Genomic DNA, 57043 nt, shown 5'->3' with positions numbered 1-57043 from the left:
GGCTACTCCCGCCAGGACGGCTACCCCCGTCGAGACGGCTACTCCCGCCGGGACGGCTACTCCCGCCGGGACGGCCACTCCCGCCGGGACGGCCACCCCCGTCGAGACGCCCACCCCCGCCGAAGACCTCGCCCCCCACGACCTCCCCGACGCCGCCCGCATCCTCATCCTCCATGCCGCCGACGCGGACGCGCCGACGGCCGCGAGGCTGTACGCGCACGGCACCGGCGCCGAGCGCCGGGCCGTGCTGCGCGCGCTCCCGCACCTCGCCCTCTTCACCGGCCCCGACGCCGTCCCGCTCGTCGAGGACGCCCTGCGGACCAATGACACCCGGCTCGTGGCCGCCGCCGTCGGCCCGTACGCCGCCCGCCACCTCCCGCCGCACAGCTGGCGGCAGGCCGTGCTCAAGTGCCTGTTCACCGGGGTGCCCCTCGGCGCCGTCGCGCAGTGGGAGCGCAGGGCGCGCGGGGACGGCGAGCTGGCCCGCATGCTCACCGACTACGCCCGCGAGCGCACCGCCGCCGGCCGCCCCGTCCCCGGCGATCTGGACCGCGTACTGGCCCTGGCCCGCGACCTGACCCGTGAGGAGTCCTGATGCGCATCTTCGACCCCCACATCCATATGACCTCCCGCACCACCGACGACTACGAGGCCATGTACGCGGCGGGGGTGCGCGCCGTGGTCGAGCCGTCCTTCTGGCTCGGGCAGCCGCGCACCTCGCCCGCCAGCTTCTACGACTACTTCGACGCCCTCCTCGGCTGGGAGCCCTTCCGGGCCGCCCAGCACGGCATCGCCCACCACTGCACCCTCGCCCTCAACCCCAAGGAGGCCAACGACCCGCGCTGCGTCCCCGTCCTGGAGGAGCTGGAGCGCTATCTCGTCAAGGACGGCGTCGTGGCCGTGGGCGAGATCGGCTACGACTCGATGACCCCGGCCGAGGACACCGCCCTGGCCACCCAGCTCCAACTGGCCGCCGACCACGGTCTGCCCGCGCTCGTCCACACCCCGCACCGGGACAAGCTGGCCGGGCTGCGCCGCACCCTCGACGTGGTGAAGGAGTCCGCGCTGCCCCTGGACCGCGTCCTGGTGGACCACCTCAACGAGACCACCGTCGAGGAGGCCAGGGACAGCGGCTGCTGGCTGGGCTTCTCGGTCTACCCGGACACCAAGATGGACGAGGAGCGGATGGTCGCGATCCTCCGCGCGTACGGGACCGAGCGGGTCCTGGTCAACTCGGCCGCCGACTGGGGCAGGAGCGATCCGCTCAAGACCCGCAAGGTCGGCGACCTGATGCGCGCCGAGGGCTTCACCGAGGACGACGTCGACCAGGTGCTGTGGCGCAACCCGGTCGCGTTCTACGGGCTCAGCGGCCGCCTCGAACTGGACCTCGACGTCGAGGACACCGCCGCCACCGCCACCCACGAGGGCAACTCCATCCTGCGCGGCGCCCCCGCCGCGCCGACCGGACGGTGAGGAGACCCCATGCGCTTCCGCCACCCCGACGGCTCCACCGTCCACCTCGCCTACTGCACCAACGTCCACCCCGCCGAGAACCTCGACGGCGTCGTGGACCAGCTCCGGCTGCACTGTGAACCGGTCCGCCGCCGCCTGGGCCGCGACCGGCTCGGAATCGGCCTGTGGCTGGCCCGCGACGCCGCCCGCACCCTCAGCGCCGACCCCGCCGAACTGCGCAGGCTGCGCACCGCGCTGGACACCCGCGGCCTGGAGGTGGTGACCCTCAACGGCTTCCCGTACGAGGGGTTCGGCGCCGAGGAGGTCAAGTACCGCGTCTACAAGCCCGACTGGACCGATCCGGAGCGGCTGGAGCACACCACCCATCTGGCCCGGCTGCTGGCCGCGCTGCTCCCCGACGACATCACCGACGGCACCGTCTCCACCCTGCCGCTGGCCTGGCGCACCCCCTTCGACGCCGACCGGGCCCGCGCCGCCCGCCGCCACCTCACCACCCTCGCCCAGCGGCTCGACGCCATCCAGGAGCTCACCGGCCGTTCGATCCGCATCGGCCTGGAGCCCGAGCCCGGCTGCACCGTCGAGACCACCGCACAGGCCATCGACGCGCTCACCGCCCCCGGCGGCCCGCCCCTGGACCGCATCGGCGTCTGTCTGGACACCTGCCATCTGGCGACACAGTTCGAGGATCCGCACACGGCCACAGGCGCGCTCACCGCCGCCGGGGTCCCGGTCGTCAAGGCCCAGCTGTCCGCCGCGCTGCACGCCGAGGACCCGGGGCGGCCGGCGGTGCGGGAGGCCCTCGCGGCCTTCGCCGAGCCCCGCTTCCTCCACCAGACCCGCACCCGGGACCCCGAGGGCGGCGTCCACGGCACCGACGACCTCGACCAGGCGCTCGCCGGCGGGCTCGGCGACACCGCGCCCTGGCGGTCCCACTTCCATGTGCCGCTGCACGCCCCGCCCGAGCCCCCGCTCACCTCCACCCTCCCGGTGCTGGCCGACGCCCTCGCCCGGCTCGTCGGCGGGCCCGCCCCGCTGACCCGCCATCTCGAGGTGGAGACCTACACCTGGCAGGCGCTCCCGGCCGAGCTGCGCCCCCGTACCCGCGACCGGCTCGCGGACGGCATCGCCGCCGAACTCGCCCTCGCCCGCGACCTGCTGACCGACCTCGGCCTCAAGGAGCTGCCATGAGCGACCCGAGCCACCCGAGCGATACGAGCGCCGGGACCGGCCCGACCCCGCTCCTCGTCCTCGACGTCGTCGGGCTCACCCCACGGCTGCTGGACCATATGCCGCGCCTCAAGGCGCTCGGCAGCTCCGGCTCCCGCGCCTCGCTGGGCACCGTGCTGCCCGCCGTCACCTGCGCCGCCCAGTCGACGTTCCTCACCGGCACCACCCCCGCCGAACACGGCATCGTGGGCAACGGCTGGTACTTCCGCGAGATGGGCGAGGTGCTGCTGTGGCGGCAGCACAACGGCCTGGTGGGCGGCGACAAGCTGTGGGACGCCGCCCGCCGGGTCCACCCGGGCTACACCGTGGCCAATGTCTGCTGGTGGTACGCGATGGGCTCGGACACCGACATCACCGTCACCCCGCGCCCCGTCTACTACGCCGACGGCCGCAAGGAGCCGGACTGCTACACCCGGCCCCCCGCGCTGCACGACGAACTCACCGCGAAACTCGGCACCTTCCCGCTCTTCCACTTCTGGGGGCCGGGCGCCGATCTGGTCTCCTCGCAGTGGATCATCGACGCCACCCGCCACCTGCTGCGCACCCGCCCCACCGATCTGGTGCTGACCTACATTCCGCATCTGGACTACGACCTCCAGCGCTACGGCCCCGACGACCCCCGCGCCCACGCGGCCGCCGCCGAGCTCGACACCGCCCTCGGCCCGCTGCTGGACGACGCCACCGCCCGCGGCCGCACCGTGGTGGCGCTGTCCGAGTACGGCATCACCCCTGTCTCCCGGCCGGTGGACATCAACCGGGCGCTGCGCCGCGCCGGGTTGCTGGAGGTGCACACCCAGGACGGCATGGAATACCTGGACCCCGGCGCCTCCCGGGCCTTCGCGGTCGCCGACCACCAGCTCGCCCATGTCTATGTGCGCCGCGAGGAGGACCTGGAGGCCACCCGCACCGCCCTGGCCGGTCTCACCGGGATCGCCGAACTCCTCGACGACGAGGGCAAGAAGGCCCACGGCCTGGACCACCCCCGCTCCGGGGAACTGGTGGCGGTCGCCGAGCCGGACGCCTGGTTCACGTACTACTACTGGCTCGACGACGCCCGCGCCCCCGACTTCGCCCAGCTGGTGGAGATCCACCGCAAGCCCGGCTATGACCCGGCCGAGCTGTTCATGGACCCCAAGGACCCCTATGTGCGACTGCGGGCCGCCACCGCGCTGGCCCGCAAGAAGACCGGGATGCGCTACCGCATGGCCGTCGTCCCGCTCGATCCGGCCCCGGTGCGCGGCAGCCACGGCCGCCTGCCGGACCGCGAGGAGGACGGCCCCGTCCTCCTCTGCTCCCAGCCCGGCGCGGTGCGCGGCCGGGTGGCCGCCACCGACGTCAAGACCCTGCTCCTCCACCTCGCCGGTCTGACGAACGCAACAGAAGGAGACACCCCGTGAAGAGGGCCCAGGACAATCCCGAACTCGCCGATACCCTCCGCCGCCGCAGATTCCTCGGCGTCGCCGCGGGCGCCACCGCCGCCGGTCTGCTCGGCACGGCCACCGCCACGGCGGCCGATACCGCCACGGCCGCCCGGACCGGCACCGCGGCCCAGCACGGCCGGGGCGGCCCGCTGGTGCCCCGCGGCCACCTCGGCATCCAGCTCTACACCCTCCGCGACCAGGTGCAGTCCATCGGCTTCGCCCGTGTCTTCGAGGAACTGGCCCGATACGGCTACGACCAGGTGGAGTTCGCCGGATACACCCAGGGAACGGGCGACATCACCCTCAAGCAGCTCAAGCGGCTGATGAGGGACAACGGGCTGCGCGGCATCGGCAGCCACGTCGGCTACTACTCCGACGACCCCAAGGCGTACACCTTCGCCACCAACCTCACCCAGGTGCTCGACGACGCCCAGGCGCTCGGCCTGCCGCATGTGGGCACCGCCTCCGGGCCCTGGCGCTACGGCTCCACGGTGGAGGGCTGGAAGCGCTGTGCGGAGGAGTTCAACACCTATGGCGCGGCGGCCAAGGCGCGCGGGATGAAGTTCTACCAGCACAACCACGCCGAGGAGTTCTCCTTCGCCACCGATCAGCCGGACGTCCGCCTCTACGACGTACTGCTCGCCGAGACCGACCCCGACCTGGTCCATCTGGAGATGGACATCTACTGGGCGTATGCGGGCCAGTTCCGCTTCGGCAAGAAGGCCGACGGCTCCCCGGCGCCCTTCGAACCGCTGGACTACGTACTGCGGGCCCCGCACCGCTACCCGCTCTTCCACGTCAAGGACGGCGAGCACGACGAAGCCGCCCCCGACGGCTACCGGATGGTGGACGTCGGGGACGGTGACATCGACTACCGCCGCTTCCTGACCGAGGTCGGCAGGACCCACGGCGGCCGCCGTGACCACCAGTGGCTGGTGGAGCACGACCAGCCGGCCGATTCGCTCACCACCGCCCGCCGCTCCGCCCGCTATCTGCGGTCCCTGCGGTGCGGCGGACGGGGCTGAGCGAGGGCCCCGCGCGGCGGGCTAGACGACCTCGCGGCTGATCGGCTGCGGGTTCGGGGCGATCCCCCGGACCCGCGGCCGGCCGGGCTGCCGCAGCAGCAGGGCCACCGCGGCCGCCACCATGGAGATGCCTCCGGCGAGCGCGTAAGCGCCGTCGTAGCCCCAGGAGTCGACCACCATCGAGCCGAGGCCGCCGCCGAACAGCCCGCTGATCAGCTTTCCGCTGTACACCAGGCCGTAGTTGGTGGCGTTGTAGTTCTCACCGAAGTAGTCCGGGGTCAGCGCCGCGAACATCGGGTAGAAGGCGCCGCCGCCGAATCCGGAGAGGAAGGCGAAGAAGAGGAACAGCACCTCGTTGTGGATGTTGCCGGCCCAGATCACCCCGAACTGGGCGAGGCCCAGCACCACGATGACGAACACCAGGGTCGACTTCCGGCCCCACAGGTCCGAGAGCCAGCCCACCACACCGCGTCCGACACCGTTGATGACGGACATGATGCCCATGGACGAGGCCGCGACCAGCGGGCCGAAGCCCACCTCCTTGGCGTAGTCGACCTGGAAGGAGATCCCGAAGATCGACACCCCGGCGGTCAGCACCAGGGAGAACCACATCAGTGGCAGCATGCCGGTCCTGATGGCCTCCTTGGGGGTGTACTGCCGCACCGCCGGCGGGTTCTTCGCCAGGCTCGTGGCGCTCTTGGCGTTGCCTGAGTAGCTCAGCGGGTCGATATCGGCGGGCCACCAGTTCTTCGGCGGGTCCTTGAAGAACCAGGCGCAGATCGCCACGATGATCAGCACATAGACACCGATGAGGTCGAGGATCTCGTTGAAGTTGCCGGTGTCGAACCAGTAGTTGAAGATGAAGATGAACGGCAGCGCGCCGTAGGCGAACCCTCCGTTGACAAACCCCGTCTTCGCCCCGCGCCGCTCCGGGAACCACTTGCCCACCATATTGATGCAGGTGGCGTAGACGAACCCGGAGCCGAGCCCGCCGATGACGCCGAAGCCGACGATCGCCATGAAGACGTTGTCGACGTGGGAGAGGGCCAGGAAGCCGATCAGACACAGCCCGGCTCCCAGGAACATCGCCTTACGGGCGGTCAGGATGCCCTTCTCCCGCAGCCATCCGGCCGGGAAGGCGATGCCCGCCTGGAAGAACACCCAGACGCTCAGGATCCAGAAGGTGTTGCTCTGGGTCCAGCCGTGCGCTTCCGAGAGCGTGTCCTCGGCCGAGCCGTACGCGTACTCGGACACGCTGATGGCCATCATCGCGACCCACGGCAGATAGACCATCAGCTTCCGGCTGTGGCCCAGGATGTCGCGGTCGGTCTCGCCGATGCGGTACGTGCGTCCCTTGCTGTCCTGCACTTCACGGAAGGGGAGTACCCCTTCCGGTTGTTCTCCTGTGCTCATGTCGTCCCCTTGGCTTCGAAGGAACCCGGCCAGCGCCCCCTGTCCAAACTCTTCGTGCTCCGGGAAACGTGGGTGGCTAGGTCAGCAGCCCCGCGGACCGGGCCCAGCGGTACTTGGCCCCCAGGACGGCCACCGGCTTCTCGGTGGTGTACGGATACGCCACGACCCCGTGCTCGAAGAGGTATGCGCACGCCTCCTCGACCTCGGTGTCGCCCGCGAGCGAGGCCACCACCGGTTTGGCGATGCCCTGCGCGCGGAACTCCTCGACGACCCGCGCGGTCAGCTCGGCGAACACCATCGGCGGGGTGACGATGGTGTGCCAGTAGCCCAGCACCAGGGAGTGGATCCGCGGATCCGCCAGCCCCAGCCGGATGGTCGCCTCGTAGGTGGACGGCGGTTCACCGCCGGTGATGTCCACCGGGTTCCCGGCCGCGCCGAACGGCGGGATGAAGCGGCGGAAGGCGGCGTCCAGATCCTCGGGGATCTCCATCAGGGACAGCCCGTTGTCGACGATCGCGTCCGACAACAGCACCCCCGAACCCCCGGCGCCGGTGATGATGACGACGTTGTCACCCTGTGGTGTGGGCAGCACCGGCAGCGCCCGCGCGTACTCCAGCATCTCGTTGAGACCCGGCGCCCGGATCACCCCGGCCTGCCGCAGGATGTCGTCGTAGACCGCGTCATCCCCGGCCAGCGCGCCGGTGTGGGAGCCGGCCGCCTTGGCGCCCGCCGCCGTACGGCCCGCCTTGAGGACCACCACCGGCTTCCTGGGCACCGTGGCCCGCGCCGCCTCCACGAAGGCCCGGCCGTCCTTGAGGTCCTCCAGGTGCATCGCGATGCACTGGGTGTGGTCGTCCTCGCCGAACCAGGTCAGCAGATCGTCCTCGTCCACATCCGACTTGTTGCCCAGGCCGACGATGGCCGAGACACCGGTCTTGGTCGTCCGGGCGAAGCCCAGGATGGCCATCCCGATGCCACCGGACTGCGAGGTGAGCGCCACCGGCCCCTTGACGTCGTACGGGGTGCAGAAGGTGGCGCACAGATCCTGCCAGGTGGAGTAGTAGCCGTAGATGTTCGGCCCCAGCAGCCGCACCCCGTGCTCCTCGCCGATCTCCACGATCCGCCGCTGGAGCTCGTGTTCACCGGTCTCGGCGAAGCCGGACGGGATCAGCACGGCGTTCGGGATGCCCTTGCGGCCGACCTCCTCCAGCGCGGCGGGCACGAACTTCGCGGGGATCGCGAAGACCGCCACATCCACCTCGCCGGGGACGTCCGTGACGCTCTTGTACGCCTTGCGGCCCAGGATGTCGTCGGCCTTGGGGTTCACCGGGTGGATCTCCCCGGGGAAGCCGCCGTCGATGAGGTTGCGCATCACCGAATTGCCGATCTTGCCGTGCTCGTTGGAGGCGCCGACCACCGCCACCGAACGCGGCTGCATCAGCCGGCGCATCGAGCCCAGGATCTCCTCGCGCGTATAGCGGCGGCGCTCCTGCGGGGCGGGGTCCCCGATCAGCAGCCGCACATCGGCGGCCAGCACCCCGCTCGCGGTGGCGAACACCGGGTTGAGATCGACCTCCGTGATCTCGGGGAAGTCCGCCACCAGCCGGGAGACACGCACGATCAGATCGGCGAGCGCCGCCCGGTTCACCGCCTCCCCGCCGCGCACCCCGCGCAGCACCTCGGCGGCGCGGATCCCGTCCAGCATCGACAGCGCCTCGTCCTCGCTGGCCGGGGCCAGCCGGAAGGTGATGTCCTTCAACACCTCCACCAGCACCCCGCCGAGCCCGAACGCCACCACCTTGCCGAAGGTGGGATCGGTGACCGCGCCGACGATGACCTCCTGGCCGCCCTCCGGGACCATCTGCTGCACCTGGACGCCCTGGATCCGGGCCTCGGCGTCGTACGCACGGGCGTTGTCGACGATCGAGGTGAACGCGCTCCGCACCTCGGCGCAGGACGTCAGCCCCACCCGGACCCCGCCCGCGTCGGTCTTGTGCAGGATGTCCGGGGACACGATCTTGAGGACGACGGGGAAGCCGATCCGGTCGGCGAGCGCCACCGCCTCGTCGGCGGTTTCCGCCAGCCCCTCGGCCGGGGTCGGGATGGAGTACGCGTCGGTGATCCGCTTCCCCTCGGGAGCGGTCAGTGCCGTGCGCCCCTCGGCGCGGGCGGCGTCCAGCACCGCGCGCACGGCAGCATTGTCATACGTCACCGTCAGATCACTCCGTTCGTCTTGAGCAGTCGCACTTCCTCGTCGCCGAGCCCCAGCTCCCCGACGTACACCTCTTCGTTGTGCTCACCCAGCAGCGGGGAGCGCTCGACCTGGACCGGGGAGTCGGAGAGCTTCAGCGGGGAGCCGACCGTGGTGAAGGAGCCGCGCTCGGGGTGGTCGACTTCGACGATCATCTCGTTGGCCGCGAGCGACGCGTCCTCGATGATCTCCTTGGTGGACAGGATCGGCCCGCACGGGATGTTCTCGGCCGTGAGCTGCTCCAGCACCTGCCACTTCGGCAGGGTGCTGCTCCACTCCTCGATCAGCTGGAACATCTTGGCCAGCTTCGGCAGCCGCGCCTCGGGCGCGGCCCACTCCGGGTCCTCGGCCAGTTCGGGGCGGCCGATGAGCCGGGTGATGGGCTCCCAGCCGACCGGCTGCACGATGACGTAGACGTAGTCGTTGGGCCCGCCGGGCGCGCATTTCACCGCCCAGCCGGGCTGGCCGCCACCGCTGGCGTTGCCGCTGCGCGGCACCTCGTCGCCGAAGTCCTCATTCGGATACTCGGCGAGCGGTCCATGCGCCAGCCGCTGCTGGTCGCGCAGCTTGACCCGGCACAGATTGAGCACCGCGTGCTGCATCGCCACATTCACCCGCTGGCCGCGGCCGGTGTGGGTGCGCTGGTAGAGCGCGGCGAGGATGCCCGCCACGCAGTGCACCCCGGTGCCGGAGTCGCCGATCTGGGCGCCGGTGGCCAGCGGCGGTCCGTCCTCGAAACCGGTCGTGGACATCGACCCGCCCATGGCCTGCGCGACCACCTCGTACGCCTTGAACTTGGTGTACGGGCCGTCGCCGAACCCCTTGATCGAGGCGTAGACCAGCCGGGGGTTGATCTCCTGGATGCGCTCCCAGGTGAATCCCATGCGGTCCACGGCGCCCGGACCGAAGTTCTCCACCAGGACGTCGCTGCGGCGGATGAGCTCGGTCAGGATCTCCTTGCCGCGTTCGCTCTTGGTGTTGAGGGTGATGCTCCGCTTGTTGCAGTTGAGCATCGTGAAGTAGAGCGAGTCCACATCCGGGAGATCGCGCAGCTGTTTGCGGGTGATGTCGCCGGTGGTGTTCTCCAGCTTGACCACATCCGCGCCGAGCCAGGCGAGCAGCTGGGTGGCGGAGGGACCGGACTGCACATGCGTCATGTCGAGGACGCGGATGCCCGTCAGAGCTTGATTGGCCTCAAGTGCCTGGGACATGGTGGCGCCTCCCTACTTGTACATGGTCTGGTTCATGGTTCCGGGGGCGTACGCGTCCGGGTCCACCCAGACGTTGATCAGCGACGGCTTGCCGGACTCGCGGGCGCGGCGCAGTGCCGGGCCGATGTCCGCCGGGTCGCGGACCTCCTCGCCGTGGCCGCCGAGCATCCGGGCGAACTGGTCGTAGGGCACATCGCCCAGGGTGTTTCCGACCCGCTCGCGCTGCTCGCCGTACTTGGCCTTCTGGCCGTAACGGATCTGGTTCATCGAGGAGTTGTTGCCGACGATGCCGACGAACGGCAGGTCGAAGCGGACCAGCGTCTCGAAGTCCCAGCCGGTCAGGGAGAAGGCGCCGTCGCCGAAGAGCGCCACCACCTCCTTGTCGGGGCGGGCCTTCTTGGCGGCCATCACGAACGGCACCCCGACGCCGAGCGTCCCCAGCGGGCCCGGGTCCATCCAGTGGCCGGGCGACTTGGGCTGGATCACCTGACCGGAGAAGGTGACGATGTCGCCGCCGTCGCCGATGTAGATCGAGTCCTCGGTGAGGAAGTCGTTGATCTCGCTGACCAGGCGGTACGGATGGATGGGGGAGGCGTCGGAGCGGAGGTTGGGCAGCCGCTTCTCGATCGCCTTCTGCTCGGCGGCCCGCAGCTCGTCCAGCCACTCCTTGCGCTTGCCCGCGCCGCCGTTGATGCGGCCGGAGGCGGCCTGGGTGACGGCGGAGAGGATCAGCCCCGCGTCGCCCACGATGCCCAGGTCGATGTCCCGGTTCTTGCCGACCGTGCGGTAGTCGAGGTCGATCTGGACCACGGTGGCGTCGGGGGAGAGCCGCTTGCCGTAGCCCATCCGGAAGTCGAAGGGCGTGCCGACGATGATGATGAGGTCGGCGTTGGAGAAGGCGTAGCGGCGGGAGAGCTGGAAGTGGTGCGGATCGCCGGGCGGCAGTGTGCCGCGCCCCGCGCCGTTCATGTACGCGGGCACATTGAGGGTGCGCACCAGCTCGATGGCCGAGCCGGTGGCGCGGGTGGTCCACACCTGGCTGCCCAGCAGGATCGCCGGCTTCTCGGCCTGGACCAGCAGATCGGCCAGCTTCTGGACGGACTCGGGGTCCCCGGCGGCGCGGGTGGAGGCGCGGTAGTGCCCCGCCAGGGGGACGCGCGCCTTGTCCACCGGCACCTTGGCGTCCAGCACATCCCGCGGGATCTCCAGGAAGGAGGGGCCGGGGGCGCCGTGGAAGCACTCGCGGAAGGCCATGGAGACCATGTCGGCGGCGCGGGCGGTGTCCGGGACGGTGGCGGCGAACTTGGTGATCGGCGCCATCATGTCCACATGGGGAAGGTCCTGGAGGGACCCCATCTTGTGCTGGGTGTGGGCTCCCTGGCCGCCGATGAGCAGCATGGGTGACTCGGCGCGGAAGGCGTTGGCGACGCCGGTGACCGCGTCGGTGGTGCCGGGGCCGGCGGTGACGACCGCGCAGCCGGGCTTGCCGGTGATCCGGGCGTAGCCGTCGGCGGCGTGGGCGGCGACCTGTTCGTGGCGTACATCGATGACGTCGATGCCCTCGTCGACACAGCCGTCGTAGATATCGATGATGTGGCCGCCGCAGAGGGTGTAGATGACCTCGACGCCTTCTGCTTTGAGTGCTTTGGCGACCAAGTGCCCGCCGGAAATGAGGTCCTGGCTGTCGTCGGGCATGGCGAATCGCGTCCCTTCGTAGGGGTCGGTACGGCCTTGCAAGTGGATTGCATACAGTCGACGTTATCCTGTATGAACTTTGTTATCCCACCATCGGCCGAGCGATGTCCAGGGGGCGTGCGCCACTCGTTCGAACCAGCGCCGGACCAAGCGCTGTTGACGGACCATCAGGGAGCTGACACATGGACCTCTATGAACATCAGGCACGGGAACTCCTTCACCACAACGGCGTGCGGGTGCCGAGAGCCGAAGTCGTGGACTCGGCCGAGGCCGCCCGCGCGGCCGCCGAACGGCTGGGCGGACGTGTCGTCATCAAGGCCCAGGTGAAAACCGGCGGCCGGGGCAAGGCCGGCGGGGTGAAGCTCGCCGACGACCCGGTGGCCGCCGAGGAGACCGCACGGCGGATCCTCGGCATGGACATCAAGGGCCACACCGTGCACCGGGTGATGGTCGCCGAACCCGTCGAGGTGGAACGGGAGCTGTACCTCGGCTTCGCCCTGGACCGGGCCGCGGGCCGCTTCCTGGCCATCGCCTCCGTCGAGGGCGGTATGGAGATCGAGGAGGTCGCGGCGCGCCGTCCCGAGGCGGTGGCCCGGATCCCCGTCGATCCGGCCGAGGGGGTGACCGAGGCGAAGGCCGCCGAGATCGCCATCGCCGGGGGACTGCCGCGGGAGGCGGCCGGGACCATCCGCCGGCTGTGGACCGTCCTGATCGCCCAGGACGCCCTGCTGGTCGAGGTCAACCCACTGGTGGTGACCCGCGACGGCGCGATCGTGGCCCTGGACGGCAAGGTCACCCTGGACGACAACGCCAGCTTCCGGCAGCCGTCATGGGACGACGGCGACGACCGGTCCCGGGATCCGCTGGAGGCGAGGGCCGCGGCGGTCGGGCTCGGCTACGTCAAACTCGACGGCCAGGTGGGTGTCATCGGCAACGGCGCGGGCCTGGTGATGTCCACCCTGGACGTGGTCGCGGGCTGCGGCGCCCGCCCCGCCGACTTCCTCGACATCGGCGGTGGCGCCTCGGCCCAGGTGATGGCCGACGGGCTCTCCCTCGTCCTCGACGACCCGGATGTGCGCTCCGTCCTGGTCAATGTCTTCGGCGGCATCACCGCCTGCGACGCGGTGGCCGACGGCATCGTGCGCGCCCTGGACACCGTCCCCCTCACCAAACCGCTCGTCGTCCGGCTCGACGGCAACAACGCCGCACGTGGCCGAGCCATTCTTGGCCAATTGGCTCATCCACTCGTCCACCAGGCCGACACCATGGACGGCGCCGCAGCGCGCGCCGCCGAACTCGCCGCGACCGCCGCATAAGGGGGCTCCTCGCATGGCCATCTTCCTCACCAAGGGCAGCAAGGTCATCGTCCAGGGCATGACCGGCGCCGAAGGCATGAAGCACACCCGGCGCATGCTCGCCGCCGGCACCGATGTCGTCGGCGGTGTCAATCCGCGCAAGGCCGGGACCCAGGTCGACTTCGACGTCCGTACGGTGCCCGTCTTCGGCTCCGTGTCCGAGGCCATGGACACCACCGGCGCCGATGTGAGCGTGCTCTTCGTCCCGCCGCCGCACGCCAAGGCCGCCGTCATCGAGGCCGCCGACGCGCGGATCCCGCTCGCCGTCGTCATCACCGAGGGCATCCCGGTCCATGACGCGGTCGCCTTCCAGGCGTACGCGCGGGCCCGCACCACCAGGGTCATCGGCCCGAACTGCCCCGGTCTGATCTCCCCGGGCCAGTCCAACGCGGGCATCATCCCCGCCGACATCACCAAACCCGGCCGGATCGGGCTGGTCTCCAAGTCCGGCACCCTCACCTACCAGCTGATGTACGAACTGCGCGACATCGGCTTCTCCACCTGCGTGGGCATCGGCGGCGACCCCGTCATCGGCACCACCCACATCGACGCGCTGGCCGCCTTCGAGGCCGACCCCGAAACCGACCTGATCGTGATGATCGGCGAGATCGGCGGTGACGCCGAGGAGCGCGCCGCGCGGTACGTCGCCGACCACGTCACCAAGCCGGTCGTCGGCTACATCGCGGGCTTCACCGCCCCCGAGGGCAAGACGATGGGCCACGCGGGCGCCATCGTCTCCGGCTCCTCGGGCACCGCCGCGGCCAAGAAGGCGGCGCTGGAGGCGGCGGGAGTGAGAGTGGGAGCGACCCCCACGGAGACCGCCGGGCTGGTATTGGCCCTTCTGGCCGAAACAACCGGCAACCGCGCGTGATGTGAGCCATACCCGATCCGCGATCGGCTCCCCGTCACGCCCGGTGCCACTACGTTCCTCCCCGTACGCGGACGCTTGCCGTACGCGGACGCTTGCTGTGCGTGGACGCATGCCGTACGGGCGATCCCGCCGTACGGGCGTCCCCGCCGTACGAACCGCCACATCCCGCCCCGCCTGTGCAACGAGAGCGGAGATCACCGATGGCACCCACCCTCACCCTCAAGCCCGGAACCGCCTGGGGCGACGCCTGGCAGCGCTGCCTCGCCGTCGCCCCGGAGGCGTTCCAGGACGACCGAGTCCTCAACCTCTGGGACGGTACCTGGCATCGCGACGGCCGGGCCCTCCCCGCCACCACCCCCGTGGACGGCACCCCGATCGCGGGCCCGCCGCGGCTCGACGCCACCACCGCCCACCAGGCCGTACGCGCCTCCCTCGACCAGCACCGCCGCTGGCGCCATATCGCACTCGCCGAGCGCCGGGCGCGGGTGTCCGCCACCCTCGACGCGCTCTGCGAGCACCGGCAGCTGCTCGCCCTCCTGCTGGTCTGGGAGATCGGCAAGCCCTGGCGGCTTGCCCAGGCCGATGTGGACCGGGCCATCGACGGCGTCCGCTGGTACGTCGACGAGATCGACCGCATGGCCGAGGGCCGCACCCCGCTGCCCGGCCCGGTCTCCAACATCGCCAGCTGGAACTACCCGATGAGCGTCCTCGCCCACGCCATGCTCGTCCAGGCGCTGGCCGGCAACGCCGTCATCGCCAAGACCCCCACCGACGGCGGGCTGGCCTGCCTCACCCTCGCCTGCGCGCTCGCCGCTCGCGAGGGCATCCCGGTCACCCTCCTCAGCGGCAGCGGCGGTGAGCTCTCCGAGGCGCTGGTCCGCTCGCCCGAGATCGGCTGTGTCTCCTTCGTCGGCGGCCGCGACACCGGCGCCGGGGTCGCCACCGCCGTCGCCGACCTCGGCAAACGCCACATCCTCGAGCAGGAGGGGCTCAACGCCTGGGGCATCTGGAACTTCACCGACTGGGACGCCCTCGCCCCACTGATCCGCAAGACCTTCGACTACGGCAAGCAGCGCTGCACCGCCTATCCGCGCTTCGTCGTCCAGCGCTCGTCCTTCGACGCCTTCCTCTCCGTCTACCTCCCGGCGGTCCGCTCCATCCGCGTGGGCCACCCCCTCGCGGTGGAGCACCCCTCCGACAACCTCCCCGATCTGGACTTCGGCCCCCTGATCAACGCCGCCAAGGCCAAGGAGCTCACCGACCAGGTGAGCGAGGCCATCGACCGCGGCGCCGTCCCCCTCCACCGCGGCGACCTCGCCGACGGCCACTTCCTCCCCGGCCAGGACCTCTCCGCCTACACCGCCCCCGTCACCCTCCTCAACCCGCCCTCGACCTCCCCGCTGCACCACGCCGAGCCCTTCGGCCCGGTCGACACCCTCGTACTGGTCGACACCGAGGCCGAACTGCTCGCCGCCATGAACGCCAGCAACGGCGCCCTCGTCGCCACCCTCTCCTGCGACGACCCCGCCACCTACGACCGGCTGGCCCCCCAGATCCGCGCCTTCAAGACCGGCCACGGCAAGCCCCGTTCCCGCGGCGACCGCGATGAGCTCTTCGGCGGCTTCGGCGCCTCCTGGCGCGGCGCCTTCGTCGGCGGCGACCTGCTGATCCGAGTCGTCACCGAGGGCCCCGCCCCCGAACGCCTCCCCGGCAACTTCCCCGACTACCACCTGATGCCCACCTGATCACCCAGCGTGCCCACCCCCACGTCCCCCCAGGTCGGCGCGGGGGTGGGCGCCCGGCATACGCAGGTGAAACGCACTCCGAAACCTTGGTATCGTGGTCCATGTCGCCGCGGCCAGCCGCGGGACACACCTGGTCCGGGTGGCGGAATGGCAGACGCGCTAGCTTGAGGTGCTAGTGCCCTTTATCGGGCGTGGGGGTTCAAGTCCCCCCTCGGACACATACTGATGGCGATACGGCGATGAGGGCCTCGACCTTACGGTCGCGGTCCTCGTTGTGTGTTCGTAGCTGATGGTGATGCCGAGGGCGTCGTAGAGCGGTCTCCTTGTCTCTTTGCGCGTCGTTGATCCATTGGGTGACGACGGTGGGGTCGGCTCCGGCTTCGAGGGCTGCTTGGTAGCGGGCGAGTCGTCGCTCGCAGTTCTTGATCGCCTGGCGTGCCTGAGTCTGCTCCGGCGTACGAGTTTCCGCGGTGCTTGCCGCGGCGCTGGCGTGGGCGAGTGCTTCGATGGTGGCGGTGAGCCGGTCGGAGGCGAAGGCCCGAGCGATCCACTGGTCCAGGGCCTTGCACACGATGTCTTCCCGCAGGTACACGGTGCGAGGGTGGGTGAGGTCGGGGTAGAGGGCCTGTTCCTGGGCGTTGAATCCGCAGCGGTAGTAGACGTGGTTGTGGATGGTCGCGGGCTGCATCTTGCGCCCTGCTGTCCGCCGGCAGATAGGGCACTCCCAGGGCGTGAGCGCCGTATCCGGCTCTATGGCGGAGTGGCGAGACGGTCGGCTGGGCGAGGAAACAGTGTGCCAAGCAGGGGCTGGCGACTATCGGTCCCGACGGGCGCAGGAGGCGGTGCGCGCGGCCGACTACGGAAGCGGACAGCGAGGGTGACGCTCGCCGCGGGCGTGGAGGCGCGGCCGATGATCACCCAGGGCTGGCAGAATACTTCGTAGCCCGATATATACTCGACGCATGACACGCCAGAACCCGTCCTTGACGGAACCGCAGTACTTCATCCTTGCTTCGCTCATGAATGGTCCGTTGCACGGTTACGGCATCATCAAGGCTGCCGAGCGGGCCACCGACGGGCGGCTCCGGATCGCTGTCGGCACTCTCTACGGCGCGCTGGAGCGGTTGGAGCGGGCCGGGCTGTTGGCCGCCGACCATGAGGAGATCGTGGACGGGCGGGCGCGGCGCTACTACCGGCTCACCGAGGGCGGCACCGAGGCGCTCGGCCGGGAGGCGCTGCGGATGCAGCAGGCGGCGGCTGTCGTCATCGGACGCTCGCGGGATGCCGGAGCGGCTCCGGCATGAACCGTTTGCTGCTTGTGGCCTATCCCAAGTCCTACCGTTCCCGGCAGGGGGAGGAGTTGCTGGCCTGCCTGGCCGAGGCGTATCCCGGCCGTTCCTGGCCCCCGCCGCGGGAAGTTGCCGCCTTGGCGTGTGCCGGGGTGCAGGCCCGCGCCCGTGCCGTCGTCGACGACGCGGCTCGTCCGTGGTGGCTGGACGGCATCCATTTGGCCGCCCTGGCCCTCGCCGCGCTGGCGCTGGTTCCGTACCTACAGGACGTGTGGCACTGGGCACTGCACATCGACCCCGGACAGCATGCCATCGCTTTCCACTTCTCCGGCTGGTATCCGTGGGCCGGAGGTCCCACGCGGATACGGCTGCTGCCCTACGGGCTGCTCCCGCTGGGTTGCCTGATCGCTCTGCTGCGTGGCAGAGCGTGGATCGCGCTGCCGGCCGCGGCAGCCATGATCTGGGCCGGCGCCACGACCCACGGCCGCACCCTCTTCGGCAGCGAGGGCAAGGCGGGCTTGAGCTACTACGGGTTGGGCGCCCCGCTGACGGCCCGTGACCTGGTGCTCTCGGGGACACTGTGCGCCGCGTGCGCCGTGCTGGCGCTCTGCCGTCCCAGCCGCCTGCGACGCCACTCCTACCGCTGGCTGGCTCCTGTCGTGCTCGCCATGTTCATGGCCGGGGGCCTGCACATCATCTCCGTCAGTCCGGCTTTCCAGCGCGGCCTGTTCGTCCTCGAAGTCACCGCGCTGCTCGGCGCGTGGGTTGCGACGGCGGCCACCGGCGACCACCGGTGGCTGATCCCCGTCGCGGCGATCGCGTTCATCCGCACGCAGGCGATCGTCGTCCAGCCGGACGCGTTCATGCAGTCCCTTCCGGACCTGGTCGTTTTCCTCCTGCTGATCGCGCCCCTCCCCGCCCTGGCGATCACCGCCCAGCGCCGACAGGGGCACGCACTCCCCGAATAGAAGCGGCCCCCCGGTGGGTCGGCCGAGCCCGGCGGCCCACGTCGTGCCACAAGACGTGCGTGACCTAACTCCCCTCAACGGAAGAAACAGAGCGATGACTCAGCACGATTCTCCGGCCCTGCCCACGCACCGTCCGGGGGCCTCAAGGCAGGGCCCCGCCGATCCCAGCCCGTCGCGTACGACACGGCCGTGGATGCCGGCTCTGCTCTACACCCTGGGGTTCCTGACGCTCTACCTGCTCGCCATCTGCACCCCGTGGGGGCAACGAGCTGAGAACGCCCTGTTTGGTCTCGGTTCAGAGGGCAGCGAAGACGCATGGATCTACCCCCTGTCAGGATCGGCCTACGGCTCGACGCCCCTGCCGCCGCTGGAATTGAGCGCCAAGCCCACCCTGATGGTGGGCCTGGCCGTCATCGTGGTCCTCACCCTGGTGCGGCGGTGCTGGTGGCCGGGGTGCGCGGCGCTCGGCGTCGTCATTCTCACGACCGGAGGCAAGGAGGTGCTCAAATCGACCCTGCCCCGCCCCGATCTGGTGGGCGCGCCCGAGAATCTCCTTGATCAGGGTTTCCCCAGCGGGCACACCGCCATCCCCGCCGCGCTGACTCTCGCCGCCGTCCTCGTGGTTTCCCCCCGCATCCGCCCCTACATCGCCACGGCCGGTGTGCTGTGGCTCGCCTGCATCGCCGCCGCCAGCGCCACCATGGGCGGCCACCGGCCCAGCGAAGTGCTGGGGGCCACACTGTTGGCCTGTGCCTGTTACGGCCTCGCAACCTGGCTGCTGCCGCCGGCCGCCGCGCCAGGTGCCACGCGAAGCCCCCGTGCGCTGCCCGTCATCACCTTGACGGTGGCATTGGCCATCGCCCTCGTTTCCGGCGCTCGGAACGACACCCTCACAAGGTCACTGGTCTCCGCGGCGACGGCCTTCATATGTGCGGCCCTGGTCTGGTACGCCGCAGTCGGGCGGCCCGCACACACCGCACGCCGCACACGCCCCGCACTGGGTTGACCAATTCGGAGCTGGCCGGCTGCCTCGCCCGGTTCGCCCACACCTGCGCGGTCGTCTCCAAGCCCTGCGTGCCGGCCGGGAGCCGTGGCCGGCTGTCGACCCCAAGGGGTACGTGGGAGATCCTGCCTACGATGGCGGCATACTGCTGAAGTCCCGCGCGCTGACGCTCCTTGAAGCGGATGACCTGCGCAAGGCTGTCCACCGCGTCTTGGACGTCTTCGCCGAGGCCGCTGAACTCGACCGTGAACTCGCCCAGCGGTGGGCCCGGTTCCATGCCGTCCAGGCTGCGTTGTCCGCCGTTCAGCCTCTTCCGACTTCCGACTTCCGACACGCGAAACGCACTCCGCTCGCCGCGGCGCGACTCACTGGGGGAGATTCGCCTGCACCGCTGCGGTGTGCGTCCCCAGTCCCAAGGCAGCGGCCAGGGCGAGGTCTCCGGGTACGTCGATGTCCAGTCGGGCGCCAGGGACCCCGGAGTGCGCGATCTCGTAGGCGCCGTTTGCCGCATGCCGTGCGCGTGAGGCGCCTTCGAAGCCGGGCAGAAGGAATGACGGGTCCTGTGCGGTCAAGATCGTGGACCCATGGCCCCTATGGTCGGCGAGGACGGCACGAGGGCGACGGCCGGCCTCGGCCAGAACACTCGCCAGTTCGCGCGGCTTCAACGCCGGGAGGTCTGCCGCGACTACAGCCACCGGGCCGGTACGGACACCGGTACCGTGGTCGGCTGCTGCTGCGGCACCCAGGCGAGCGGCGGCGTTGAGACCGCCGACCGAGGCTTCGTGGATCCCTTCGGCACCGGCCCCGGCGGCGAGGGCGTGGGCCTCCGGATCAGCGGTCACGACGATCAGTCTGCACACCTCCGGGGTGTGGAGAATGGCGTCCATCGTGTCCAGGAAGACGGCCCGGGCGATGTCCCGCCTGGCGGCACCCGCCCACGACCCGAGACGGCTCTTGCCCAGGGCGAACGGCTTGACCGGCAACAGCACGGTCCAGCGGCTGCCTGGTGAGCCGGACATCATCACGCGTCCAGGACCGGGAGCAGCTCCGGGAGGTGCCCGTCGGAGGCATCGGCGGCCCGCCTGCGCTCCTCCGGGACCTCCCCGTACAGCGTGGTCCGCGGCCTGGCCGGGCGCCCCGCCGCCTCCGCCACCGAGACCAGGTCCCGGACCGACTTGTAGGAGCCGTAGGAGGACCCCGCCATCCGGGAGATGGTCTCCTCCATCAGGGTGCCGCCCAGGTCGTTGGCGCCGGACCGGAGCATATCGGCTGCGCCCTCTGCGCCCAGTTTGACCCAGCTCGTCTGGATGTTGGGGATGTGAGGGTGGAGCAGCAGCCGGGCCATGGCGGTCACCGCGCGGTTGTCGCGGACGGTGGGGCCGGGGCGGGAGATGCCGGCCAGGTAGACGGGGGCGTTGGTGTGGACGAAGGGGAGGGTGACGAACTCGGTGAAGCCGCCGGTCCGTTCCTGGAGGCGGGCCAGGGTGCGCAGGTGGCCGAGCCAGTGGCGGGGCTGGTCGACGTGGCCGTACATCATCGTGGACGAGGAGCGGATGCCCACTTCGTGGGCGGTGGTGATGACCTCGATCCAGGTGGCGGCGGGCAGTTTGCCCTTGGTGAGGACCCAGCGGACCTCGTCGTCGAGGATCTCGGCGGCCGTGCCGGGGACGGAGTCCAGGCCGGCCTCCTTCGCGGCGGTCAGCCACTCCCGGATCGACAGGCCGGTGCGGGTGGCGCCGTTGACGACCTCCATCGGTGAGAAGGCGTGCACGTGCATCCCGGGCACCCGGCTCTTCACCGCCCGGGCGATGTCGAAGTACGCGGTGCCCGGTAGGTCCGGGTGGATGCCGCCCTGCATGCACACCTCGACCGCGCCGACCTCCCATGCCTGCTGGGCGCGGTCGGCGACCTGGTCCAGGGAGAGGGTGTAGGCATCGGCGTCGGTGCGGCGCTGGGCGAAGGCGCAGAAGCGGCAGCCGGTGTAGCAGACGTTGGTGAAGTTGATGTTGCGGGTGACGATGTACGTGACGTCGTCGCCGACTGCTGAGCTGCGTACGTCGTCGGCGATCCGGCACAGCGCGTCCAGAGCGAGCCCGTCGGCGTGCAGCAGGGCCAGCGCCTCGGCGTCGGTGAGCCGGGTCGGGTCGTCGGCGGCGGTGGCCAGCGCCTGGCGGACGTCGGTGTCGATGCGCTGGGGGACCATCCCGGGGGCGGCGGCCTCGCGCAGGGCGCCCCAGTCGCCGTACACCTCGTCGAAGTCGTCGCGGCGGTCGCCGGTGCGGCCCTCGGTGTCGATGGTGCGGTGCAGGTCGGTGCGGCCGGAGGCGGTGAACGCCTCATCGGGCTCCTGCCAGGGCCGCCCCTCCACCACCGCGGCCTCGCGGACGAGTCCGGTCTCCGGGTCGGCGAGGGCGGTGACGTGCGGGAGCAGGCGCGGGTCCAGCCAGGGCTCGCCGCGCCGGACGAACTCCGGGTAGACGCAGAGACGTTCCCGCAACTCGAAGCCGGCCGCGAGGGAACGCCGGGCTAGTTCCTCGATCTTCGGCCAGGGGCGTTCGGGGTTGACGTGGTCGATGGTGAGCGGGGAGACGCCGCCCCAGTCGTCGATGCCGGCACCGATCAGCCGCTCGTACTCGTCGTCCACCAGGTTGGGCGGCGCCTGGAGGCAGGCGGCGGGGCCCATGATGTGCCGGGCGACGGCCACCGTGGCGACCAGCTCGTCCAGTTCCGCGTCGGGCATGCCGCGCATCGCGGTGTCCGGCTTGGCGCGGAAGTTCTGGATGATCAGTTCCTGGACGCCGTGGTAGGCGCGGGCGACCCGGCGCAGTGCGAACAGCGACTCGGCGCGCTCCTCGTACGTCTCGCCGATGCCGATGAGGATGCCCGAGGTGAACGGCACCGAGGAGCGGCCGGCGTCCTCCAGGACCCGCAGCCGTACCGCCGGTTCCTTGTCCGGGGAGCCGTGGTGCGGGCCGCCGGGCTCCGACCACAGCCGGGTCGCCGTCGTCTCCAGCATCATGCCCATTGATGGCGCGACCGGCTTCAGGCGCTTGAAGTCGGTCCAGGTCAGCACGCCGGGGTTGAGGTGCGGCAGCAGGCCGGTCTCCTCCAGGACACGGACGGAGATCGCCCGTACGTAGGCGAGGGCGTCGTCGTAGCCGTGCGCGTCGAGCCACTCACGGGCCTCGGGCCAGCGGTCCTCCGGCTTGTCGCCGAGGGTGATGAGGGCTTCCTTGCAGCCCAGCGCGGCGCCCTTGCGGGCGATGTCCAGGACCTCGTCCGGGGAGAGGAACATGCCGTGGTCGGCCCGGCGCAGCTTGCCGGGGATGGTGACGAAGGTGCAGTAGTGGCAGGTGTCGCGGCAGAGGCGGGTGAGAGGGATGAAGACGCTCTTGGAGTACGTGATCACGCCGGGGCGGCCGGCCGCTTCGAGACCCGCGTCGCGTACCCGGGCGGCGGAGGCGGCGAGGTCGACCAGGTTCTCGTCGCGCGCTTGGAGCAGCACGGCCGCCTCGGCGACGTCGAGGGCCACTCCGTCCCTGGCTCTTTTCAGCGCCCGGCGCAGGGAGTTCGCAGTAGGGGCCACGGTCGGTTCTCCAGATCTCGTACGTGTCCGCGGGGCGAGCGGTTCCGCCTCGCGGGGGTTTTCCTGGTGGTGGGGCGGATCAGACCAGTGCCCGGACCGGCTTGTGGCCGGCGGACGACGCGGACGAGTCGTCCTTCTCGGCCTTGCGCTCGCCTTGCGCTCGGCGGGTCCAGGGGCCGTGATGCGGCTCGGTGCCCCTGGCCCAGGGTGGGGTGGTGCTTGACCGGCCAGGCGGAGTTCGCAGTTGGTCCCACCGGCTGCCGTTGTGCGGTTGAGGCCGGTGGGAACCGGGAGTTCGTTCACCGGGGGAGGGGTTGTCCTCTGGTCTCCGGCCCGACGAACCAGACGGTGGCGATGGCGATGACGTACATCACCACTCCGACGATGGTGGCCGCGGTGGTGATCCCACCGAGCAGGCTGATGAGCATTCCGGTGCCGAGGGTGACCAGCGCGCCGGCGATGCGCGCGGAGTTGAACACCGCGGAGATCGCTGTGGCGCGACCCGAGGTGGGGAACAGCTCGGGCATGTAGATGGGCATCCAGGCGAACTGGCCCAGGATGAAGAACCCGGCCACGGCTGCCACGGCCAGTGCCGCCTGCGGGGTGTGGACGGCGAAGAAGAAGACCGGGACGACGGCCGCGGATACGGAGTAGTAGAGGAGCATGGTGGGTTTTCGGCCCCAGCGGTCGGCCAGGTAACCGAGCAGGAGGTAGCCGGGTACGGAGGCGCCGTTGAACACCAGGCCGGCGTTGGCACCCCATCGGGTGCCCGTCTCGCCGGTGTCCTTGGCGAGTTGGGCGGTGTATGCGGGGATCCAGGCCGACACGGCGTACAGGCCGATGACCGACACGACAGTCAGCACGAGCAGCCGCAGCCCGCGACGGCGTAGGTGGGCGTGGCTGAAGACGGCGGTGAAGGGGGAGCGCAGGAGTTCCCTGTCTGCGGCTGCGACGGTGTTGCCGGCGTCGTGGGCGGCTTTGGCCTTGCGCCGCCGGTCGCGGACCGAGGTCCACATCTCCGGGTCGCGGACGGCCCGCCGTACGTAGAGGACGATGAGTGCCGGGAGCGTGCCGATCAGGAAGAGGTAGCGCCAGGCGTTGTCGCCCACGGGCTCCAGCAGGTACCAGGCCAGCGCGGCGATGACCGCGCCGACGCCGAAGCCCGACTGAAGTACTGCGGCGGCTCGTCCTCGTGAGCGGTTCGGCCAGAGTTCGCCGATCAGGGCGGTGGCGCTGCCCCACTCCGCTCCCAGTCCCATGCCGGTGATGAAGCGCAGGGCGAGCAGCCACCAGTAGTCGGGTGCGAGTGCGGTCAGACCGGTGAAGAGGGCGTACCAGAGGATGGAGAGGATGAGGGTGCGGCGTCGGCCGAGTCGGTCGGCCGCGAAGCCGGCGAGGATCCCGCCGAGCGCCCAGCCGGCGAGGGTGGCCGCAAGCAGGCCGCTGACGTAGGTGGGAAGGTCTGCCAGCTGTGCTTCGGTGCCCACCGCCACGACGGCCGTGGGGCCGACGAGGACGAGGGCGTAGGTCTCGAACCCGTCGAAGGTCCATCCCAGCCAGGACGCGAACAGCGCACGGCGGCTGCTTTTGTCGATGTGGCGCACGGCTGGGGACGGGCCGAGAGTTCTGGGGGGCGACACGTCGTTTTGCAGGTCGGACATGGTGCTCTCCTTTGAGCGGTCGCGCGACGTCGCGTGAGCGGTCGCGCGACGTCGCGACATGCCCGTTGTCAGCCGGTGACGTTGACCGGCCTGAGGACGGAGACCTCGACCGGTTTGGCGAGGAGGTCGGACAGCTGGGCGCGGTACGCCTTGTAGTGGGCCGTCGTGCGGTGCGCCTCCAGGGCTGCGGTGTCCTGGTAGCGCTCCAGGAGGACGAAGTCCGGGGCTTCCGTCTCGGTGGTGTAGAGGCCGTAGGAGCGGCATCCCGGCTCGGAGCGGGTCGGGGCGATCATTCCTTCGAGCAGGGCCTTGAGCTGCGGAGCGCGGTCTGAGGCCGGGGTGAAGCGGGCGATCACGGTCACGTGGTTCTGGTCTGGCACGGGGACTCCTTTGATTCCCGGCGGGGCTACTTGCGCCCACCGGATGTAAGACGTTATAAAACGTCTCATGACATGCGTCAAGGGTTTGGTGACCCCGCCGGCCGTGACATCCGAAGGGGGTGTTGCACGTCCGGGCCTGCTGCCGGGTTCAATACGACTTATGACATCTGACATGGGTAACGAGCCTCGCTTCGACCTGTCGGCCGCCGGATTCCGGATCGAGCGGGGCCGGACATCGGCGACGACGCAGCTGGCGGAGCAGATCAAGGCACTGATCCTCAAGCAGCAGCTGCCGCCGGGGACGCGCCTGCCCACGGAACGGGAGCTGATGGCTGAGACCGGTCTGAGCCGCATCACGGTCCGTGCCGCCGTGGGTGCACTGGAGTCGCAGGGCTGGGTGGTACGCAAGCAAGGACTGGGCACCTTCGTCTCCGAACCGGTGGACCAGGAGCTGTCCTCCGGCGTGCGCACCATCACCGAGGTCCTGCTCGAACAGGGCGTCACACCGCACATCGACGTCCTGAGCTTCGGGACCGAACCTGCTCCGCCCCACGTCGCGCAGGTCCTCGGGGAGTCCGAGGTACTGACGATCCGGCGCCGGTACGGGGATGGGGAGAAGCCGGTCGCGCTCGTCACGATCCACCTCCCGACGCGGGTGCTGGAGGCGGCCGGGCCGCTGCGCTCCGGCGAACCCGCCACCGAGACCACGTACACGATGTGGGAGCAGCGCCTGGGCGTGCGGATCGCGCAGGCCCAGCACCAGATCCACGCGGCCGCAGCTTCTCCGGACGTCGCCGCGGCGCTGGAGATCGACGAGTCCGCGCCCGTGCTCGTCCTGGAGCGGGTCAGCTACGGCCACGACGACCGCCCGCTGGAAGTCGTGGTCTTCCACTACCGCCCGGAACGCTACGGATTCACCGTCACGCTTCCCCGCGCCGTCTCGGGCGCCCCGGTCGGCATGACCGACATGACAGAAAGGCGACGTCCATGATCAACGATGATCTCTCCGGCGCAGGCCCCGCCCAGGAGGCCGGGCCCCATGTCGGGCTGATCCTGGCCCTGACCATCCGCGGCCTCGCCGTGGGCAACTATCCCGACATGGTCCGCGCCGCGCAGGCGGCCGAGTCCTACGGATTCGACTCCGTGTGGCTGTGCGACCACTTCCTGACCCTCAGCCCTGACGACTACGTCCGGGACGCGGGCATCACCGCCGGACCCGAGAGCGACGGCGATGCCCAGCGGAGCCGCTCGTCGTCGGTCCCGCTGCTCGAATGCTGGACCGCGCTGTCGGCCCTGTCCCGCGACACCACCACCGTGCGCCTGGGCACCAGTGTGCTGTGCAACTCCTACCGCTACCCCGCCGTGCTCGCCAAGATGGCCGCCACCCTCGATGTCATCTCCGGCGGCCGGCTGGACCTGGGCATGGGAGCGGGCTGGTTCCAGCAGGAGTACGAGGCATACGGCATCCCCTTCCCCCCGACCGGGGACCGGGTCACCGCGCTCGGCGAGTCACTCCAGGTGATGCGCCAGGTGTGGACACAACCGCACCCCGCCTTCCACGGCGACTTCTACAGCATCGACGGCGCGGTCTGCGACCCACCCCCGCTCCAGCAGCCCCATCCGCCCCTGTGGGTGGGCGGCGAGGGATTGCGCGTCCACCGCATCGCCGCACGGCACGCCAACGGCGTCAACGTCCGCTGGTGGCCCGCCGAGAAGTGCGCGGAGCGCCGCGCGTTCCTGGACCGTGAGTGCGAGGCGATCGGCCGCGACCCGGCGACCCTGCGCCTGTCGATCACCACCCTGCTCGCACCGACCGACTCCTCGGCACAGCAGGACGAGCTGCGTACCCGCTTCCAGTCGATTCCCGACACCGGACTGATCACCGGGACGCCGGAAGCCTGTGTCGAGCGCATCCGCGCCTACCAGGATGCCGGCATCGACCACTTCCTGTTCGCCATCCCGGACGTCGCGGACTCGGCCTATCTCGACGTCGTCGGGGAGCAGATCCTGCCCCACATCAAGCCCGCACGGCACACGCAACCCACCTGACCCAGCTGCGCGACCACGACGCCAACGACTCAACGAAGGGCTACTTCGTGACCTCCGAGACGACCGCACACAACGAGCTCACCACCATCGACGAGGCGTACCTGGGGCCGACCGCCTACATCGATTCCGACCACCCGCTCGTGGTATCCACCGCACGAGAGCTGACGGACGGTGCCACCACCGACAGCGAACGACTGGGCCGCATCTACCACTACGTCCGCGACCTGCCCTACGACATCCTCGCCTCGTTCCGCTATCTCGCCGAGGGCGAATCGGCGGCGAGCGACGTCCTCGCCCACGGCGTCGCCTTCTGCATGGGCAAGGCGAGTTCTTTCGTCGCCCTGTCCAGGGCCGCCCGCATCCCTGCCCGCATCGCGTTCCAGGCGCTCCACGCCCCGAAGATGGAATTCCTCTCACCGGAGGTCCGCACCCTGTGGGGAGGGCCGGTCGGACGGCCACTGCCGTGGCACTCGCTCGGCGAAGCCTTCCTCGACGGCCGGTGGATCAAGCTGGACGCGACCATCGACGCGCCCACCGCGACCCGTCTGGGCAAGCCCTACACCGTCACCTACGACGGCGTCACGGACATCCCGACCGTCGAGGGGCCCGTGCTGCGGGAGAACGGCAGCTACGCCGACTATCCCGCCGAAGTGGCGCGATGGTACGAGCAGGTCGCCGGCGAAGTCCTCGAAGCGCTTGCCTCGCCCGCCGCGCACGAGCGGGTCGCCGGCGACGACGTGCTGTGGAGCGGCCCCGATCCGGAGCTGGTCGGCCGCACTTCCGTCGCCTGATCCGGCCACGCGAGGAGCGCCCCGAGACACCGACCGGCGGACATGCCCGCCCTTCGCGGAACATCACGTCAACCCCCAAGGAGTGAGGCCACCATGGCCGTTCACCAGATCAACTCCGTCAACCCGGCCACCGAGGAAGTCATCGCCCAGTTCACCCCCCACTCGCCGACAGCTGTCGACGCGGCAGTCGAGCGGGCATCCCTCGCCGCCAGGAGGTGGCGGACGATACCCGTACCGGCACGGGCCGAGCACCTCGAGCGGGCCGCCGCGCTACTGCGCGCCGAACGGGACCAACTCGCCGCACTCATCACCGAGGAGATGGGCAAGCCCATCGCCGAAGCGGAAGCCGAGGTCGACAAGTCCGCCTGGTGCTGCGAGTACTACGCGACGCAGGGACCGGAACTACTGATGCACCAGCCCGTGGCAACCGGGGCCGCCCGCAGCCACGTCGCCTTCGACCCGCTGGGCCTCGTCCTGGCAGTCATGCCCTGGAACTATCCGCTCTGGCAGGTGTTCCGCTTCGCGCCGCCCGCGCTGCTGGCCGGCAACGGGATCGTGCTCAAGCATGCCTCGAACGTCCCGCGCTGCGCCCTGGCGATCGCGGACATCTGGAACCGGGCCGGCTGCCCGGACGGGCTGTTCACCACACTGCTCGTCGGCCCTGACGCGGTGCCGGACCTCATCGCCGACCCGCGCATCCACGCCCTGACCCTCACCGGCTCGACCGAAGTAGGCTCCACCGTCGCCGCGATGGCCGCCCGACACCTCAAGCCTCAGGTCCTCGAACTCGGCGGCTCCGACCCCTTCATCGTCCTCGCGGACGCGGACATCCCGGCCGCCGCGGCGGCAGCGGTCAGCGCACGCATGCTCAACACCGGGCAGAGCTGCATCTCCGCCAAGAGGTTCATCGTCGAGGAAGCAGTCGCCGAGGAGTTCACCGACGCCTTCGCTGCCGGTGTCGCCGCACTGACCGTGGGCGACCCCTTCCGCCGCGATGTGCGGATCGGCCCTCTCGCCCGGTCCGCTCTCCGCGACGACCTCGTTGACCAGGTCCAGCGCAGTACCGCAGCGGGCGCCCGTATCGTCACCGGCGGCACGGTCCTCGACGGCCCTGGTTACTTCTACGTGCCCGCTGTCCTGGACCAGGTCACCCCGACGATGGCTGTCGCAGCGGAAGAGACGTTCGGGCCGGTGGCCGCCGTCGTCTCCGCGAAGGATCCGGCCCAGGCCGTCGACATCGCCAACGCCACCGAATTCGGTCTCGGCGCCGCGCTCTGGACAACCGACCTCGAGCGCGCCGATCGCCTGATTCCCGGTATCGAGGCCGGCGCGGTGTTCGTCAACGGGATCGTCGCCTCCGATCCGCGGCTGCCGTTCGGCGGCATCAAGCGCAGCGGCTACGGACGCGAGCTGGGCGCCTTCGGACTCCGTCAGTTCACCAACGTCAAGAGCGTGTGGATCGGCCCCGCACACAACGCACAGAGCCACCCCCTCAGCGAATGACCAGCATTCTCTTCTCCCGAACCAGCCGACCGAAGGCGATCACCCATGACAGTCACTCAGCCGGACTCGCTCCCCGCCACAACAACGCACCACGAGAACACCGTCGCCATCGTCGGCGGCACCGGCGCCCTCGGTCTTGGGCTCGCCACCCGGTGGGCCCACAGCGGCGTCAACGTCCGCATCGGATCCCGGCGTGCAGAAGCGGCTCAGGGCTGCGCCGACAAACTCCCCGGAGCGGTCGGCGGGGACAACACCACAATGATCGAAGGCGCGGCGGCGGTGGTCGTCGCCGTGCCCTTCAGCGCACACGTCGAGACGATGCGCTCCATTGCGAAAGCCATCCAGCCCGGACAACTGGTCATCGACACGACCGCACCTCTTCTGCCCGTCGGCCCCCGCGGCCTGCGTCCCATCGTCCCCTGGGCCGGTTCCGCCGCCGAACAGGCCCAGGCCCTGCTGCCGGACGGCACAAGCATAGTCTCGGCTCTGCAGACGGTCAGCGCCGCCACCTTGCAGGACATCGAGCTCCGGCTGGACGAGGACGTATTGCTCTGCGGTGACCACACGGCCGACAAGACCCTGGCCGCGGACCTCATCAACCGCATCCCCGGGCTGCGCACCGTCGACTGCGGCCTGCTGGACATGAGCGGTGTCTGCGAGCGGATCACCGCCCTGCTGATCGGGATCAACAGGCGTTACAAGACCCACGCCGGCATTCGGCTCACAGGTCTCCCCGAACCTCTCGCCCGGCCAGGATTCGGCCGCTCCGCGTAACTCGGCCGTAGACCCGCACTTCTTCAGGTGTCCACGAGGCGCTGCGCGGTCGCCGACGCCGACAACGGACGCTGTGTCTCGTTTCTCCGTCAAGGCCACCGTGAGCCGTTTCAGGGCTCCCATCTGCGTGCTGCGAACATCCGGGACCAGTCACCTGACGCATATAGGGGCGCAGCGGTCGGCTGCCATACGCTGCGGCCGTACGGCGCGTGACAGCCAGCGCGGTTCACCGCCCGGTGCGTCGGACACGCCGGCGGTGTCGGCGGGGGGAGGGCGTCTGTTAGGGGGTGAGGAACATCCATGTCAGATCGTGCGCTAAGCCCCCGTCGGCCCTGGTGGGCGGCCGCCGGGGTGTCGGCGGCTGGACCGGTCCGAAGCCTTCCCACGGATAACACCCCAACATCTGCGGTGACTTGATCCGTCACCTGCGGTGACGTTCCATGGCCGCCACGCGAAGCGGCCCTGTCTGCGGCAAGGGGAAACCGTGTCCACCGTCGTGCAGCTGCCGGCCGGGAAGGCGTTGACCGTCCGGGCGGCGGCGGACGTGTTCCTTGACCCGCTCGGCAATCCGAACACGGTCCGCAACTACGGGATCGGGGTGGGCAAGACCGCCGAACAGCTCGGCGAGACTCGGCCTCTGGCCTCGGTCGCGGACGACGAGCTCGGAGAGGTCCTCGAACTGCTCTGGGGAACTGTGGCGGTCAACACCTGGAACGCTCGCCGGGCTGGAGTGCAGTCCTGGCTCGGCTGGTGTGCCGAACGTGCCTATGAGAGGCCGACGGTCCCGGCTTGGGCGAAGCGGCTGGCGGTGCCGGACTCCGAGCCCGCGGCCCGCTCGAAGATGGCCATTGACCGGCTGATCGCCCGGCGCGAGGTGCATCTGCGGGAGCGGGCCGCTCGGGATCCGCCCCACTCCGGGCTCCTGCTGGGCCGAACAGGGCAAGCCCGACCGGCTGTCGGCGACTTACCGCCGCACCCACGGCGTCACCTACTTCCATGGCTGCTACTCCGTCGGCGATGACCTGTTGTGGGGCGTCAACCGCCGCCGCAAAGGCACCGCCAACAGCCTGGACGCGCTGAAGTCAATCCGCGCGGCCCGGCTCGACGGCGCCCCGATCTACATCATTCTGGACAACCTCTCCGCCCACACCGGCGCGGACATCCGCCGCTGGGCGAAGAAGAACAAGGTCGAGCTGTGCTTCACCCCGACCTACGCCTCCTGGGCCAACCCGATCGAGGCACACTTCGGCCCACTGCGGCAGCTCACCCTGACCAACTCGAACCACCGCAGCCAGCCCACGCAGATCCGAGCCCCGCACCGCTACCTGCGCTGGCGCAACGCCAACGCCCACCACCCCGAGGTACTCGCCGCCCAGCGCAAGGAACGCGCCCGCATCCGCAGCGACAAGGGCGGTGTTCAGGAACCAGCCGACACGGCCGCCGGTCTGGTCGCCGATACGAGCCTCCTGCCCACCGGTCACGGCCCGGGCCAGGAGCACCGCCGATTCCCTCGCCCCGGGTGGAGCAACGACAACCCAGCGTTTCCCGTCATCGATACGGGTGTCCTCCAGGAGAGAGAACCCCAGCACGTCCACGTAGAAAGCGATGGCCTCGTCGTAGAAGGCAGCAATCGAGCAGCTCACGCGCGCCTGGGCAGCGGAGTACGGGCCGAGCGGCGTGCACGTCAACACAGTCGCGCCGGGAGCGACGGCTACGCCCGGCAACGGAGCCTTCGTCGATGTTCTCGCAGCGATGACGAAGGACACCCCCGCGGGGGCGCCCGTGCGCCCGATCGACATCGCCTACGCAGTTCGCTGGCTGGCCAGCGACGAAGCGGCGTTCGTCCACGGCGCAACCTTCGACATCGACGGCGGAATCGACGCCACCCGCATGAGGTAGGGCACGTCCTAAAAGGCCGTTTCCCTGCGTTACGTCGCGCAGTGAAGCACACCGCGCGACGCTGACGGCAAAGCGGCGACATGGAGTGCTCGCAAACGACCGCACTGTGCGTGAAAATCGACGACGAGTTGGTCACTGACCGCTGGTGCGGGCGGCCACCGTTGCTGTCCGACTCGGAACTGGTGTGCCTGGCCGTCGCCCAGGCGCTGTTGCAGGTGCACAACGAGGCCCGCCGGCTGCGCTTCGTCGGCCAGCGCCTCGCCACGCTCTTCCCGTACCGGCCGAAGCGCCCGGGCTACAACAAGCGGCTGCGTGCCGCGCTGCCCTTGGTCAAGCGGGTGATCCGTATGCTCGCGCGGGACACGGACTTCTGGTTGGACACGGCGTGGATCACAGACTCCACCCCGGTGCCGTGCGGGATTGCGGGTGCCGATAAATCATTCGTGCAGTTCACGCCGCGTGCTGGTGCTTGCGCAGGGCGTGGAGAAGGTGGTTGCGTCCGAGCTGCACGATCCAGTCCCCGGTGGGGTGTGCCGTGGCGCCGAGGACCCTGATACGACGGGTGGTGTGCTCGATGACGGCGAAGACGTACAGGCGCGCCCCCGTCAGCGTGCGGACTTCGAAAAGATCGCAGGCGAGAAGAGCCTCACGAGGCATTCTCCCTGGCCAGGCGCAGGACCATGGGTAGGGTGCGCGGGCGTCCGCGTCGCCTGGGTACGCAGGTTGCGGCATGGCGCCGCCTGAGCAGTTCGCGATGCCAGTGCAAGATGGTCTCGGGGCGGACCTGTGGGTGCCGGAAACTGTGTCACCCGGGGTGACCTTCGGGTTCGGGTCTGCCAGAGCACAGGAAGCCAGCGAGTGCTGTGCGGCATCATGCTGGGTCGTGGCGATACGCCTGATCTATCAGCTCGCGTGTCAGCTCTTCCGATGGCTTGCGCTGCTGGCCCGGTCGAGTGCGGCGAAAGATGTCGAGATCTTGATGCTCCGGCACCAGCTCACTGTCGCGCGACGCATCCAGCCACGGCCTCGGTTTTCCTGGAGCGATCGGGCTGTCATGGCAGCGCTGTTCCGGATGGTTTGCCGCACCGATCCCTCGGACAACGGCCACCAGACCAACTCACCAGTCCCGAACCGCCCATCGCCAGGGACAACACTCGCATTCGTCGACGCGATCGACTCGGCGGCCTTATCCACGAATATTCGCAGGTCGCATAGGGTGACACAGATTCTGGCACCCACACGCCCGGGATATCGGCCACGGCAAGCGCGATGCCAGTGACGTAACGCTGGGTGACCGAGGCTCGCGGAGTTCAGGACTCGCTGCGAGGGACGGTGGGGGTGAGCGTCCAGGAGGTGAGGAGGTCGAGTGCGTGACGGGACGGGGAGCCTGCTTCGGTGCTGTAGAGGAAGACAGCTGCTTCGGTGTCTCCGGGGAGGGCGAAGGTTTCGTACTGCACGGTGACCTCACCGACGAGCGGGTGGAGCAGTCGCTTGGATCCGTGGGTGCGCTGGTGGACGCGGTGCTGCTGCCACCAGCGGTCGAACTCTGTGCTGTTTTCCTTCAGCTCGGTGACGAGGTCCTGAGTGGGTTGGTCGTCGGGGGTACGGCCGACGTCGAGGCGGAGGTTTTCCACGGCTGCGCGGGCTTGGAGGTCCCAGTCGACGAAGAGGGTGCGGGCTTCCGGGTCGAGGAGGAGCCACCGTGTGTAGTTGCGTTGAGCTGGCGGCAGGGCGTCGAAGTCGGTGAACAGCGCCTTGGCTATCCGGTTGATGCCCAGGACGTCCGCTCGGCGTCCCAGGACCAGGGCGGGGGTGCCCTCCATGGAGTCCAGCAGCTGGTGGAGGCCGGAGCGCAAGCGTTGGACGGTTGGCGGACGTCGGCGTCGGGGAACCGCGGTGGTGGTGCCGATGAGGTCGTTGAGGTGGGCACGGCCGGCGGCGTCGAGTTCCAGTGCCTGGGCCAGTGCTTCGACCACTGCGGGTGAGGGGGTGATGTGGCGTCCCTGTTCGAGGCGGGCATAGTAGTCGGCGGAGACTCCGGCCAGTCGTGCCACCTCTTCGCGTCGCAGGCCGGGTACGCGGCGTACGCGGGTGTCCGGCGGCAGTCCTGCGCGCGCCGGGTCGCACTGGGCACGGGCCCGGCGCAGGAAATCGGCGAGTTCACGGTTCGAGGCGGCCATGGATCCAGTGTGGCCGATTCGCTGCGGTCACGGCCGCCTCAACAAGGACTGTCAGTCCTAGGAAAGGCGGACCGAGGCAGGTCAGGGCCGATGATGGCCGCCGTCAGGCGGCCGGGGCGGGTGACAGTGGAGGGGCTGCCGGATCAGCCGATCCGGCAGCCCGGTCCCGCAGGTGACCGGCTGACAGCGAGAAGCCGAGGAAAAAGTCATGAGTCGCATTCTGATCGTCATGTCCGCAGCCGCCGTGTGGGAGCGCACCGACGGCTCGCAGTACCCCACGGGCTATTGGGCGGAGGAGCTCGCTGCGCCGCACGAGGCATTCGTCGGCGCCGGCCACACTGTCGACTTCGCCTCCCCCGGGGGTGTGCTACAGCCGCTGGACAAGCACAGCGCCGACCCGGCGATCGCCGGTGAGGACTGTGCCCGGCACGTGGCCCACGCGCAGAAGGCGCTCAGCGACTTCGGGCCGCCGCTGAAGCTGGAGGAGGTCTCGGCCTCCGACTACGACGCGGTGGTGCTGCCGGGCGGGCACGGCCCCGTGGTCGACCTCTTCCAGGACGCGAACCTGGGCCGACTGCTGATCGAGGCCGATCGGGCCGGCAAGATCGTCGGCGCGGTCTGCCACGGTCCGGCCGCGTTGCTGTCCGCGGTCGACGAGCAGGGCAAGTGGATCTTCTCCGGCCGGCGGATGGCCGCGTTCACCGACGAGGAGGAGCGCCTGTTCGGCACCGCCGACAACGCTCCGTGGCTGCTGGCGAGCCGTCTGCGCGAGATGGGCGCCCGGCACGAGCAGGGTGACCCCTACCAGGCATTCACCATCCAGGACGCCAACCTCTTCACCGGCCAGAACCCGGCTTCCAGCACCCCGATGGCCGACGCGATCAACACCGCGCTGGCAGCGGGCTGACCCCTCGCCCCGGGCCGCCGCCGCACACTCCTCCAGGCAGCGGCGGCCCGGGCCGCACCTCTTGCATTTCCTCCTTCGACGACGGGTGAGAAACCACCATGACGGACCGCACGCCACGCCCCTATGGCGTTGATGCTCTGCCGCAGGGGCTACTGATCGGCGGAAGGTGGCTGCCCGCAGCCGGCGGCGCCACGTTCCCCGTGGAGAACCCCGCGACGGGCGAACCGGTAGCCCGGGTCGCCGATGCCGGCACCACGGACGCACTCGACGCCCTCGGCGCGGCTGCCGGGGCGCAGTCGCAGTGGGCCGCAACATCGCCGGGACAGCGCAGCCGCATTCTGCGCCGCACCCACGACCTGCTGCTGGAGCGCCGTGAGGACTTCGCGGGGCTCATCACTCTGGAGATGGGCAAGTCCCTCGCCGAGGCCCGTGCGGAAGTCGATTACGCGGCCGGATACTTGCGCTGGTTCGCCGAGGAAGCCGTCCGCATCGACGGGACCTGGAAAGTCAGCGAGGACGCAACGGCAAGGGTCCTGGTCGTGCGCCAGCCCGTCGGACCGTGCCTGCTGATCACGCCCTGGAACGCGCCTCTGGCGATGCCGGCCCGTAAGATCGCCCCCGCTGTGGCCGCCGGCTGCACGATGGTCCTCAAGCCCGCCCCGCAGACCCCGCTCACCAGCATCGCACTGGCCACAGTCCTGATCGAGGCCGGCCTGCCCGCCGGCGTTTTGAACCTCCTTCCCACCGCCGACGCTGCTGCGGTGTCCGAGGCACTGATGAAGGATCCGCGGCTGCGCAAGGTCTCCTTCACCGGCTCCACCGCGGTCGGCCGGCTGCTGCTGGCCCAGGCATCCGCCAACGTACTGCGCACCTCGATGGAGCTGGGCGGCAATGCCCCGTTCATCGTGTGCGCCGACGCCGACCTGCAAGCGGCGGTGGACGGCGCCATGACCGCGAAGCTGCGCAACATCGGCGAAGCGTGCATCGCGGCGAACCGCTTCCTCGTTCATGCCGACATCGCGCAGGAATTCACCGAGCATCTCGTGGACCGGATGCGCGGCCTGACTCTCGGCAGCGGAACGGAACCCGGTACCGACCTCGGCCCGCTGATCGACCGCACCCAGCGCGACCGTGTCGCCCAGCTGGTGGAGGAGACCATCGCCGGCGGCGTGCGGCTGCACACCGGCGGCAGCACCCCCGACCTGCCCGGCTACTTCTATCCGCCCACCGTGCTCACCGACATCCCCGACGGCGCACGCATCAGCCGCGAGGAGATCTTCGGTCCCGTCGCCGCCATCCGGACCTTCTCCAGCGACGACGAGGCCCTCACGATGGCCAACGCCACCGAGTTCGGCCTGGTCGCCTACCTCTACACCCGCGATCTCGGCCGAGCACTGCGGATGAGCGAACAGATCGAGAGCGGCATGGTCGGCCTCAACCGCGGCTACGTCTCCGACCCTGGGGCGCCCTTCGGCGGCATCAAGCATTCGGGTGCCGGCCGCGAGGGCGGCAACTCCGGCATCGAGGAATACCTGGAGCAGAAGTACATCGCCATCGACACTCCCGCCGACGCCGGTACCCCCGCCACCCAGGACCCGTCATGAACACCCACGACCCGCTGCCGGAACCCTTCTCCCTGACCAGCCGACTCGCGACGGACCCCGAACAGTGTGCCCTCTTCTGCGAGGACGCGACCCTCAACAGCTGGCTCGCCGCCGAACGCGCTCTCGCCCAGGCCCAGGCCGAAGCCGGAGTGCTCACCCACGCGGAGGCCGCCGCCATCCGCGACGCGGCACAGCTGCACCACATCGACCGCGAAGAGCTATGGCGCACTGCCCGCACCGTCGGCTACCCCATCCTGGGCCTGGTCCGGCAGATTAGCCGCCAGCTCCCGCCGGGACCCGACGGCCGGGTGCACTACGGCGCCACCACGCAGGACATCATGGACACCGGTCTCGCCCTACAGATGGTCCGCTCCCTGGCCGCTCTCGAACGCCGGATCGCCGAACTCGGCGATGTCCTCGCGGACCGCGTCACCGAACACGCCTCCACCGTGATGGCGGCCCGCACCCACGGCCAACAGGCCGTACCCACCACGTTCGGCGCCACCCTGGCCACCCTCCTGGCGCAGTTCACCCGCCACCGGCAGCGCCTGGCCCAGGCCGCACCGCGCATCGGCATGATCTCCCTGTCCGGAGCCGGCGGCACCGCAGCCGCATTCGGCCCTCACGCGGCAGCCATCAGAAGCGACATGGCCCGTCTGCTCGGCCTGCACGACACCGCGACCTCCTGGCACGTGGCCCGCGACGGAGTCGCCGAGTTCGGCTGGCTGTGCTCCTTGCTCACCGCGACATGCGCGCGCCTGGCCCGCAACATCGTCGACCTCTCCCGGACCGAGATCGCCGAGGTCTTCGAGCCCTACAGCGACCACCGCGGCGCATCCTCGACCATGCCGCAGAAAGTCAACCCGATCACCTCTGAAAGCATCATCGGACTGAGCGGCACCGTCGGCGCCCTCACCTCCGCGCTGCTCCGCGCCCAGGAAGCAGGCCATGAGCGCGCCGCCGGCGAATGGCACACCGAATGGCGCGTCCTGCCCGAACTCGCCGTATCCGCCGGAACGGCCCTCACAGAAACAATCGCCCTCCTGCGCGGACTCCGGGTTGACGCCCGCCGCATGCGCACCAATCTCGACAGCGGCGGCGGCCTCATCATGGCGGAATCACACATGATCACGCTGGCCGGACCCGTCGGCCGAGAACGCGCCCACGACCTTGTCCACGAAGCCGCAACCCGTACCCGTACCACCGGCACACACCTCACGCAGACCCTGCGCGACGTCCTGACAGAACACCACCTCGACACACTCCTGCCCGGCCTTCACACCCAGCCGGAGAACTACCTCGGACAGGCACACCGGACCGCCGAAACCACCACCCGCCTCTGGCGCACCCAAACCGCATCGCTCCTCGAACCGCCAACCCCCCTCGCCCACCTCGCCGCCAACTGATCGCCCCGCCGTACAGCGCCACGGCCGTTCTCGTCATGAGGTAGACAGGGGGCCTGACGGTTTCGTCCTCAGCAGCGGGTACGGGCGGCGCTTGGCCCTGCGCCGACCTGGCTTGTCGGCCAGCCCGTGCCGCCTGTCGTCAAAGGAACGATTGACGACAGGGCGGCAGCGCGTCCAATGAACCCGCGTGATGTCGTGGGTTCGCGGCGGCCCGGATCCAATCAGATCCGATGGTGATTGGGCGCGTTCTCCGCCATGGACCTCACCGCCCGCCACCCGCGCACCGGCGAACTGCTGTCCACCGTGAAGTCCATGGTGCAGACCCTCGCCGCCGCCGGCGACCTCCAGCGCGACCTCCAGCGCGAGCTGACCTACGACGGACTGCGCGCCGCGGAGGCCAAGGGCAACAAGGGCGGACGCCGCCCGGCCGTCCCGGCCGCGAAGACCGACACCGCCCGCACCGCCTACCTGGCGGGCCGCTCCATCGCCGCCCTCGCCCGCCGAGCGCGCCGCGCTCGACCAGGGGGTGACCGTACGGCGCGGCCAGGGCTACACCCTGCGCGTCAGCACCACCCGGGCGATCCACCGCCAGCTCCTCGCCCGCTGCCGGCCCCTCGACGGCGGCCAGGGCACCCCGACCGTCCCGGCCCAGCGCAAGCCCGCCGCGAGTACGAGATCCGCGTCAATGCCCTTCAGGCCGCAACAGCCGGACCATGATCAGTGTTGTGGACTGCGGGCGCACCCAGGCGAATCACCCGCGTCGCCGACCAGCGTGGGTTGAAAGAATATGCAGACCGGTCTATTTTCGGAGCATGGGACAGAAGGGCGCCGAGACGCGGGACCGGCTGCTGGACGCGGCGCAGGAGTCGGTCGAGGCCGCGGGCTACTTCGGCACCGGGCTCAACCAGGTGATCACGGCCAGTGGCGCGCCCCGTGGCTCGCTCTACTTTCACTTCCCCGGAGGCAAGGACCAGTTGGTCGCCGAGTCCATCCGCCGGGCAGGACGGGCGATCGACGATGCCATGGGGGGCCTGGTCGATTCCAGCGCCTCGGCGGCGGAGTTCGTCGACGGGATGCTGCGGCACCTGGGTGACCGGCTGGAGGAGTCGGGCTGGCGCAAGGGGTGCCCGGTGGCGACCGTGGCGCTGGAGACGGCCGCCACCAACGATCTGCTACAGGAGGCGTGTTCGGAGGTCTACGGCTCGTGGGAGGCGGCCCTGCGCACACAACTGGCCGGACGCCCGGACGCCGACGACCTCGCGGTCACGATCCTGGCCCTGACCGAGGGCGCACTCCTGCTGGCTCGGGCGCACCGCGGCAGAGGGCCCCTGGACAGCGTCGCCCGTCAAATTGGCGCTCTGCTGGGGTGATACGGCCCGCCGTGACCGGCGGGCCTTTTCGTCGCCAAAAATATGTAGACCGATCTATTAGGATACTCATGGACGCGATCGTCTTCGGCGCGACCGGCTTCATCGGACGCTCCCTCACCGCCGAGTTGCTCAGCCGGGGGCAGCGGGTGGCGGCGGCCGTACGCAACGACACCATCACTCCCTGGCTGACCTCCCAGGGAGTGGACACCGGCAGGCTGGAACTCGTCGCAGCCGATATCACCCGACCCCTCTCAGGGCTGCCCGAGGTGCGTGATGTCTACAACGCCGCCGGTCGCTACGGCTTCGGCCTCGGCGTGCGGGAGGCGCGGGCGGCCAATGTCACCGGGGCGCTCAACGTGCTCGAGTGGGCCGCGGCGCTGCCGGGGTTGCGGCGGCTGGTGCACATCAGCGGGTACCGGGTGAGCGCACCGGGCGGCACGCCCGACTATTCCGGCCTTGGAGCGTATGAGGCATCGAAGCGCGAGGGCGATATCGCGGTGCGCGCCCGGGCGCGCGAACTGGAGGTCCCGCTGACCATCGCCAATCCCGGCGTCGTGATCGGTTCGGGCCAGTACATCGGCCTGGCCCCTCTTGTCGAGGATCTGTGGAACGGGCGGCTGCCCGCGCTGCCCGGCGGCCGTGACACCTTCGTACCGATTGTCACGGTCGACTACTTCGCCCGGTTCCTCGCGGAGGTCCCCACATCGCCTGCGGGCGAGCACTATTGGGTGCTCGACGACACCACCCCGCTCCTGCCCGAGCTGATCCGCGCGATCGCCGGCCACACGGGCGTGCGGGCACCTCGAAGGACCGTTCCTGCCGGGCTGTTGCGACGCCTGCCGCGCAAGTTGACCGGTGCCGATCCCGAGACGCTGTCCTTCCTCTCCGCCGACCGCTATCCGACAGCTACCGCCCGTGCCTTCGCCGCGAGCGCCGGCCTGGAGATGCCCCCGGCCATCGACGCCCTGCGTACATGGGCCGACGACCTGGTGGCCGCGCGCTTCGGTGCCGCGTCGCCCTGGCCGAGCTCGTACGGCTTCCGCACCGTGGCGGGCAGCCGTACCTGGGTGACGGGGGAGCGACACCGTCCCGACTACGTCCTGCTGCACGGGCTGCCGATGAACGCCGACCTCTGGGCACCGCTCGCCGCCCGACTCCCCGGCCCCGTTCTGGCCCCCGACCTGCCCGGCCTGGGACGTTCGGCCACCGCGGCCCAGCCGATGAACGCCTGGCTGGCCGATCTGCTGAGCCCGGCGCGGACCCGCCCTGTGCTGGTCGCGCACTCCCTGGCCTGCGGACCCGCGCTGCGCTTCGCTGCCGATCATCCAGACCGCGTCAGCGGGCTCGTCCTCGTTTCCCCGGCCTTCCTCCAGGCACCCGTCCGCCGCCTTGCCCGCTCGGGCCTGGCCGCGCCGATGATGCGCCGGATGTCCGCCACTCGGCTGGCACGCACGCTCGGCATCCCCGAGGGAGCGGAGGTGGAAAGCGCCGCGGCGGACCTGCGCCGTCCCGGGGTGGCGCGCCGGGTCGCCGCGGCGGTGCGCACCAACCTCGCCCAGCGCCCGCACTCGCGGGCGCTGCTCGACCGGGTGAGCGTCCCGGTCCAGATCGTCGTGGGCTCGGCCGACCCACTGGTCGAGGCCGTCGATCACCCGGTCACCGAGATCGCCGGGGCCGGGCACTACCCCCAGCTGACTCACCCCTCACAGGTCGCTCGTCGCGTCGGTGGCTTCACCGCGCCGGTCGGCGGATGACTCCCGGCGGGCGGGCTTCCTCGACGCCGTCCTTGTCGACATTCCGGTCGCCGATCGTAGGCGCGACTGGCTTGCCCCTTCTGCCGGCCCGCGGCAAGGACTCGTCGGAGAGCGGGCCGTACGGGAGGCGGCGGCGCACGGCGCGGGAGACCGTCGTGCGGCTCCGGGCCGCAGCCGAGCCCTCGCTGTCCCGGCAGGGCCCGCGGGTACGCGGCCGGTCGGCCTCCACGGTGGAGCGGGCCGCGATGTCCGGGGCGGCCCTTCATGGCGGCCGTTCCCGCTCGCGGCCGCGGGTCGTTGCCTTCCTCTTGCGCAGGGCCCGCCCGGGTTCGCTCCCGCCCTTGGACTCCGAGGCCGGCTCTTTCGTGGTCCGCCCGGTGGCCCCCGAGACATGGCCCGAGGCTTTGTCCGAGACCTTGCCGGACACTTTGCCGGACACCTTGCCCGTGGACCTTTTCGCCGTACGCCCGGCCGACCGCACGGTCTCGGTGGCGGTGCCGCCCGCCTCCTCGGTGGCCTTCCCGGCGCCCTCGCCCACCTCTTCCGCCACCTTCCCGGCCGCCTCACCGGCGTCCTCCACGGCTCCGCCCGCGCCCTCCCCGACCTCTTCGACAGCCTTGCCAGCGCCCTTGCCCACGTCCTGGACCGCTCCTCCGGCGCCTTCCCCCAGCTCGCCGACCGCCTGCTCGGCGCCGCTGCCCAGGCTCTCCGTCGCGGACCCGAGACCGGACGTCACCTGCTCCAGGATCTGGGGGTTGCGGTCGATGGTGGACAGCACCCTGCCGACGATCGCCGCGACATTGTCGAGCCGGACCTTGAGCAGGGCCCGCGCCTCCACACCCTTGATGTCGAGCTCCACATGGCCGAGTGACACATCGGCGCCGACGCCGAGCTTGAGCAGGTCCAGGACCTCCGCCTGGAGGGAGACCCTGGCTTGCAGGTTCTCGACCTTCAGGTTGATCTCCTCGACCTGGAGCTGCGGTACGTCGAGGAGCACATCCGGGTCGCCGGACTCGCCGACGGGCTCCTCCTCGTCCGTGTCCGGCTCGTCCGTGTCCGGTTCGTCCGGCTCGTACTCGGCGTCAGCGTGGTTCCTCATGCTGCCCCTCGAAGTGTGCGTGTGAGCATGCAGAGTGTGCGTGCGAGCGTGTGCCGTCCCTCTTCACACTAAAGGCGGTATCCATATTCCGCGCCCAGAGCGGAGTGGCGCTGCGACCCGCCCCCGGCACGGAATCAGGGCCCACAGGACGTTCACTCGTCGACGGGCCGGAGCGAGGGCCGCCCGGACGTGTCGTTTTCGGAGGTGAGATACGTGGCTGCTCGTTCAGCGATGGCCAGGACGGTGCTGTTGGGGTTGCCCGAGATGATGGAAGGAATGGTGGATGCGTCGACGATGCGGAGGGATTGATGAGTGGTGGGGTGCCAGGGTCGGCGTCGGAACATAAGAACGCGAGAGTTCGTGATGGGCTGTCAGCGAGTCGCCGATCTCGGCGGTTTCGTTGGGCCCGTTGCCTCGCATCCGTCCGCCGCGCTGGGCCTGGGAATCGCGGGCGCTTGCGTGGGGCGCTCATCGGATGCCGGATGGGGGTGTGCCTGACCGCCGTCGCGTCGGCTTGTGCGTCGGGGTTGGCCCAGGGCTACTCCGGCCAGGACCAGGAGCAGGCCGCACAGTTGCTGAACGGTCAGCGACTCTCCCGCGAACGCGATGCCGAGCAGTACGCCCGTAACGGGGTTGAGCAGTCCGATCAGTCCGACCGTTCCCGCGGGCAGGTGCCGTAGTCCGGTGAACCAGGCGGTGAAGGCCAGCGCGGTGGCGATCAGGGTGACGTAGCAGAACGCGAGGAGCGTGGGCGTGGGGAGCGTGGGCGGAGGACCTTCCACGGCCACGGCGACCGGGAGCAGGAACAGACCTCCGGCGGTGAGCTGCCAGGCGGTCGAGGCGAGCACATCGGCACCGGCGCTCCACCGTTTGGCCAGGATGTAGCCGAAGGACGACATCAGCATGGCGGCGGCCGAGGCGAGGACTCCCGGCACGCTCACCCCGTCCACCCCGGTGAACAGCATGAGACAGACCCCGCCGAGTCCGATCGCGGCTCCGGCCAGATGGGCGGGCCGGGGCCGCTCGGACACCAGGGGCCAGGCGATGAGCACCATCGTCAGCGGGGACACCGCCATGACGGTTGAGGCGACGCTGGTGGGAAGCAGTTGGGAGGCGGTGTAGACGAGGACGAAGAACACGCTCATGTTGAGCAGCCCGAGCACCGCGGACCGCCACCACCACGCGCCGTGCGGCCGCTGCCTGCGCAGGGCGAGCAGAACGAGCCCCGCGGGCAGGGCCCGCAGGGCGGCCCCGTAGAGCGGGTGGTCGGCCGGCAGGAACTCATGTGTGACGAAGTAGGTGGTCCCCCAGGCCACCGGCGCGACCGCGGTCAGTGCCACCCAGCGCATATTCGCTTCCATGGAAGCCAATGTAGCTTCCTGGGAAGGTATTGTCGTGGGTATGGAGCACGATGAACCCCTGGACCGGGTGGCCCGCATCCAGGCCGACTGGCGACGTGAGCGCCCCGACGTCGACATCACCCCGCAGGGAGTGATCGGCCGACTGCACCGCCTGGCCGACCGGCTCACCGAGGAACTCTGCCTGGTCTACGGCCGCTACGGCCTCAGCGAGGGCGAGTTCGACGTCCTGTGCGCACTGCGCCGCGCCGGTGAGCCCTACGAGCGGGCACCCGGTGAACTCGCCGCGCACACCATGGTCACCACCGGCGCGATGACGAAGCGAATCGACCGTCTGGAGCGAGCCGGACTCGTCACCCGCCGCCGTTCCGACGACGACCAGCGCGGCCGGATCGTCCGCCTCACCAGGCCCGGACGCGAACTGATCGACCGCGCGTTCACCGACCACATGCGCAACGAACGCCACCTGCTGGATCTACTGGCACCTGCCGAGGCCGAGTCACTCGAAGCGCTGCTCACCACCTGGCTCCTCCGCATGGAACATCCGGAACATCCGCCTGCTCCCGGCAGCCAGTGACCCGCCCCCTCCGGGCCGCGATCAGCGTGTCCGCCCGCGCCGGCCGTCGCGTGATCAGCGGGTGCCGGACTGGAGGGGGTGCGCCAGCGCGGCTTCGAGGCCGCCGGCCGCGGCGCGCAGCCGGCGGGCGATGTCGTCGATCCGGGGGATCATCCGTGATGTCGGTCCGGAGATGTTGAGGACCGCGACGAGGTCGCCGGCAGGGGCGCGGACAGGGATGCCGACCGAGGTCAGACCGATTTCCACTTCCTCGCTCGCCAGGCTGTAGCCCCGCTGTCGTTCGGCACGCAGCCTGGCCAGTAGTTCATCGAGGGTGCGGGGGCCGGTCAGACCGTGGGCGGGGGCGAGCAGGTCGTCGGCGGTGAGGGCATCGACGAGCTGGTCGTCGGAGTCGAAGAGCAGGGCGCGGCCCGAGGCGGTGCAGTGCATCGGGGAACTGCGCCCCACCCAGCCACCGGCCCGCAGCGACTGTGCGGACTCCTCCCGCAGCACGGTCAGTGAGCGGTTGCCCTGTTGGACCGAGAGCAGCGCGACCTCGCCCGTGTGCGCGACGACCTTGCGCAGGACTGGCCGGGCGGCGCGCAGCAGTGCCGTGTCACCGGCGCCCGAGGCCAGTACGAGCAGCGGCCATCCGAGCCGGTAGCGGCGGGTTTCCTCGTCCTGTTCGACCAGGCCGCTGCGTTGGAGCGCGTGCAGCATACGGGAGACCTGGCTGCGTTCCCGGCCGACTGCGCGGGCCAGCTCGCTGACCTTGTGGTCGCCGTCCGCGCCTTCGGCGAAGGCGAGCAGAAGAGCCGCGACCCGTTCGGCTGATGAATCCATGTTCCGAAGTCTCACATGTTGTTGTCACTACAGCAACGCACATGATCTTGCCCGGCAGAAATTTCTGAGCAGCAAGGCAGCAGATGTTGTTCTGCCAGCAACGAGTCTGGTCACTCGGTTGCTCGGGACGCACACTTTCCGGCACTGCGGACACCGCACTGCAACGATGCTGCTGAAGGAAAGAGTGAGTCACCGATGACCACCGACGTTCATACGACCACCGGGGATCGGCTCTACGGGCCGCAGACGGAACTGGGGGTGCGGAACTTCCCCCTTCGCGGCCGCGCCTTCGGCGACCTGGTCCCCTTCGTGCGCAACTACGCCCTGGTCAAACTGGCCGCCGCCCGCGCCAACCACACCCACGGTGTACTCGACGACGTCCGCCGGGACGCGATCGTCGCCGCCTGCCAGGAAATCGTCGACGGCGTACACCCCGGCCAGTTCCCCACGCCGTTGGTCCACGGCGGTGGCGGCACCACCGCGAACATGAACGTCAACGAGGTCGTCGCGGCCCGGGCCGCGCAGCTCGCGGGCGTCGCCGTCCATCCGAACGATCACGTCAACGCCTCGCAGTCGACCAACGACACCTATCCGACCGCGATGGCGCTGACCCTGCTGGAACTGGTCGACGCCCCGGTCACCGCGCTCCGCGAGCTGGCGGCGGCGTTCGACCGCAAGGCCGAGGAGTTCGACGGCGTTGAGCACCTGGGCCGTACCTGTCTTCAGGACGCGGTCAGCCTCACCGCCGGTGACTCCCACCGGGGCCACGCCGCCGCCCTCCGGCGGGTGGCCGACGGGCTGCGCGAGGCCGCTCACGCGCTGCACGAGGTGCCGATCGGCGGCACCGCCGTAGGGACCGGCATCGGCGCCCCGGACGGCTTCGCGGAGCAAGCCGCCGCCGAACTGGCGGAGCTGACCGGACGTCCCGTCGCCGCCGCGCCGAACCGGTTCGACGCCATGTCCCATATGGACCCGTACGCCGCGATCGCCGCCGCAGGTTCCCGGGCCGCGATCACCATGGCCAAGATCGCAGCCGACATCCGGCTGCTGTCCGCCGGCCCTCAGGGCGGGTTCGGGGACCTGACCATCCCGGCCGTGCAGGCCGGGTCGTCGATCATGCCGACCAAGGTCAACCCGGTGATCCCCGAATACGTCATGCAACTGGGCTACCGGGTGCGCGGCCAGGCGCTCACGGTCGACTGCGCCGTGGCCGACGGCGAGCTGGAGCTGAACGTGATGGAGCCGGTCGTCATCGACGCCCTCACCACGATCTTCGACGACCTCACCGCCGCCGCCGAGACCTTCGCCCGCCGGTGCGTGGACGGGCTTGCCTGGGACGGCCCGCACCGCGAACGCAATCTCGCCGGTGCTCTCGACCACTGGGTGGAGCTCTCGGCGGCCGAAGGCTACGAGACCGCCACCACCCAGCTTCGGGGGACCGTCACCACCCAGCTGGACGGGACCGCCACCACCCAGCCAGGTGGCACCGCCACCACCCGCTGAACACCGCGTCCCCGGCCGCCGCCCCCAGCGCCGTCCCCACCGCCGTTCCCGCCGCCTCCCCAGCCGCCGTCCCCCTGGCCCCACCCCGCCCCGGCGCCTCGGCACCCGCTCTCTCCCCGCCCGGCAGGGCACGCCTCGCGCCACGCGGCCGGTGTGCCCGCCCCAGCAACGCAGTAAGGGTGTGAACCCCACCATGAGAAAATCCACGCCACCAGACGTCCGAGCACCGCGGGACACCGCGTCCGCGACGGTCGAGCTGGAGGATGTGCCCTTCGGCCGCTTCCATCTGCACGTCGCCGTCGCCGGTTCGGGCGGACAGTTCAGCGACGGCTACATCCTGGGAATCATCGGGATCGCCCTGACCAGCGCCACGGATGACCTCGCACTCAACGCGGTGTGGCTGGGCCTGCTCGGGGCCGCCTCGCTGGCCGGTCTGTTCTTCGGCAGCCTGTTCTCCGGCGCGCTGATCGACCGCATCGGCAGGCACCCCATCTTCGCCTTCGACATGCCGCTGTTGGCCGCCCTGTCCCTGGCACAGTTCTGGACCGCCGCAGCCTGGCAACTGCTCCTGCTGCGACTGCTGTTGGGGCTCGTGCTGGGGGCCGACTACGCGGCCAGCAAGACACTCGTCAGCGAACTGGCGCCCCGCAAGAGCCGCGGCCGCATGATGAGCGTTCTCGCGATCGCGTGGGCCGCCGGTTACACCATCGCCTATCTGGTCGGCTACCTCATCGCCCAGACGGCCTCGGGCGACCGGCCGTGGACGTGGATGCTGGCCAGCAGCGCCGTACCCGCTCTGCTCGTGGCGGCCGCCCGGCTCGGCGTGCCCGAATCCCCGCGGTGGCTGATCGCCAAGGGACGCGCCCAGGAGGCCGCCGCGATGATCGCGGCGAAGATCGGGCCGCATGTCACCCTGCCGACGGCACCGGCACCGGCAACGTCCTCCGGCGCCCCGGCCGAGTCGGGCTCCCTGCGGGCCCTGTTCGCACCGGCGCTGCGGTCGCGCACAGTGATCGCCTGCGTGTTCTACCTGTGTCACATCATGCCGTACTTCGCGCTGAGCACGTTCAGCCCCCGCATCCTGGCATCACTCGGCGTGCACAACGCCTACTTCGGCGGTGCGGTCTACAACCTGCTGCTCCTGGTGGGCGCCGTCGTCGGCATGAGCGTCATCGACCGGCTCACCCGACGCCGGTTCCTGGTCGGCAGCTTCGCCGTCGCCGCGGTGCTCCTGCTCCCGCTCGGCATTCTGCACGATCTGCCGATCACCCTCGTGATCGTGCTGTTCGCGGCACTGGCCTTCGCGCTGTCGGCGGCCGACACCCTGGCCTTCGTCTATCCGCAGGAGCTGTTCCCCACCCGGATGCGTGCGACCGGTGTCGGCGCGGCCGTCGCCGCCAGCCGGATCGGCGCCAGCATCAGCACCTTCCTGCTGCCCGTCGTGGTGGAGTCCTTCGGGATCCGCACGGCCATGACGGGCCTGGTCCTGGTACTCGCCGCCGGAGCACTCGCCTGCTACCGCTACGCCCCGGAGACCAGCGGCCTGAAGCTGGGGAGCCAGTGATGCCGCACAACGGCCAGGCTACCGAGGACGCGGCTTTCGAGGACGCGGCCCGCACCGCCCTCGCCACCGTGTTCGCCCGCCCCCGGCACGAGTGGGAACTGGACGAGCGGACCCTGCTCGACACCCTGGCCTGCATCGCGCACGCACACCAGGAGCCTCTGATCGTGCGGGAGTCGCGGCTGCGGGGCCTGCCCCGCACCCTGGTGCTGAACGGCGCTGTCGACAGTGTCGGCGTACGCGATGCGGCGTTCGTCAACGCCGCGTTCGCCCACGGCCAGGACTTCGACGACACACAGCTGTCGACCACCGCCCATGTCTCCAGCGTCGTCTGGGCGGCGCTGCTGGCGGCCGCTCCACCGGAGGCCGACGGCGCCCGGCTGGCGGAGGCGTCCGCCGCGGGGCGCCGCTTCCTGCGCATGCTCAGCCCCTTCGTCGTGCCCCGGCATCTGCGCGCGGGATGGCACGCCACCGGGACGACCGCTTCGCTCGCGGCCGTGGTCGCGCTCGGCGTCCTGCTGTCCGACGAGGCGACGACCTGGCGGGCCGTCGGGATCGCCGGATCGCTCATCGGGGGTCTGCGGGCCAACAACATGACGAGCCTGAAAGCCCTGCACGCCGGGCGGGCGGCCGAGAACGCCGTCTGGGCCCTCGACCTCGCTCGGCAGCCCGGATGGGCCGGCACCCCCTCCGTCGCCGCGCTCGGACGCGGTATGGGCTTCGCCGACACCGGACGGCTGCTGCCCGACGCACGCGAGGACGCGGATGTGCTGGCCAAGAAGTACCCCACGTGCAGCGGCACCCATCCGGCCATCGAACTCGCGCTCGCCGAACGCGACCGGCTCGCCGCGGCCGACGCCATCGAGCTGACGGTTCCCCCGCTGGTCGCGGAGGAGACCACCAACGCCTGGCCCGACAGCCTTCCGCAGGCCCGTATGGGACTGGCCTTCACCGTCGCCCTCGCCCTGGCCGCCGGACGGGTGGACGACGCCGCCCTGCGGACCGGCCTCGGCGACCGGGCGGTGCGTTCGGTCTTCGACCGCATCGCCGTGCGCATCGAGCCGGGTGAGCCCGAACCGGCCCGGTACGAGCCCTGGGCCCGTATCGAGTCCGCGCGGGTCGGCCGGGAACAGGGTCTCGTCGTCCCCACCGACGCCGACATCCGGCGCAAGTGGCAAGCGGCCGGTGACCGGCCGACTCCCACGCCTCTGAAGTCGATGGCCACCCTGGGGCAGGCCCTCGGCGAACTGCCGTGCTGAGGCGGTGAGTTCAGACCCGTCGAGCTAGGGGTGGCCGTCCTGGCGGCGGATGAGCAGCAGCGCCACATCGTCGGTCCCGGCGGCAGCCGGTGCCTGGTGGAGCAGTCTGTCGGCTATGACGTCGGGTGGCGAGGCCGCTGCCCATCGCAGATGGTCGGCCAGCTCCGCGAGCGAGGCGTCGATGTCGGTGTCGGGGGTCTCGACCAGCCCGTCGGTGTAGAGCAGCAGAGCGCTGCCGGGCGGCAGCGGGGTTTCCGTCGAGGTGTAGAGGGCGCCGGGCTCGATGCCCAGGAGCGGTCCCGGGGGCACATCGAGAATGGTGACCTGCCCCTCGGCATCGAGCAGCAGGGGCGGCGGATGTCCCGCGGTGGCCAGCAGGGCGCGGTGCGCGGCGAAGTCGATATGGGCGTAGAGGCAACTGGTGAAGAGCCCTGCGTCCAGGTCCGTGAGCAGCCTGTTGGTGCGGGTGAGTACTTCGTCGGGCCGGGCCCCCGCGGTGGCGTGCACCGCGGTGCGGACCTGTCCCATGAGGGCGGCGGCGGTCACGTTGTGCCCCTGCACGTCGCCGATCGCCGCCGCGCAGCCGGAGTCGAGCCGGATGAGGTCGTAGAAGTCGCCGCCGATCTCCACGCCCCGGGTCGCCGACCGGTATCGCGAGGCGACCTCCAGGCCGGGGATGTCGGGCAGGGCCGTGGGGAGCAGCAAATCCTGTACCCGCCGGGCGAGTTGGTGCTGTGCGTCGTAGAGCTGGGCCCGGTCGAGCGCCTGGGCGAGCAGCCCCGACAGCGAAGTGAACAGGGTGCGGTAGCCGGAGCCGAACTGATGTGGTTCGCGGTAGCCGAAGGCGACGCAGCCGACCGGCCGGCCCAAGGCCGTCAGGGGCATCAGCGCGAAGGCGGACAGATGGCTGCGGACCGACCAGCCGGGGAAGGCGCGGTCCATCTCCTGCGGGCTGGTGAAGAACAGCGTCCGCTGTTCCGCCACGCAGCGGCCGGCAGGGGTGGCGGCGTCCAGCGGGTGGTCGTCGAGGAACCGACTGGCTTCCTCGGTCAGCCCCCGGTGGCCGAGGACGCGCAGCCTGGTCCCGTCCACGGTGAGGAGGACGATGCTCTCGGCATCGAAGGCGGACATCACGGGGCTGCACACGATGTTGACGATGTCCCGCACCTTGACGGCCTGGCTGAGGACGGTGGCCAGTTGCATCAGGTGGTACAGAGAGCCGACCCGGGTGGGGGCCTCGTCGCTCGCCGGGGTGAGCGCCGCCTCCTGATCCGCGGTCTCGGCCGTGGGTGTCGGGGTGGCCGACAGCACCTTCTCGGCGGGGGCCACGGTCCGCCGGATACGGACGCTGATGCCGGAGGCACCGGGGTAGAGGCGGAAGGACAGCCAGACATCGGGGGGCCGCAGGGCGGTGAAGGAGGTCGGCAGCCGGGTGAACAGGGCCCGTCGGTAGCTGTCCTCGTAGATCAGGTCGCTCAGCCAGGGCAGGACGTCCCAGGGCAGCGCCCCGATCAGCGCGCCTGCCGAGGTGCCGAGGAGCTCCGCGGTGGCGGCGGTCACGAAGGTGACCTCGCCGTCCAGATTCATCCCCAGGCCGCCTCCGGGGAGCCGCTCGGCGAAGTGGGCGCCCTCGCGTGCCTCGTCCGCCTGGTAGCGCCTCGCCTCCTGCCGGGGGACGACGAGCGGCCGTCGGTAGGCCCGCACGGGGCGGCCCTCCTCGGCGCACCGGCTGAGCAGCTCGCTGAGGCGGTGGGCACCGGCGTCGACCGCCGCGAGCTCCGCCGGAATGGGATCGGGCGGGTGGGAACCGGGCCAGAGGAGGTTGAGGACGCCCCACAACGTGTCGCCGGTGAGCAGCGGTGTGTCGACGACGGCGTACGGGTAGGGCGCCGCGACGGCCGACTCGGGGTAGAGCAGCGCCCGCTCGTCGGGGCCCATCCAGATCTGCCTGCGCTCGCGCGCGGACCGGGCGATGGCGAAGTTCGACTCCAGCCAGATCCGCGCCCACGGACCGGCGAATTTCGCGGGGAAACCGCTGAGCAGCGTGGCGAAAAGCGTGGGCTCGCCCGGTGGGACCAGCAGGAGCAGCCCGCCATAGGCACCGCTCTTCTCTACCACCTGGTCGAACGGTGGAATAAGGATCTCGGGCCCATGGATAGACATATGCGGCACAAGGTACATTATGTAACCAGTCGCGGCCGAGTAGAGCGACGCGGGCACCCGGCCGGCCGTCTCCCCGGCGCCGTGCGGGGAAAGCCTGGTCAGCCGCGGGGTGTGGGGCGTCTGCCCGGTGGCTGGTCGGGTCTGGGCATCACCGGCGGTGGTTCGATGGGGCGGGTTTGCGGGGCGTCTGCGGACAGGGTGATGACCTCTCCGGCGTGGCTGATCCGGATGGGCTCGCCGGCCGTCAGCGCGTAGGTGACCCGCGAACCCGTGATGTCGACCCGCAGACGGCTCCGCCGGTACCGCAGCGAGAAGGCCAGCCGGTCGAGGCTTTCGGGCAGCCGGGGGGCGAAGTACAGGACCTCACCGTAGTCACGCATCCCGCCGAAGCCCGCGACCAGCCCTATCCAGGTGCCCGCCAGGGAGGCGATGTGCAGGCCGTCGCGGGTGTTCTTCTCCAGGTCGGCCAGGTCCATCAGCGCTGCCTCGCCCAGGTAGTCGTAGGCGAGACGGAGATGACCCACTTCCGCGGCCATCACACACTGGACACAGGCCGAGAGGGAGGAGTCCCGGACGGTCAGCGGTTCGTAGTAGGCGAAGTCGCGCGCCTTCTCGTCGGCTTCGAAGGCATCGCCGCACAGGAACATCGCCAGCACCAGGTCCGCCTGTTTGACCACCTGTTTCCGGTACAGGTCGAAGTACGGGAAGTGCAGCATCAGGGGGTACAGCTCGGGTGGTGTGCCCTTGAAATCCCATACGTCGAGGGCGGTGTAGCCCGCCGACTGCTCGTGGAGGCCCAGCTCACGCACGTACGGCACGAACATCGCCTTGGCCGCGTCCCGCCATCCGGCGGCCTCCGCCTCGTCGACACCGAGCGCCGCGGCCTGCTCCGCGTGGCGCTCGGCCGCGTCGGCGGCGGCCCGCAGATTCACCCGGGCCATGAGGTTGGTGTACGTGTTGTCGTTCGCCACCGCGCTGTACTCGTCGGGGCCGGTGACGCCATCGATGTGAAAGCGGCCCCCGGAGTCGTGATGGCCGAGGGAATGCCATAGCCGGGCCGTCTCCACCAGCAGTTCCACACCGGTCCGCCGCTCGAAGTCGGTGTCGCCGGTGGCGCGGACGTAGCGCACGGCGGCGGTGGCGATATCCGCGTTGATGTGGAAGGCCGCGGTGCCGGCCGGCCAGTAGCCGGAGCACTCCGCGCCATCGATCGTGCGCCACGGGAAGGCCGCACCCCGCAGCCCCAGCTGCCGGGCGCGCTCGCGCGCCGCCGGAAGGGTGTTCTGCCGCCAGTGCAGGGCCTCGGCCACGCAGTTCGGCGAGGCGTAGGTGAGCAGTGGCAGTACGAACGCCTCGGTGTCCCAGAAGGCGTGTCCGTCGTAGCCGGAGCCGGTCAGGCCCTTGGCCGGGATCGCCCGCTGTTCGGCCCTGGCGCCGGCCTGGAGCACGTGGAAGAGGGCGAAGCGCACCGCCTGCTGGATTTCCGCGTCGCCCTCGACCTCGATATCGGCATGGCTCCAGAAGCCGTCGAGAAACTCCCGCTGCTGGTCGACCAGGCCCTGCCAGCCGGTGTTGCGCGCACCGCTGAGCGCGGCCTCGACCTGGTCCCGCACGGCCGGCAACGAGCGGTACTCGGACCAGCCGTACGCGACGAACTTCTCGATGCGCAGCTTCTCACCGGGTTCGAGAACGGCGGTGACGGTCAGACGGCCCACGTCATCCGTGCTCTCACCCGAGATCTGGGTGGATCCGGGGCCCCGCACCACATGGTCGGCGGCGGCCGCGATCCGCTGATTGCTCACCGCCGTACGGTGCACCAGACGCAACCGCAGGTCGAAGGCGGTGTTCTCCTCGGGCAGAAGACACGACTCCAGGGCCGCGCCGACCCGGGGATCGCCGGTGAGCTCGGGCAGTTGCTCATTGGCGACGAGCTCCGACTGGAGGACCACGTCCGTCCGGTCGTCCAGCGGCTCCACCTCGTAGGCCACCGCGGCGATGGCGCGCTGGGTGAAGGAGACCAGCCTGGTGGAGCGCACCCGTACGGTCTTGCCGACCGGCGAGGTCCACTCGCACACGCGGTGGAGCAGCCCGGTGCGCAGATCGAGCACCCGCTCATGGGACCGCAACCGCCCGTAGCGCAGGTCGAACGGTTCGTCGTCGACCAACAGCCGGATGACCTTGCCGTTGGTCACGTTGATCACCGTCTGCCCGGACTCGGGAAAGCCGTAACCGCCCTCCGCGTACGGCAGCGGATGCTGCTCGTGCACACCGTTGAGGTAGCTGCCGGGCAAGGCGTGCGGTTCGCCCTCGTCGAGGTTGCCGCGCCAGCCGACATGGCCGTTGGACACGGCGAACACGGATTCGCTCTGGGCCAGTACGTCCAGGTTGAGCTCGGTCTCGCGAAGACACCAGGGCTCGACGGCGTAGGCATGGTGAGTGATCACTTCCGACCCTCCAGCAGCTCGTAGAGTCCGATGCCACGATGCTCACTGCGTCCGGGAAGCCCGACTTCACCGTATTCACGAGTTTACCGGTGACATCATCCGCGCGCCGCCGCGGGCTGTCCCATGGCGTCGACTTCGTCCTTGCCCGGGTCGAGGCAGCGGGCGAGGCATCGGGTGCGGGACAGCCCGAGGATTCCGTACAGCAGCACACCCAGCCCCAGCAGCGCCGGTAGCAGCCAGAATCCGGTGCGTGGATGCTCTCCGTAGAGCGTCACACCGAGACAGAAACTCACCGTGGCATCGCCGAGCGTCAAAGCGGGTTGCGAGCCGATCAGCGGGCCCCCTTGCATGGCCACCCCGAGCAGGAACAGGGAGAACGAGCCCACCGCCGCGAAGCTGTACGTCTGCCACGCGGTGAAGAAGGCGACGGTGCCCCGGGTGGAGAGCACCTCCATGGCCGACTTGACCAGCGCCGCGGTGACGGCGTTTCCGATGGCTGCCGCCGCCGCGAGGCTGGCCGCCCGCATCAGACCGGGCGGGCGCCGCAGACCGGTGAGAACGAGGGCGGCGCCGATCCCTCCGGTGACCGCGAGCGCGGGCAGCCACCACCAGATCCCGGGCACCTGCTCGCGCCCTCCGGTGGGAGCCAGCGAGAAGAGGACCAGGGCCAGACCGCCGACGATGCAGGCCACGCGGATCCATGACGCCCGTGTCACTCCGACCCGGAAGACCATCCCCCCGATCACCAGGGCGAGCGGAAGTTCGAGGATGAAGATGGGCTGGACGGCGGCCAGCGATCCGGTGGCCAGAGCCAGCGCCTGGAAAAGGGCCGCGAAGATCACACCGAGCATCCCGCCGAACCACACCGGGGTATGCGTCAGGTCGCGGATCAGCCCGATGCGCAATGACCGTGACGCGGGGACGGTGAGCGCCGCGCGCCGCTGCAAGACGGTCCCGAGTGCGTTGCTGCCGGCCGCGAGCAGGGCGAACAGGATGGACAGCATGATCGTCACCATGGGCACCACTCCCGGGCTCGCGTCTGTTCATCGCGGTGCGCTCCGTCGGCCCCCCGGCCAGGCTACACAGATCGCGCGGGACGATGGCCTCCGCCGATACGGCGGTCCCGCCCCCGCCGGGGTTCGCGAACCGTGGTGTGACGTTCAGCCCGGACGGCAAGACGCTCGCCACCCCCTGGAAGAACCCGTACCGGGCACGCTGAGCGCTCCGCTTGAGGTGCCCCGATTCCGCCGATCCGCTTGGAGGACGAGAGGACGAGAGGACGAAGATGGGCGTATGACCGCCATCTCGCGCGCCCATTCGTTCAACGCGGCCGCCGCCCAGTACGCCGCGAACCGCCCCTCCTACCCGCCCGCACTCCTGGACACCGTCGAGGAACTCGCCGGACGCCCCCTCGCGGGCGCCCGTGTCGCCGACATCGGCGCGGGCACCGGCATCGCCACCGCCTTGCTGCGCGAGCGCGGCGCCGATGTGATCGCCGTCGAACCCGGTGCGGGCATGGCGGCCCAGTTCCGCCACGCGCTTCCGGACGTGCCGATCGTCCGGGGCGACGGCAACGCCCTGCCGCTCGCCGACGCCTCCCGCGACCTGATCACCTACGCGCAGTCCTGGCACTGGACCGACACCGCGCGGTCCGTTCCCGAGGCGCTGCGGGTGCTGCGCCCGGGTGGCGTGCTGGCGGTCTGGTGGAACACCACGGCCTTCGATGTGCCGTGGATCGCCGCCCAGGCCGAACGCATCGCGATCCACTGCGGTGTGGAGCCGGGCCCTCGGGCGCGGCCCGACGACGGCCAGGCCGCCCGGCTCGCGGGTCTCACGGGTTTCCCCGGTCTGCGCCACACACGCCGCCATGTGCGCTGGAGCCGCGTCGTCTCCCTCGATACGCACCTCGCCAACATCACCAGCCACTCGGCGTTTCTCGTTCTCGGCGAGGCCCGCACCCAGGCGTTTCTCGCCGAGGAGCGCGGTCGGCTGAGCGAGATGTTCCCGGACGGGACGGTGGAGGAGACCTACGTGGTCGATCTGCTGGTGGCGATCCGCACCTGAGGCTGCCGAGGACAGGGCCCGCCCATCCATGGGCCCCGCTCATGCGCGGATTCCGCGAGTGCGTAGGGCCGCTGATGCGCAGGCCCTGGCCATGCGCGGGTCCCGCTCGCTCAGCGGGTCCGGCTCGCTCAGCGGGTCCCGTTCGCTCAGCGAGTCCCGCTCACTCATGGGGGACGACTGCGACCGGACAGTCCGCGTGGTGCACCGCGGCCTGTACCACGGGGCCCAGGCGGGGCCCCAGCGCGGGCGGGCGCTTCCGTCGGCCGACCATCAGCAGATCGCTGTCGGCCGCGGCCTCCACGATGGCCTGGGCCGGACTCTCCAGCCGGACCTCGTCGACGACCTTCACCCGGGGGAACTTCTCCCGCCATGGCCGCAGCACCTCGTCCATTTCCCGGCGCGCCTGTTCCGCGGTCTCCCGGGCCACGTCGGAATCCGTATCCGCGCCGGAGCCGCGCGCCCGCTCCGGCCTTCTGCCGTGGACGGCGTGCAGGGGCACATCGCGGGTGAACGCGGTGACGTAGGCGAACTCCAGGAGGTTGTCCTGGGGGCCGTGCAGGCTCAGGCCCACGACCACATGCCGTCGGTGTCCGTCCGCTTTCCGCCCCGCGCGCATCAGCACCACCGGCCGCTCCGCACGGGCGATGGTGTACAAGCCGATGTCACCCAGGAAGAAGCTGGCCACCCGGTCCAGCCCCCGCGATCCGAGCACCAGCATGCGGGACCGCGCCGCCGCGTCGAGCAGCGCCTTCTCGGCCTCGTCCGCGACCAGGTCCTCGATGATGGTGAGCTCGGGATGGTCGCGGGCCAGCTCGGTGTGCGCGTCGTGCACGATCCGCTTCGCCCAGTAGTTCTGTTCGTCCGCCGCCGGGCTGTCGGGTGTGGCCGGGCACAGCAGGATCCACGCATGTGTCAGGCGCAGCGCCAGTTGGCGCCGCTCCGCCTCGTCGGCGGCCCAGTGAGCGGCGGCCAGGCTCTCGGCGGAGCCGTCGAGTCCCACGGTGACCACTTGTTCCATGGCGGTGCCTCCTGCCGGATGCGGGGATGCGGGGATACCTGGATACGCGGATACCTGAATGCTGGGATACCGGGATACCGGGATGTGTGGTTGCCAGAGCGCCTGGGCCGGGTCTACGCGGCCGTGGCCGCGCCCCCGGTGTCATCCGTGCCGTAGGCGATGTGTTCGGTCACCGAGACCACCCCGTCCACGCTCCGGCACAGCCGCACGATGACCGGGATCAGGCTTCTGGCCTCGACCGATCCATCCAGCGTGACCTCGCCCTTCCGTACGTCGACCGTCATGGCCGAGGGAGCCAGCCGCAGGGTCCGGCGCAGCAGGTCCCTCTCGATCTCGTCGCGGATCGCGTCGTCGTGGCGCAGGA

Annotated in this window: 48 protein-coding genes, 1 tRNA gene and 6 pseudogenes (1 of these 55 cut by a window edge); 33 read left to right on the top strand and 22 right to left on the bottom strand. The window is 70.4% G+C overall.

Annotation, left to right across the window (positions count from 1 at the left end; all coding sequences use genetic code 11):
- The 5 genes from AB0E24_RS10315 to AB0E24_RS10295 form a co-directional block, all read left to right on the top strand.
- Positions 1–595 (top strand): EboA domain-containing protein (locus AB0E24_RS10315; RefSeq protein ID WP_359375995.1); only part of this gene is annotated, 595 nt, incomplete at its 5' end.
- Complete coding sequence (locus tag AB0E24_RS10310) at positions 595–1473, top strand: TatD family hydrolase (RefSeq protein ID WP_099015389.1); 879 nt, start codon at positions 595–597, stop codon at positions 1471–1473. The genes AB0E24_RS10315 and AB0E24_RS10310, both read left to right, overlap by 1 nt.
- Before the next feature lie 9 nt (positions 1474–1482).
- Positions 1483–2661 (top strand): metabolite traffic protein EboE, encoded by a 1179-nt coding sequence (gene eboE / locus AB0E24_RS10305; RefSeq protein WP_359375993.1) that lies wholly within the window; start codon positions 1483–1485, stop codon positions 2659–2661.
- Positions 2658–4097, top strand: coding sequence for an alkaline phosphatase family protein (locus AB0E24_RS10300; protein ID WP_069866948.1), 1440 nt, complete (start codon positions 2658–2660; stop codon positions 4095–4097). The genes eboE and AB0E24_RS10300 overlap by 4 nt, the downstream gene beginning before the upstream one ends.
- A complete protein-coding gene (locus AB0E24_RS10295) occupies positions 4094–5146 on the top strand; it encodes a sugar phosphate isomerase/epimerase family protein (protein ID WP_232637690.1) in 1053 nt (350 codons plus the stop codon). Before AB0E24_RS10300 ends, AB0E24_RS10295 begins: the two co-directional genes overlap by 4 nt.
- A gap of 21 nt (positions 5147–5167) precedes the next feature.
- On the opposite strand, the gene AB0E24_RS10290 is transcribed toward AB0E24_RS10295, so the two are convergent.
- From AB0E24_RS10290 to AB0E24_RS10275, 4 genes are all read right to left on the bottom strand, one after another.
- On the bottom strand, positions 5168–6559 hold the full coding sequence (locus tag AB0E24_RS10290) for an OFA family MFS transporter (protein WP_069866946.1): 1392 nt from the start codon (positions 6557–6559) through the stop codon (positions 5168–5170).
- Positions 6560–6635: 76 nt separating this feature from the next.
- Entirely contained in the window at positions 6636–8771 is a 2136-nt protein-coding gene (locus AB0E24_RS10285) for an acetate--CoA ligase family protein (RefSeq protein WP_359375990.1), read from the bottom strand.
- Positions 8772–8773: 2 nt separating this feature from the next.
- On the bottom strand, positions 8774–10021 hold the full coding sequence (gene frc / locus AB0E24_RS10280; protein ID WP_351371527.1) for a formyl-CoA transferase: 1248 nt from the start codon (positions 10019–10021) through the stop codon (positions 8774–8776).
- 12 nt (positions 10022–10033) lie between these two features.
- Positions 10034–11716: a thiamine pyrophosphate-binding protein gene (locus AB0E24_RS10275; RefSeq protein WP_069866943.1), complete on the bottom strand. Its 1683-nt coding sequence runs from the start codon at positions 11714–11716 to the stop codon at positions 10034–10036.
- A 182-nt stretch (positions 11717–11898) separates the two neighbouring features.
- Between AB0E24_RS10275 and sucC the strand changes: the two genes are divergently transcribed.
- The 4 genes from sucC to AB0E24_RS10255 all read left to right on the top strand — a co-directional run bounded on the left by sucC (position 11899) and on the right by AB0E24_RS10255 (position 15905).
- The gene (sucC, locus tag AB0E24_RS10270; RefSeq protein WP_359375987.1) at positions 11899–13032 is read left to right on the top strand and encodes an ADP-forming succinate--CoA ligase subunit beta; all 1134 of its coding nucleotides are present in this window, start codon (positions 11899–11901) and stop codon (positions 13030–13032) included.
- Positions 13033–13045: 13 nt separating this feature from the next.
- Positions 13046–13942, top strand: a complete 897-nt coding sequence (sucD, locus tag AB0E24_RS10265; RefSeq protein ID WP_102936939.1) for a succinate--CoA ligase subunit alpha — start codon at positions 13046–13048, stop codon at positions 13940–13942.
- A 200-nt stretch (positions 13943–14142) separates the two neighbouring features.
- Positions 14143–15687, top strand: coding sequence for an aldehyde dehydrogenase family protein (locus tag AB0E24_RS10260; RefSeq protein WP_359375984.1), 1545 nt, complete (start codon positions 14143–14145; stop codon positions 15685–15687).
- 133 nt (positions 15688–15820) lie between these two features.
- Positions 15821–15905: transfer RNA gene (locus AB0E24_RS10255), tRNA-Leu, on the top strand.
- Here AB0E24_RS10255 and AB0E24_RS10250 read toward each other — a convergent pair.
- On the bottom strand, positions 15887–16375 hold the full coding sequence (locus AB0E24_RS10250) for a hypothetical protein (protein ID WP_359375982.1): 489 nt from the start codon (positions 16373–16375) through the stop codon (positions 15887–15889). The two genes, AB0E24_RS10255 and AB0E24_RS10250, sit on opposite strands and share 19 nt — an antisense overlap.
- A 274-nt stretch (positions 16376–16649) precedes the next feature.
- On the opposite strand from AB0E24_RS10250, the gene AB0E24_RS10245 reads away from it, so the two are divergent.
- The 4 genes and pseudogenes from AB0E24_RS10245 to AB0E24_RS10230 form a co-directional block, all read left to right on the top strand.
- On the top strand, positions 16650–16991 hold the full coding sequence (locus tag AB0E24_RS10245; protein ID WP_079259496.1) for a PadR family transcriptional regulator: 342 nt from the start codon (positions 16650–16652) through the stop codon (positions 16989–16991).
- A complete protein-coding gene (locus AB0E24_RS10240; protein ID WP_359375979.1) occupies positions 16988–17944 on the top strand; it encodes a hypothetical protein in 957 nt (318 codons plus the stop codon). Before AB0E24_RS10245 ends, AB0E24_RS10240 begins: the two co-directional genes overlap by 4 nt.
- A 94-nt stretch (positions 17945–18038) precedes the next feature.
- Positions 18039–18950, top strand: coding sequence for a phosphatase PAP2 family protein (locus AB0E24_RS10235; RefSeq protein WP_069872600.1), 912 nt, complete (start codon positions 18039–18041; stop codon positions 18948–18950).
- A gap of 64 nt (positions 18951–19014) precedes the next feature.
- A pseudogene (locus tag AB0E24_RS10230) lies at positions 19015–19239 on the top strand (aminoglycoside phosphotransferase family protein); the annotation flags it as partial.
- A 73-nt stretch (positions 19240–19312) separates the two neighbouring features.
- Here AB0E24_RS10230 and cofC read toward each other — a convergent pair.
- From cofC to AB0E24_RS10210, 4 genes are all read right to left on the bottom strand, one after another.
- Positions 19313–19966, bottom strand: coding sequence for a 2-phospho-L-lactate guanylyltransferase (gene cofC, locus AB0E24_RS10225; RefSeq protein WP_359375977.1), 654 nt, complete (start codon positions 19964–19966; stop codon positions 19313–19315).
- A gap of 2 nt (positions 19967–19968) precedes the next feature.
- On the bottom strand, positions 19969–22533 hold the full coding sequence (locus AB0E24_RS10220) for a bifunctional FO biosynthesis protein CofGH (RefSeq protein WP_359375975.1): 2565 nt from the start codon (positions 22531–22533) through the stop codon (positions 19969–19971).
- Positions 22534–22832: 299 nt separating this feature from the next.
- Entirely contained in the window at positions 22833–24194 is a 1362-nt protein-coding gene (locus AB0E24_RS10215; RefSeq protein WP_147965942.1) for an MFS transporter, read from the bottom strand.
- A gap of 68 nt (positions 24195–24262) precedes the next feature.
- The gene (locus AB0E24_RS10210) at positions 24263–24574 is read right to left on the bottom strand and encodes a putative quinol monooxygenase (protein ID WP_351371546.1); all 312 of its coding nucleotides are present in this window, start codon (positions 24572–24574) and stop codon (positions 24263–24265) included.
- 172 nt (positions 24575–24746) lie between these two features.
- Between AB0E24_RS10210 and AB0E24_RS10205 the strand changes: the two genes are divergently transcribed.
- The 7 genes and pseudogenes from AB0E24_RS10205 to AB0E24_RS10175 all read left to right on the top strand — a co-directional run.
- Complete coding sequence (locus tag AB0E24_RS10205; RefSeq protein WP_087684320.1) at positions 24747–25565, top strand: Rv0792c family HTH-type transcriptional regulator; 819 nt, start codon at positions 24747–24749, stop codon at positions 25563–25565.
- Positions 25562–26623, top strand: coding sequence for a TIGR03619 family F420-dependent LLM class oxidoreductase (locus tag AB0E24_RS10200; protein WP_359375972.1), 1062 nt, complete (start codon positions 25562–25564; stop codon positions 26621–26623). Before AB0E24_RS10205 ends, AB0E24_RS10200 begins: the two co-directional genes overlap by 4 nt.
- 47 nt (positions 26624–26670) lie before the next feature.
- On the top strand, positions 26671–27414 hold the full coding sequence (locus tag AB0E24_RS10195) for a transglutaminase-like domain-containing protein (protein ID WP_069872647.1): 744 nt from the start codon (positions 26671–26673) through the stop codon (positions 27412–27414).
- A gap of 93 nt (positions 27415–27507) precedes the next feature.
- Positions 27508–28917 carry an NAD-dependent succinate-semialdehyde dehydrogenase gene (locus AB0E24_RS10190; RefSeq protein WP_359375969.1) on the top strand — a complete coding sequence of 470 codons (1410 nt, stop codon included), beginning with the start codon at positions 27508–27510 and terminating at the stop codon, positions 28915–28917.
- Between the two features lie 45 nt (positions 28918–28962).
- Positions 28963–29691, top strand: a complete 729-nt coding sequence (npdG, locus tag AB0E24_RS10185) for an NADPH-dependent F420 reductase (RefSeq protein ID WP_069872586.1) — start codon at positions 28963–28965, stop codon at positions 29689–29691.
- 484 nt (positions 29692–30175) lie between these two features.
- Positions 30176–30583, top strand: a pseudogene (locus AB0E24_RS10180) (site-specific integrase); the annotation flags it as partial.
- Positions 30582–31103: pseudogene (locus tag AB0E24_RS10175) on the top strand (transposase); the annotation flags it as partial. The pseudogenes AB0E24_RS10180 and AB0E24_RS10175, both read left to right, overlap by 2 nt.
- A gap of 63 nt (positions 31104–31166) precedes the next feature.
- Here AB0E24_RS10175 and AB0E24_RS10170 read toward each other — a convergent pair.
- Positions 31167–31334: pseudogene (locus AB0E24_RS10170) on the bottom strand (VOC family protein); the annotation flags it as partial.
- On the opposite strand from AB0E24_RS10170, the gene AB0E24_RS10165 reads away from it, so the two are divergent.
- Together AB0E24_RS10165 and AB0E24_RS45975 are read left to right on the top strand one after the other, a co-directional pair.
- Positions 31321–31590 (top strand): SDR family oxidoreductase, encoded by a 270-nt coding sequence (locus AB0E24_RS10165; protein WP_359376354.1) that lies wholly within the window; start codon positions 31321–31323, stop codon positions 31588–31590. The pseudogene AB0E24_RS10170 and the gene AB0E24_RS10165 overlap by 14 nt on opposite strands.
- Positions 31591–31670: 80 nt before the next feature.
- A pseudogene (locus AB0E24_RS45975) lies at positions 31671–32015 on the top strand (IS982 family transposase); the annotation flags it as partial.
- A gap of 58 nt (positions 32016–32073) precedes the next feature.
- Here AB0E24_RS45975 and AB0E24_RS10160 read toward each other — a convergent pair.
- The 3 genes and pseudogenes from AB0E24_RS10160 to AB0E24_RS10150 all read right to left on the bottom strand — a co-directional run.
- A pseudogene (locus AB0E24_RS10160) lies at positions 32074–32374 on the bottom strand (integrase); the annotation flags it as partial.
- A gap of 87 nt (positions 32375–32461) precedes the next feature.
- Positions 32462–32698, bottom strand: a complete 237-nt coding sequence (locus AB0E24_RS10155; protein ID WP_359375967.1) for a hypothetical protein — start codon at positions 32696–32698, stop codon at positions 32462–32464.
- 202 nt (positions 32699–32900) lie between these two features.
- A complete protein-coding gene (locus tag AB0E24_RS10150) occupies positions 32901–33770 on the bottom strand; it encodes a helix-turn-helix transcriptional regulator (protein WP_069872582.1) in 870 nt (289 codons plus the stop codon).
- Between the two features lie 208 nt (positions 33771–33978).
- On the opposite strand from AB0E24_RS10150, the gene AB0E24_RS10145 reads away from it, so the two are divergent.
- The 6 genes from AB0E24_RS10145 to AB0E24_RS10120 all read left to right on the top strand — a co-directional run bounded on the left by AB0E24_RS10145 (position 33979) and on the right by AB0E24_RS10120 (position 40811).
- Positions 33979–34677, top strand: a complete 699-nt coding sequence (locus tag AB0E24_RS10145) for a type 1 glutamine amidotransferase domain-containing protein (RefSeq protein WP_069872580.1) — start codon at positions 33979–33981, stop codon at positions 34675–34677.
- 98 nt (positions 34678–34775) lie between these two features.
- The gene (locus AB0E24_RS10140) at positions 34776–36281 is read left to right on the top strand and encodes an NAD-dependent succinate-semialdehyde dehydrogenase (protein WP_359375964.1); all 1506 of its coding nucleotides are present in this window, start codon (positions 34776–34778) and stop codon (positions 36279–36281) included.
- A complete protein-coding gene (locus AB0E24_RS10135) occupies positions 36278–37687 on the top strand; it encodes a lyase family protein (protein WP_079259504.1) in 1410 nt (469 codons plus the stop codon). Before AB0E24_RS10140 ends, AB0E24_RS10135 begins: the two co-directional genes overlap by 4 nt.
- Positions 37688–37942: 255 nt before the next feature.
- Positions 37943–38404: a hypothetical protein gene (locus tag AB0E24_RS10130; protein WP_359375961.1), complete on the top strand. Its 462-nt coding sequence runs from the start codon at positions 37943–37945 to the stop codon at positions 38402–38404.
- A gap of 95 nt (positions 38405–38499) precedes the next feature.
- Positions 38500–39057, top strand: a complete 558-nt coding sequence (locus AB0E24_RS10125) for a TetR/AcrR family transcriptional regulator (protein WP_069872574.1) — start codon at positions 38500–38502, stop codon at positions 39055–39057.
- Positions 39058–39125: 68 nt separating this feature from the next.
- A complete protein-coding gene (locus AB0E24_RS10120; RefSeq protein WP_359375958.1) occupies positions 39126–40811 on the top strand; it encodes an alpha/beta fold hydrolase in 1686 nt (561 codons plus the stop codon).
- 262 nt (positions 40812–41073) lie between these two features.
- Here AB0E24_RS10120 and AB0E24_RS10115 read toward each other — a convergent pair whose 3' ends face one another.
- The 3 genes from AB0E24_RS10115 to AB0E24_RS10105 form a co-directional block, all read right to left on the bottom strand.
- Positions 41074–41910: a TrbL/VirB6 family protein gene (locus AB0E24_RS10115; protein ID WP_351371565.1), complete on the bottom strand. Its 837-nt coding sequence runs from the start codon at positions 41908–41910 to the stop codon at positions 41074–41076.
- A 152-nt stretch (positions 41911–42062) separates the two neighbouring features.
- Positions 42063–42254, bottom strand: coding sequence for a GMC oxidoreductase (locus AB0E24_RS10110; RefSeq protein WP_100805754.1), 192 nt, complete (start codon positions 42252–42254; stop codon positions 42063–42065).
- A 27-nt stretch (positions 42255–42281) separates the two neighbouring features.
- The gene (locus tag AB0E24_RS10105; RefSeq protein ID WP_359375955.1) at positions 42282–43271 is read right to left on the bottom strand and encodes an EamA family transporter; all 990 of its coding nucleotides are present in this window, start codon (positions 43269–43271) and stop codon (positions 42282–42284) included.
- A 40-nt stretch (positions 43272–43311) separates the two neighbouring features.
- On the opposite strand from AB0E24_RS10105, the gene AB0E24_RS10100 reads away from it, so the two are divergent.
- Positions 43312–43845, top strand: coding sequence for a MarR family winged helix-turn-helix transcriptional regulator (locus AB0E24_RS10100; protein ID WP_359375953.1), 534 nt, complete (start codon positions 43312–43314; stop codon positions 43843–43845).
- Between the two features lie 54 nt (positions 43846–43899).
- Here AB0E24_RS10100 and AB0E24_RS10095 read toward each other — a convergent pair whose 3' ends face one another.
- Positions 43900–44667, bottom strand: a complete 768-nt coding sequence (locus AB0E24_RS10095) for an IclR family transcriptional regulator (protein WP_359375951.1) — start codon at positions 44665–44667, stop codon at positions 43900–43902.
- Positions 44668–44862: 195 nt separating this feature from the next.
- On the opposite strand from AB0E24_RS10095, the gene AB0E24_RS10090 reads away from it, so the two are divergent.
- The 3 genes from AB0E24_RS10090 to AB0E24_RS10080 all read left to right on the top strand — a co-directional run bounded on the left by AB0E24_RS10090 (position 44863) and on the right by AB0E24_RS10080 (position 48990).
- A complete protein-coding gene (locus AB0E24_RS10090; RefSeq protein WP_232637635.1) occupies positions 44863–46170 on the top strand; it encodes a lyase family protein in 1308 nt (435 codons plus the stop codon).
- A gap of 193 nt (positions 46171–46363) precedes the next feature.
- Positions 46364–47734: an MFS transporter gene (locus tag AB0E24_RS10085; RefSeq protein ID WP_079153698.1), complete on the top strand. Its 1371-nt coding sequence runs from the start codon at positions 46364–46366 to the stop codon at positions 47732–47734.
- Positions 47734–48990, top strand: coding sequence for an MmgE/PrpD family protein (locus tag AB0E24_RS10080; RefSeq protein ID WP_359375947.1), 1257 nt, complete (start codon positions 47734–47736; stop codon positions 48988–48990). The genes AB0E24_RS10085 and AB0E24_RS10080 overlap by 1 nt, the downstream gene beginning before the upstream one ends.
- Positions 48991–49014: 24 nt before the next feature.
- Here the strand turns inward: AB0E24_RS10080 and AB0E24_RS10075 are convergent, their stop codons facing one another.
- The 3 genes from AB0E24_RS10075 to AB0E24_RS10065 form a co-directional block, all read right to left on the bottom strand.
- Positions 49015–51153 (bottom strand): SpoIIE family protein phosphatase, encoded by a 2139-nt coding sequence (locus tag AB0E24_RS10075; protein WP_359376352.1) that lies wholly within the window; start codon positions 51151–51153, stop codon positions 49015–49017.
- Between the two features lie 98 nt (positions 51154–51251).
- A complete protein-coding gene (locus AB0E24_RS10070; RefSeq protein WP_102936918.1) occupies positions 51252–53597 on the bottom strand; it encodes a glycoside hydrolase family 65 protein in 2346 nt (781 codons plus the stop codon).
- 95 nt (positions 53598–53692) lie between these two features.
- Complete coding sequence (locus AB0E24_RS10065; protein ID WP_232564811.1) at positions 53693–54613, bottom strand: DMT family transporter; 921 nt, start codon at positions 54611–54613, stop codon at positions 53693–53695.
- Between the two features lie 277 nt (positions 54614–54890).
- On the opposite strand from AB0E24_RS10065, the gene AB0E24_RS10060 reads away from it, so the two are divergent.
- Complete coding sequence (locus AB0E24_RS10060; protein WP_359375944.1) at positions 54891–55661, top strand: class I SAM-dependent methyltransferase; 771 nt, start codon at positions 54891–54893, stop codon at positions 55659–55661.
- Between the two features lie 160 nt (positions 55662–55821).
- Here AB0E24_RS10060 and AB0E24_RS10055 read toward each other — a convergent pair whose 3' ends face one another.
- Together AB0E24_RS10055 and AB0E24_RS10050 are read right to left on the bottom strand one after the other, a co-directional pair.
- Positions 55822–56679, bottom strand: coding sequence for a universal stress protein (locus AB0E24_RS10055; RefSeq protein WP_099015417.1), 858 nt, complete (start codon positions 56677–56679; stop codon positions 55822–55824).
- Positions 56680–56792: 113 nt separating this feature from the next.
- A protein-coding gene (locus AB0E24_RS10050) for a CBS domain-containing protein (RefSeq protein WP_069872547.1) crosses the window boundary here: on the bottom strand, positions 56793–57043 show its 3' end. It continues 424 nt past the right edge of the window; only the last 251 of its 675 coding nucleotides appear in the window; its start codon lies beyond the right edge, outside the window; it ends in the stop codon at positions 56793–56795.

It is taken from the genome of Streptomyces malaysiensis subsp. malaysiensis (assembly GCF_040653035.1).
In the GTDB taxonomy this organism is placed as follows: Bacteria; Actinomycetota; Actinomycetes; order Streptomycetales; family Streptomycetaceae; genus Streptomyces; species Streptomyces malaysiensis.
Note: the sequence above shows the minus strand (reverse complement) of the source record. Positions and strands in the feature narration are given on the sequence as shown.

Excerpts from the sequence above, each read along its gene's own strand:
- eboE (WP_359375993.1), top strand. The coding sequence starts at position 1,483 with ATGCGCTTCCGCCACCCCGACGGCTCCACCGTCCACCTCGCCTACTGC.
- AB0E24_RS10140 (WP_359375964.1), top strand. The coding sequence starts at position 34,776 with ATGACGGACCGCACGCCACGCCCCTATGGCGTTGATGCTCTGCCGCAG.
- AB0E24_RS10250 (WP_359375982.1), bottom strand. The coding sequence starts at position 16,375 with ATGCAGCCCGCGACCATCCACAACCACGTCTACTACCGCTGCGGATTC.
- AB0E24_RS10055 (WP_099015417.1), bottom strand. The coding sequence starts at position 56,679 with ATGGAACAAGTGGTCACCGTGGGACTCGACGGCTCCGCCGAGAGCCTG.
- AB0E24_RS10110 (WP_100805754.1), bottom strand. The coding sequence starts at position 42,254 with ATGTTCCGACGCCGACCCTGGCACCCCACCACTCATCAATCCCTCCGC.
- AB0E24_RS10240 (WP_359375979.1), top strand. The coding sequence starts at position 16,988 with ATGAACCGTTTGCTGCTTGTGGCCTATCCCAAGTCCTACCGTTCCCGG.
- AB0E24_RS10105 (WP_359375955.1), bottom strand. The coding sequence starts at position 43,271 with ATGGAAGCGAATATGCGCTGGGTGGCACTGACCGCGGTCGCGCCGGTG.
- AB0E24_RS10100 (WP_359375953.1), top strand. The coding sequence starts at position 43,312 with ATGGAGCACGATGAACCCCTGGACCGGGTGGCCCGCATCCAGGCCGAC.
- AB0E24_RS10120 (WP_359375958.1), top strand. The coding sequence starts at position 39,126 with ATGGACGCGATCGTCTTCGGCGCGACCGGCTTCATCGGACGCTCCCTC.
- AB0E24_RS10115 (WP_351371565.1), bottom strand. The coding sequence starts at position 41,910 with ATGAGGAACCACGCTGACGCCGAGTACGAGCCGGACGAACCGGACACG.
- AB0E24_RS10085 (WP_079153698.1), top strand. The coding sequence starts at position 46,364 with ATGAGAAAATCCACGCCACCAGACGTCCGAGCACCGCGGGACACCGCG.
- AB0E24_RS10190 (WP_359375969.1), top strand. The coding sequence starts at position 27,508 with ATGGCCGTTCACCAGATCAACTCCGTCAACCCGGCCACCGAGGAAGTC.
- AB0E24_RS10095 (WP_359375951.1), bottom strand. The coding sequence starts at position 44,667 with ATGGATTCATCAGCCGAACGGGTCGCGGCTCTTCTGCTCGCCTTCGCC.
- AB0E24_RS10075 (WP_359376352.1), bottom strand. The coding sequence starts at position 51,153 with ATGTCTATCCATGGGCCCGAGATCCTTATTCCACCGTTCGACCAGGTG.
- frc (WP_351371527.1), bottom strand. The coding sequence starts at position 10,021 with ATGTCCCAGGCACTTGAGGCCAATCAAGCTCTGACGGGCATCCGCGTC.
- AB0E24_RS10125 (WP_069872574.1), top strand. The coding sequence starts at position 38,500 with ATGGGACAGAAGGGCGCCGAGACGCGGGACCGGCTGCTGGACGCGGCG.
- AB0E24_RS10130 (WP_359375961.1), top strand. The coding sequence starts at position 37,943 with ATGGACCTCACCGCCCGCCACCCGCGCACCGGCGAACTGCTGTCCACC.
- AB0E24_RS10290 (WP_069866946.1), bottom strand. The coding sequence starts at position 6,559 with ATGAGCACAGGAGAACAACCGGAAGGGGTACTCCCCTTCCGTGAAGTG.
- npdG (WP_069872586.1), top strand. The coding sequence starts at position 28,963 with ATGACAGTCACTCAGCCGGACTCGCTCCCCGCCACAACAACGCACCAC.
- AB0E24_RS10135 (WP_079259504.1), top strand. The coding sequence starts at position 36,278 with ATGAACACCCACGACCCGCTGCCGGAACCCTTCTCCCTGACCAGCCGA.
- AB0E24_RS10245 (WP_079259496.1), top strand. The coding sequence starts at position 16,650 with ATGACACGCCAGAACCCGTCCTTGACGGAACCGCAGTACTTCATCCTT.
- AB0E24_RS10310 (WP_099015389.1), top strand. The coding sequence starts at position 595 with ATGCGCATCTTCGACCCCCACATCCATATGACCTCCCGCACCACCGAC.
- sucC (WP_359375987.1), top strand. The coding sequence starts at position 11,899 with ATGGACCTCTATGAACATCAGGCACGGGAACTCCTTCACCACAACGGC.
- cofC (WP_359375977.1), bottom strand. The coding sequence starts at position 19,966 with ATGTCCGGCTCACCAGGCAGCCGCTGGACCGTGCTGTTGCCGGTCAAG.
- AB0E24_RS10300 (WP_069866948.1), top strand. The coding sequence starts at position 2,658 with ATGAGCGACCCGAGCCACCCGAGCGATACGAGCGCCGGGACCGGCCCG.
- AB0E24_RS10065 (WP_232564811.1), bottom strand. The coding sequence starts at position 54,613 with ATGGTGACGATCATGCTGTCCATCCTGTTCGCCCTGCTCGCGGCCGGC.
- AB0E24_RS10145 (WP_069872580.1), top strand. The coding sequence starts at position 33,979 with ATGAGTCGCATTCTGATCGTCATGTCCGCAGCCGCCGTGTGGGAGCGC.
- AB0E24_RS10235 (WP_069872600.1), top strand. The coding sequence starts at position 18,039 with ATGACTCAGCACGATTCTCCGGCCCTGCCCACGCACCGTCCGGGGGCC.
- sucD (WP_102936939.1), top strand. The coding sequence starts at position 13,046 with ATGGCCATCTTCCTCACCAAGGGCAGCAAGGTCATCGTCCAGGGCATG.
- AB0E24_RS10060 (WP_359375944.1), top strand. The coding sequence starts at position 54,891 with ATGACCGCCATCTCGCGCGCCCATTCGTTCAACGCGGCCGCCGCCCAG.
- AB0E24_RS10200 (WP_359375972.1), top strand. The coding sequence starts at position 25,562 with ATGATCAACGATGATCTCTCCGGCGCAGGCCCCGCCCAGGAGGCCGGG.
- AB0E24_RS10275 (WP_069866943.1), bottom strand. The coding sequence starts at position 11,716 with ATGCCCGACGACAGCCAGGACCTCATTTCCGGCGGGCACTTGGTCGCC.
- AB0E24_RS10150 (WP_069872582.1), bottom strand. The coding sequence starts at position 33,770 with ATGGCCGCCTCGAACCGTGAACTCGCCGATTTCCTGCGCCGGGCCCGT.
- AB0E24_RS10205 (WP_087684320.1), top strand. The coding sequence starts at position 24,747 with ATGGGTAACGAGCCTCGCTTCGACCTGTCGGCCGCCGGATTCCGGATC.
- AB0E24_RS10215 (WP_147965942.1), bottom strand. The coding sequence starts at position 24,194 with ATGTCCGACCTGCAAAACGACGTGTCGCCCCCCAGAACTCTCGGCCCG.
- AB0E24_RS10080 (WP_359375947.1), top strand. The coding sequence starts at position 47,734 with ATGCCGCACAACGGCCAGGCTACCGAGGACGCGGCTTTCGAGGACGCG.
- AB0E24_RS10090 (WP_232637635.1), top strand. The coding sequence starts at position 44,863 with ATGACCACCGACGTTCATACGACCACCGGGGATCGGCTCTACGGGCCG.
- AB0E24_RS10260 (WP_359375984.1), top strand. The coding sequence starts at position 14,143 with ATGGCACCCACCCTCACCCTCAAGCCCGGAACCGCCTGGGGCGACGCC.